Source organism: Rhizobium mayense, assembly GCF_030272705.1.
Classification (GTDB): domain Bacteria; phylum Pseudomonadota; class Alphaproteobacteria; order Rhizobiales; family Rhizobiaceae; genus Rhizobium; species Rhizobium mayense.
Map to the genome: position 1 here is coordinate 57672 of NZ_JARFYM010000031.1, position 57671 is coordinate 115342.

At 59.0% G+C, this 57671-nt stretch carries 52 protein-coding genes and 1 pseudogene (2 of these 53 cut by a window edge); 20 read left to right on the forward strand and 33 right to left on the reverse strand.

Annotated features, from left to right (window positions below; all coding sequences use genetic code 11):
- Window positions 1–752, reverse strand: the 5' portion of a protein-coding gene (locus PY649_RS27145; RefSeq protein ID WP_285871971.1) for a GlxA family transcriptional regulator. Its footprint begins 199 nt before the window's first position; the window shows 752 of its 951 coding nt (coding positions 1–752); its start codon is at window positions 750–752; its stop codon lies beyond the left edge, outside the window.
- A gap of 85 nt (window positions 753–837) precedes the next feature.
- Between PY649_RS27145 and PY649_RS27150 the strand changes: the two genes are divergently transcribed.
- Complete coding sequence (locus PY649_RS27150; RefSeq protein WP_285871972.1) at window positions 838–1527, forward strand: DJ-1/PfpI family protein; 690 nt, start codon at window positions 838–840, stop codon at window positions 1525–1527.
- 314 nt (window positions 1528–1841) lie between these two features.
- Here PY649_RS27150 and PY649_RS27155 read toward each other — a convergent pair whose 3' ends face one another.
- On the reverse strand, window positions 1842–2816 hold the full coding sequence (locus PY649_RS27155; protein ID WP_285871973.1) for an MYG1 family protein: 975 nt from the start codon (window positions 2814–2816) through the stop codon (window positions 1842–1844).
- A 282-nt stretch (window positions 2817–3098) separates the two neighbouring features.
- On the opposite strand from PY649_RS27155, the gene PY649_RS27160 reads away from it, so the two are divergent.
- On the forward strand, window positions 3099–3386 hold the full coding sequence (locus tag PY649_RS27160) for a hypothetical protein (protein ID WP_285871974.1): 288 nt from the start codon (window positions 3099–3101) through the stop codon (window positions 3384–3386).
- 58 nt (window positions 3387–3444) lie between these two features.
- On the opposite strand, the gene PY649_RS27165 is transcribed toward PY649_RS27160, so the two are convergent.
- The 3 genes from PY649_RS27165 to PY649_RS27175 form a co-directional block, all read right to left on the reverse strand.
- Window positions 3445–3702, reverse strand: coding sequence for a hypothetical protein (locus PY649_RS27165; RefSeq protein ID WP_285871975.1), 258 nt, complete (start codon window positions 3700–3702; stop codon window positions 3445–3447).
- Between the two features lie 170 nt (window positions 3703–3872).
- Window positions 3873–4085, reverse strand: coding sequence for a hypothetical protein (locus PY649_RS27170; protein WP_285871976.1), 213 nt, complete (start codon window positions 4083–4085; stop codon window positions 3873–3875).
- Between the two features lie 2 nt (window positions 4086–4087).
- Window positions 4088–5371, reverse strand: a complete 1284-nt coding sequence (locus tag PY649_RS27175) for an EAL domain-containing protein (RefSeq protein WP_285871977.1) — start codon at window positions 5369–5371, stop codon at window positions 4088–4090.
- Between the two features lie 683 nt (window positions 5372–6054).
- Here PY649_RS27175 and PY649_RS27180 point away from each other — a divergent pair.
- Both PY649_RS27180 and PY649_RS27185 read left to right on the forward strand, forming a co-directional pair.
- Window positions 6055–6378, forward strand: coding sequence for a hypothetical protein (locus PY649_RS27180; RefSeq protein ID WP_285871979.1), 324 nt, complete (start codon window positions 6055–6057; stop codon window positions 6376–6378).
- A gap of 163 nt (window positions 6379–6541) precedes the next feature.
- Window positions 6542–7537 (forward strand): alpha/beta hydrolase, encoded by a 996-nt coding sequence (locus PY649_RS27185; RefSeq protein ID WP_432761416.1) that lies wholly within the window; start codon window positions 6542–6544, stop codon window positions 7535–7537.
- A gap of 73 nt (window positions 7538–7610) precedes the next feature.
- Here PY649_RS27185 and PY649_RS27190 read toward each other — a convergent pair whose 3' ends face one another.
- From PY649_RS27190 to PY649_RS27200, 3 genes are all read right to left on the reverse strand, one after another.
- Entirely contained in the window at window positions 7611–7904 is a 294-nt protein-coding gene (locus PY649_RS27190; protein WP_285871981.1) for an Sf3a2-prov protein, read from the reverse strand.
- 176 nt (window positions 7905–8080) lie between these two features.
- Entirely contained in the window at window positions 8081–8254 is a 174-nt protein-coding gene (locus tag PY649_RS27195; RefSeq protein ID WP_166656944.1) for a hypothetical protein, read from the reverse strand.
- A gap of 146 nt (window positions 8255–8400) precedes the next feature.
- Window positions 8401–10809 carry a glucan 1,4-alpha-glucosidase gene (locus PY649_RS27200; RefSeq protein WP_285871982.1) on the reverse strand — a complete coding sequence of 803 codons (2409 nt, stop codon included), beginning with the start codon at window positions 10807–10809 and terminating at the stop codon, window positions 8401–8403.
- A 159-nt stretch (window positions 10810–10968) separates the two neighbouring features.
- Here PY649_RS27200 and PY649_RS27205 point away from each other — a divergent pair, with 159 nt between their 5' ends.
- Complete coding sequence (locus tag PY649_RS27205; protein WP_285871983.1) at window positions 10969–11712, forward strand: ROK family protein; 744 nt, start codon at window positions 10969–10971, stop codon at window positions 11710–11712.
- An 88-nt stretch (window positions 11713–11800) separates the two neighbouring features.
- Here the strand turns inward: PY649_RS27205 and PY649_RS27210 are convergent, their stop codons facing one another.
- Window positions 11801–12760, reverse strand: a complete 960-nt coding sequence (locus PY649_RS27210; RefSeq protein ID WP_285871984.1) for a cation diffusion facilitator family transporter — start codon at window positions 12758–12760, stop codon at window positions 11801–11803.
- Window positions 12761–13132: 372 nt separating this feature from the next.
- Between PY649_RS27210 and ku (PY649_RS27215) the strand changes: the two genes are divergently transcribed.
- A complete protein-coding gene (ku, locus tag PY649_RS27215; RefSeq protein WP_285871985.1) occupies window positions 13133–13978 on the forward strand; it encodes a non-homologous end joining protein Ku in 846 nt (281 codons plus the stop codon).
- 3 nt (window positions 13979–13981) lie between these two features.
- On the forward strand, window positions 13982–16498 hold the full coding sequence (gene ligD, locus PY649_RS27220; protein WP_285871986.1) for a DNA ligase D: 2517 nt from the start codon (window positions 13982–13984) through the stop codon (window positions 16496–16498).
- Here ligD and ku (PY649_RS27225) read toward each other — a convergent pair.
- The gene (gene ku / locus PY649_RS27225; RefSeq protein WP_285871988.1) at window positions 16495–17298 is read right to left on the reverse strand and encodes a non-homologous end joining protein Ku; all 804 of its coding nucleotides are present in this window, start codon (window positions 17296–17298) and stop codon (window positions 16495–16497) included. The two genes, ligD and ku (PY649_RS27225), sit on opposite strands and share 4 nt — an antisense overlap.
- Window positions 17299–17575: 277 nt before the next feature.
- On the opposite strand from ku (PY649_RS27225), the gene PY649_RS27230 reads away from it, so the two are divergent.
- Window positions 17576–18340 (forward strand): hypothetical protein, encoded by a 765-nt coding sequence (locus PY649_RS27230; protein ID WP_285872028.1) that lies wholly within the window; start codon window positions 17576–17578, stop codon window positions 18338–18340.
- A 30-nt stretch (window positions 18341–18370) separates the two neighbouring features.
- Here PY649_RS27230 and PY649_RS27235 read toward each other — a convergent pair whose 3' ends face one another.
- The 6 genes from PY649_RS27235 to PY649_RS27260 all read right to left on the reverse strand — a co-directional run bounded on the left by PY649_RS27235 (window position 18371) and on the right by PY649_RS27260 (window position 27301).
- Complete coding sequence (locus tag PY649_RS27235) at window positions 18371–21028, reverse strand: nitrate reductase (RefSeq protein ID WP_285871989.1); 2658 nt, start codon at window positions 21026–21028, stop codon at window positions 18371–18373.
- A gap of 46 nt (window positions 21029–21074) precedes the next feature.
- The gene (nirD, locus tag PY649_RS27240; protein ID WP_285871990.1) at window positions 21075–21410 is read right to left on the reverse strand and encodes a nitrite reductase small subunit NirD; all 336 of its coding nucleotides are present in this window, start codon (window positions 21408–21410) and stop codon (window positions 21075–21077) included.
- 4 nt (window positions 21411–21414) lie between these two features.
- A complete protein-coding gene (gene nirB / locus PY649_RS27245; RefSeq protein WP_285871991.1) occupies window positions 21415–23865 on the reverse strand; it encodes a nitrite reductase large subunit NirB in 2451 nt (816 codons plus the stop codon).
- A gap of 19 nt (window positions 23866–23884) precedes the next feature.
- On the reverse strand, window positions 23885–25156 hold the full coding sequence (locus tag PY649_RS27250) for an MFS transporter (protein ID WP_285871993.1): 1272 nt from the start codon (window positions 25154–25156) through the stop codon (window positions 23885–23887).
- Between the two features lie 319 nt (window positions 25157–25475).
- Window positions 25476–26702 (reverse strand): CmpA/NrtA family ABC transporter substrate-binding protein, encoded by a 1227-nt coding sequence (locus PY649_RS27255; protein WP_285871994.1) that lies wholly within the window; start codon window positions 26700–26702, stop codon window positions 25476–25478.
- Complete coding sequence (locus PY649_RS27260; RefSeq protein ID WP_104827188.1) at window positions 26699–27301, reverse strand: ANTAR domain-containing response regulator; 603 nt, start codon at window positions 27299–27301, stop codon at window positions 26699–26701. Before PY649_RS27260 ends, PY649_RS27255 begins: the two co-directional genes overlap by 4 nt.
- Window positions 27302–27579: 278 nt before the next feature.
- On the opposite strand from PY649_RS27260, the gene PY649_RS27265 reads away from it, so the two are divergent.
- Window positions 27580–28350 (forward strand): alpha/beta fold hydrolase, encoded by a 771-nt coding sequence (locus tag PY649_RS27265; RefSeq protein WP_285871995.1) that lies wholly within the window; start codon window positions 27580–27582, stop codon window positions 28348–28350.
- A 55-nt stretch (window positions 28351–28405) separates the two neighbouring features.
- Here the strand turns inward: PY649_RS27265 and PY649_RS27270 are convergent, their stop codons facing one another.
- Both PY649_RS27270 and PY649_RS27275 read right to left on the reverse strand, forming a co-directional pair.
- Window positions 28406–30601, reverse strand: coding sequence for a TonB-dependent siderophore receptor (locus tag PY649_RS27270; RefSeq protein WP_285871996.1), 2196 nt, complete (start codon window positions 30599–30601; stop codon window positions 28406–28408).
- Window positions 30602–30765: 164 nt separating this feature from the next.
- Complete coding sequence (locus PY649_RS27275) at window positions 30766–31650, reverse strand: helix-turn-helix domain-containing protein (protein WP_285871997.1); 885 nt, start codon at window positions 31648–31650, stop codon at window positions 30766–30768.
- 259 nt (window positions 31651–31909) lie between these two features.
- Here PY649_RS27275 and PY649_RS27280 point away from each other — a divergent pair, with 259 nt between their 5' ends.
- Complete coding sequence (locus tag PY649_RS27280; protein WP_285871998.1) at window positions 31910–32410, forward strand: histidine kinase; 501 nt, start codon at window positions 31910–31912, stop codon at window positions 32408–32410.
- Between the two features lie 202 nt (window positions 32411–32612).
- Complete coding sequence (locus PY649_RS27285) at window positions 32613–33089, forward strand: hypothetical protein (RefSeq protein WP_285871999.1); 477 nt, start codon at window positions 32613–32615, stop codon at window positions 33087–33089.
- Window positions 33090–33331: 242 nt separating this feature from the next.
- On the opposite strand, the gene PY649_RS27290 is transcribed toward PY649_RS27285, so the two are convergent.
- A complete protein-coding gene (locus tag PY649_RS27290; protein ID WP_285872000.1) occupies window positions 33332–34348 on the reverse strand; it encodes an Lnb N-terminal periplasmic domain-containing protein in 1017 nt (338 codons plus the stop codon).
- A 198-nt stretch (window positions 34349–34546) separates the two neighbouring features.
- Here PY649_RS27290 and htpG point away from each other — a divergent pair, with 198 nt between their 5' ends.
- Window positions 34547–36436, forward strand: a complete 1890-nt coding sequence (htpG, locus tag PY649_RS27295) for a molecular chaperone HtpG (protein WP_285872001.1) — start codon at window positions 34547–34549, stop codon at window positions 36434–36436.
- A gap of 288 nt (window positions 36437–36724) precedes the next feature.
- On the forward strand, window positions 36725–38215 hold the full coding sequence (locus tag PY649_RS27300; protein WP_285872002.1) for a globin-coupled sensor protein: 1491 nt from the start codon (window positions 36725–36727) through the stop codon (window positions 38213–38215).
- Window positions 38216–38356: 141 nt separating this feature from the next.
- Here PY649_RS27300 and PY649_RS27305 read toward each other — a convergent pair whose 3' ends face one another.
- Together PY649_RS27305 and PY649_RS27310 are read right to left on the reverse strand one after the other, a co-directional pair.
- Window positions 38357–39724 (reverse strand): FAD-containing oxidoreductase, encoded by a 1368-nt coding sequence (locus PY649_RS27305; protein WP_285872003.1) that lies wholly within the window; start codon window positions 39722–39724, stop codon window positions 38357–38359.
- 419 nt (window positions 39725–40143) lie between these two features.
- A complete protein-coding gene (locus PY649_RS27310; RefSeq protein WP_285872033.1) occupies window positions 40144–40491 on the reverse strand; it encodes a hypothetical protein in 348 nt (115 codons plus the stop codon).
- Between PY649_RS27310 and PY649_RS27315 the strand changes: the two genes are divergently transcribed.
- Together PY649_RS27315 and PY649_RS27320 are read left to right on the forward strand one after the other, a co-directional pair.
- Entirely contained in the window at window positions 40403–42103 is a 1701-nt protein-coding gene (locus tag PY649_RS27315; protein WP_285872029.1) for a type I secretion system permease/ATPase, read from the forward strand. The two genes, PY649_RS27310 and PY649_RS27315, sit on opposite strands and share 89 nt — an antisense overlap.
- On the forward strand, window positions 42100–43410 hold the full coding sequence (locus tag PY649_RS27320) for an HlyD family type I secretion periplasmic adaptor subunit (RefSeq protein WP_285872004.1): 1311 nt from the start codon (window positions 42100–42102) through the stop codon (window positions 43408–43410). Before PY649_RS27315 ends, PY649_RS27320 begins: the two co-directional genes overlap by 4 nt.
- 209 nt (window positions 43411–43619) lie before the next feature.
- Here the strand turns inward: PY649_RS27320 and eglC are convergent, their stop codons facing one another.
- Window positions 43620–45050, reverse strand: coding sequence for an endo-1,3-1,4-beta-glycanase EglC (eglC, locus tag PY649_RS27325; RefSeq protein ID WP_285872005.1), 1431 nt, complete (start codon window positions 45048–45050; stop codon window positions 43620–43622).
- A gap of 414 nt (window positions 45051–45464) precedes the next feature.
- Here eglC and PY649_RS27330 point away from each other — a divergent pair, with 414 nt between their 5' ends.
- Window positions 45465–45965, forward strand: coding sequence for an invasion associated locus B family protein (locus PY649_RS27330; protein WP_285872030.1), 501 nt, complete (start codon window positions 45465–45467; stop codon window positions 45963–45965).
- Window positions 45966–46324: 359 nt separating this feature from the next.
- Here PY649_RS27330 and PY649_RS27335 read toward each other — a convergent pair whose 3' ends face one another.
- Both PY649_RS27335 and PY649_RS27340 read right to left on the reverse strand, forming a co-directional pair.
- The gene (locus PY649_RS27335) at window positions 46325–46579 is read right to left on the reverse strand and encodes a DUF982 domain-containing protein (RefSeq protein ID WP_285872006.1); all 255 of its coding nucleotides are present in this window, start codon (window positions 46577–46579) and stop codon (window positions 46325–46327) included.
- A 246-nt stretch (window positions 46580–46825) separates the two neighbouring features.
- Complete coding sequence (locus tag PY649_RS27340; RefSeq protein ID WP_285872007.1) at window positions 46826–47068, reverse strand: DUF982 domain-containing protein; 243 nt, start codon at window positions 47066–47068, stop codon at window positions 46826–46828.
- 471 nt (window positions 47069–47539) lie between these two features.
- Between PY649_RS27340 and PY649_RS27345 the strand changes: the two genes are divergently transcribed.
- A complete protein-coding gene (locus PY649_RS27345; RefSeq protein ID WP_285872031.1) occupies window positions 47540–48013 on the forward strand; it encodes a DUF4334 domain-containing protein in 474 nt (157 codons plus the stop codon).
- Between the two features lie 61 nt (window positions 48014–48074).
- Here PY649_RS27345 and PY649_RS27350 read toward each other — a convergent pair whose 3' ends face one another.
- The 5 genes and pseudogenes from PY649_RS27350 to PY649_RS27370 form a co-directional block, all read right to left on the reverse strand.
- The gene (locus PY649_RS27350) at window positions 48075–48524 is read right to left on the reverse strand and encodes a DUF1801 domain-containing protein (protein WP_285872032.1); all 450 of its coding nucleotides are present in this window, start codon (window positions 48522–48524) and stop codon (window positions 48075–48077) included.
- 71 nt (window positions 48525–48595) lie between these two features.
- Window positions 48596–49054: a DUF1801 domain-containing protein gene (locus PY649_RS27355; protein ID WP_285872008.1), complete on the reverse strand. Its 459-nt coding sequence runs from the start codon at window positions 49052–49054 to the stop codon at window positions 48596–48598.
- Between the two features lie 11 nt (window positions 49055–49065).
- The gene (locus tag PY649_RS27360; protein WP_285872009.1) at window positions 49066–49284 is read right to left on the reverse strand and encodes a hypothetical protein; all 219 of its coding nucleotides are present in this window, start codon (window positions 49282–49284) and stop codon (window positions 49066–49068) included.
- 174 nt (window positions 49285–49458) lie between these two features.
- Window positions 49459–49870: pseudogene (locus tag PY649_RS27365) on the reverse strand (SRPBCC family protein).
- Entirely contained in the window at window positions 49867–50190 is a 324-nt protein-coding gene (locus PY649_RS27370; protein ID WP_285872010.1) for an ArsR/SmtB family transcription factor, read from the reverse strand. Before PY649_RS27370 ends, PY649_RS27365 begins: the two are co-directional and overlap by 4 nt.
- 448 nt (window positions 50191–50638) lie before the next feature.
- On the opposite strand from PY649_RS27370, the gene PY649_RS27375 reads away from it, so the two are divergent.
- Window positions 50639–50983 carry a hypothetical protein gene (locus PY649_RS27375; RefSeq protein ID WP_285872011.1) on the forward strand — a complete coding sequence of 115 codons (345 nt, stop codon included), beginning with the start codon at window positions 50639–50641 and terminating at the stop codon, window positions 50981–50983.
- A gap of 306 nt (window positions 50984–51289) precedes the next feature.
- Here the strand turns inward: PY649_RS27375 and PY649_RS27380 are convergent, their stop codons facing one another.
- The 4 genes from PY649_RS27380 to PY649_RS27395 all read right to left on the reverse strand — a co-directional run bounded on the left by PY649_RS27380 (window position 51290) and on the right by PY649_RS27395 (window position 55358).
- Window positions 51290–51580, reverse strand: coding sequence for a hypothetical protein (locus PY649_RS27380; protein WP_285872013.1), 291 nt, complete (start codon window positions 51578–51580; stop codon window positions 51290–51292).
- Window positions 51581–51727: 147 nt separating this feature from the next.
- Window positions 51728–52750 carry an LLM class flavin-dependent oxidoreductase gene (locus PY649_RS27385; RefSeq protein WP_285872015.1) on the reverse strand — a complete coding sequence of 341 codons (1023 nt, stop codon included), beginning with the start codon at window positions 52748–52750 and terminating at the stop codon, window positions 51728–51730.
- A 156-nt stretch (window positions 52751–52906) separates the two neighbouring features.
- Window positions 52907–54091 carry an MFS transporter gene (locus tag PY649_RS27390; protein WP_285872016.1) on the reverse strand — a complete coding sequence of 395 codons (1185 nt, stop codon included), beginning with the start codon at window positions 54089–54091 and terminating at the stop codon, window positions 52907–52909.
- 91 nt (window positions 54092–54182) lie between these two features.
- Window positions 54183–55358: an adenylate/guanylate cyclase domain-containing protein gene (locus PY649_RS27395; RefSeq protein WP_285872018.1), complete on the reverse strand. Its 1176-nt coding sequence runs from the start codon at window positions 55356–55358 to the stop codon at window positions 54183–54185.
- Window positions 55359–55577: 219 nt separating this feature from the next.
- Between PY649_RS27395 and PY649_RS27400 the strand changes: the two genes are divergently transcribed.
- Both PY649_RS27400 and PY649_RS27405 read left to right on the forward strand, forming a co-directional pair.
- Window positions 55578–55856 carry a hypothetical protein gene (locus PY649_RS27400; RefSeq protein ID WP_285872019.1) on the forward strand — a complete coding sequence of 93 codons (279 nt, stop codon included), beginning with the start codon at window positions 55578–55580 and terminating at the stop codon, window positions 55854–55856.
- A gap of 232 nt (window positions 55857–56088) precedes the next feature.
- Window positions 56089–57671: the 5' portion of a methyl-accepting chemotaxis protein gene (locus PY649_RS27405; protein ID WP_285872020.1), read on the forward strand. 250 nt of this gene lie beyond the right edge of the window; 1583 of the gene's 1833 nt are visible here — the first part of the coding sequence; the start codon lies at window positions 56089–56091; its stop codon lies beyond the right edge, outside the window.

The window sequence follows — 57671 nt, forward strand, 5'->3', positions numbered from 1 at the left end:
TAGTGCCGCGAAAAGCTGCGGGCGCTCATATTTGCCTGCTCGGCAAGCGCCGGCAGCGAAAGGTCTCTGCGCAGATTATCCAGTATCCATCCATGCAGCGGGTCGAAACGATCACCGCTCTCCTGCAGCGACAGCATTGTGCTGAACTGCGCCTGGCCGCCCGGTCGCTTCAGGAACACGACGAGTTCGCGCGCGACGGCGAGAGCCAATTTTCGGCCGAGATCCGCCTCCACCAGCGCAAGCGCCAGATCGATGCCGGCCGTAACGCCCGCCGAGGTCCATATGTCGCCATCCCGGACAAAGATCGGATCGGGTTCCAGCCGCACATTCGGGAAGCGTTTGGAAAACTCGTTGCAGCGGTGCCAGTGCGTTACCGCGCGCCGTCCCTCCAAAAGCCTGGCTTCGGCGAGAAGAAAGGCGCCGCTGCAGACCGACGCGGTCCGCCGTGCTCTGGCAGAACGCCGGCGGATCCAGTCTACGAGAGCCGCATCTTTGCACGCTTTGTTGACGCCGATGCCACCGGCGACGATCAAAGTATCGATCGGCTCATCGTCATGGGGCAGCAACGCCGTCGCAAGCGCCAGACCCGAGGTCGTGCCCGTCTGCCCGCTTGTTGCAACCGCGATCGCGTCATAGGGCCTCGGCTGATCGGCGGCGAGTGCCGCCTCGTTGGCGCTCGTAAAGACCTGCAGCGGACCCGTTACATCGAGCAGTTGGGCGTTTTCGAAGGCTACGATTTCTATGCGGCGCATGGTTGGCTCAAAATGAGGGGACTTTGGCAAATACGCCAAATAATGATCGCGTAAGCTTGCTGAAGTCAACCAATGGAGATGCACTATGACCATCCGCTTCGGCCTGCTCGTTTTTCCTGGCATTCAGCAACTCGATCTCACTGCCCCTTACGAGATCTTCGCCTCGACGGAGGGCGCAGAGGTCCATCTGGTCTGGAAAGACACTCAACCGATCATTTCCGCAACGAAACTCGCGCTTCAGCCGACGGTAACATTCGATGATTGCCCTCAGCTCGATGTCATCTGCGTGCCCGGCGGCGGCGGCATCAATGCGCTGCTTGAAGACGAGATCGTGCTGTCCTTCATTCGCTCAAGGGCGGCGCGGGCACGTTTCATTACCTCCGTCTGCACCGGCTCCCTCGTCCTCGGCGCTGCAGGTCTGCTCAAGGGCAAGAAGGCGACGACGCACTGGAATGCTCATGATTTCCTCGCAAGCTTCGGTGCCATTCCGACCGCAGGCCGTATTGTTCAGGACGGCAATCTTATCACCGCCGGCGGAGTGACGGCTGGCGTCGATTTCGGGTTGGCTGTCGTTGCGGCCCTTTTGGGCCAGGAGGAAGCAGAGACGGTTCAGCTCTCGCTGGAATATGCGCCGGCGCCGCCGTTCCATTCTGGCACACCGGAAGAGGCGACGGCCGATGTCCTCGCGAGAACGAAGCGGCATCTTGCCGGTTCACGGATGGCGCGCGAGGCCATCATCGCTCGGCTGACCGCATCTCAGCGCGATCGGGCTTAGGCAACCGCCTCAAAACCTGCTACAAGCGGTCCAAGGCGTCGGCGGCGCTTTCCCACGGTTCAGCCAGGTGTCAGCGTCGCTAAATATGGGGTGCAGGATTTTGCCAAGGACGATGCTTCGATGACTGCTAAAGCCTACATCATTGCCATGCTGCTGAGTTCCCTCCTGTGGGCGATGTCGTTCGACGTCGCACAGCACGCTTATCGACATGCACAAAGAGCGGGGGCAATACCCAATCTCCACCTTAAGCAGACAGCACATCGTTTGATATTCAACGATGATGCAGGCGTTTAGAGCGGGCGGCACATCCTGAACTAACCAGTATTTGCAGCCGAAGCAGGGCCGGAGTCGACGACTGATCTCAACCCGGTGGAGACAGCCTCTCTTACCGCCAGCTCGGCCATGGCGAGAGCGGCCTCGCGGGTCTTGGCGGCGGCGATGAAGCGGCCATTATGGCAAAAGCTCGCCCCATCGATGCCACAGGCCGCCTCCAGATCGCCGTTGGTCAGGCCTGCCCATGCTGCAGGCAGATCTGCCCGTAGCGCAAACACATCGTCTGCGCGGCGAATGCCGGTCACGCACCAATCCTTTGCGCGCGGGTGAACGACAAACAGCAGATGATCGGCGCCTGCCTTCACGATGGCAGGGCGAAAGGGCATTCCCATCGGGAGTTCAAGAATTCGCCCCTGACCTGCGTCCTCGATCGCCTGAAGCACAATCGCCTCGGCCCGCAATTTCGCGGCGCTTTGGGCAATCTTCGCCTCGACAAGACTCCGGGCGATGGCGAGAGCGTTTTGGAATCCACGATCTTCTGCCTGGGGATCGACCTCGTCGAAAACCGGTTTCAACGTTTCCAGCAGAGCCGGCAGCGTGAACCCGGCCAGCGGCCCCGCGACCGAGGGGCTAAGCACGCCATTGTCAACGAGATCGACCGGCAGGACGAAGCTGGTATCGAAAGAGGCATGTACCGCCTCGATATGCGCCGCGGGAAGACCTGAAGCGGCAAGATAGTCGCGGCCATAATGCTTCCAGATCAAACCGAACGAACTGTACGGCTGGCCATCCTCCCGCAGCGGCGCGCCGCGCTGATGGTGGTCGAAAATCTGCGCCGCAGCGTCGTAGGCACCGCCCACATCGTAGATGATGCGGTCTGTGCCGGCTGTGATCCATTCCGACTCCCGGCTGCGGATCAGACGAGCCTGCGGGAAAAGCCGGGTCAGAATAACGCTGGAGAGCAACTCGTCGGCATGGAAGCCACCGGAATGGGTGACGAGGAATTCTGGGATCATGCCGGCTTGTACCTTGTTGTTCGCGGATGGCTGCGCTTCAGCTGGCACCAGATAGCCATTGCTGGATCTTATCTCAACCCGTCATTCGTTCATTTGCGTCCATTTGCCGGCCCTGATGGTCCGGAGAGCAGTTGCTCGTTTTGCCAGCAGGCCCTCGCATTGAGCAATATAGATGGGTGCTATGCGTAAATTGCATTGGACGGCCGTTGTAGTCAAAGGCAGTCATCGCCAGATAATTGACAACGGGAAACAAGCGTTTCTCTCCCATTGAGGAGATGAATTATGGTTGCATTCAAATCTATCGACGAAATGACGATCGAGGAGCGACAGGAAATATTGTCGGCGGTCGTAGATACGCTGGAAGAAACTTCCAAAGAGGCTTCATTGGAAGGGCAGGGTACTTATGCCGAGAACTCTCGCAACCTCGCCTTGGCCATTAGCGGCTCTGTCGACGACTTGGCCACCGAAGAAATTGAAGCTGCGAATATACTGCTGCAACAGGCGATGACGATGATATCGCAATTCCGTCTGAGGCATCCTTATCCAGCGACGAGCCTTTCGATACACTAATTGAACCACAGCGAAAGGGAGCAGCAAGAGCTGCTCCCTTTGGGCTTCTTTGAGGCGATCATCGTCCTACGCGGACAGCGGCAGATGGCTCGATCATGATCGCATCTATTCCCAAGGCCTCATCATCGAAGAAAGAGCGTCGAGCTTTACCTGCTCGATAGTCGCCCCATTTGTGTGCGAAACAGAACCACTGGGTTCCCTGCTCGACGTCGTAACGGAGCCTGCCCAACTTCACGCATCCGGGATATTCGCAATAATGGTCATCCAGCATCTGCCCCTCGGCAGCGCTTGAACTCTTCGCGGTATTGTCAGCCATCCAAGTGTCCTTCGCATGTTGAGCGCCGTCGCCACACGAGGCGCGAAGACGCGGTTCCACAATGGACTCACCGGATGTCAGGGTAGGAGCGGGTGGTTAACCGATGGTTTCAAGTCCCAGGCCGCAGTGCTGAAGTGACTCCGCTGATCGCGAACTAGTTCTCCGCCGAATTAACTCAGCGCGGGATTGGGAATAGCCGGCGTTTCAAAATTATGAGCATCAATCAGTGCTTCCAGGATGGCAATTGTGAGCCGAACGACGCACTCATCTGTAGTCCAACGGGAGTTAGGATCAGTCGAACGCAACAGATCTAATCCCTGACTGGACACGATAGCTTCTGCCCTGTCGACCGCCCAACCGGTGAAATTCTTCGCCTTCGACATCTTCATTCCCCGGCGCGCACGGCCAACTCAGACGCATAACGATCCAGCATCAACGCCGCCTCGAACGGAACCCGGGCCCCTTTTTGGGCGCCATACCCGAAAGGCAATGCCGGGGCGATCCTGTCGTCGGCGGTAACAAGATGTCTTGGGTGAGAAGGCTTACCGATATAGTATCCCTGCACCCAATGGGCGCCGCCCGCCTGCGCCGCCTGCAGGAATTCCTCGTCTTCGACGCCTTCGATTACCACCTGCGCGGCAAGCTGCGATGCCAAAGCGACGAGCCTCAACAAGAACTCGCCCCCGAAAGGGCCGCCGACGGCCTCCTTGAGGAAACGGCCATCGATCTTGATAATGTCCGGCTGCAGCGCCATGGCCTGATGGATCGAGGTGAATCCTACTCCGAAATCGTCAATCGCCACCATGCAGCCGAGCGCCTGCAGCCGGAGGAACAGCGAGCGGGCTGCGTCGACATCAGGCAGAGCTGCGGTCTCGGTCACTTCGATGACCAGCCGGTCCGCAAGCTGGGGTTCGGCTGCGAGGATGCCTAAAAGGGAAGTCCAGTATTCGTCTTCGACCGCGCTCTGTGCGGAGATATTGCAGCCGAGCCGTACGGACGGCGACCGACGCAAGGCCGAAATCGTCTCTAGAACGACGGCACGGTCGAACAGACGCGATAGCCCGAGTTGTTCGATGGCGGGCAGAAACTCTGCGGGGGTGATAAGTTTCTGCCCGCCCGTCGGCGCAGCGATACGCGCCAAACATTCGTCGTAGAACAACTCGCTGTCATCGGTGGCGCGAATGGCCTGCCTTGCGAGAACGAGCCTGCCCGCCGCGACTGCCTCGTAAACGTCGACAGCCTGGGCCATCATTTCCTTGTAGCGGTCACCGACAATTCGCCCATACGGGGCAGGCTTGAACGAACAGACTGCATCTGCGCCGCCGGCAACCGCAGACAAGGCCGCTAGAACGGCGACACCGTCCACCACTAACGGTTTGCTGCCAAGCGTCACCAGAAGCGTTTCGGTTCCACCGTACCCACCGGACGACACAGCCGGTTGGGCCGCTCCATCCGCAACGAGAAACCGGTCGCTGCCGCGCATCAGGACAGAGATCCCCTCACTCTTGAGAAGAGCAGTCGCCCGAGCGCAAAGGCGGTCGAGGACCGCGTTTGCGAAGTCCTCGCCATAGGCAATTGAGATATCCAGAAAGTTCTGGAAACACAGCACGAGGGGCGAATCAGCATCCGTTGCACGCTGGTAGGCGGTGTGAGAGGTACCGACGATCATAAGATGCCCTTTATATTTTTGTTGGCAACGCCCGCGGAACCGAGTCCAAGACGAGTGACTCGAATGGGCGCGATGCCGGTTGGCGTCGCGGATCTCTTGGAAATGTTTTTAGAGGAACCTCTCGCGCTGGTGATGCAAAAACCACTTGGCCATGATCGGGCGGCCGCCAGAACGACGATTCCGTTCTTGGGGACTTTAATTACGCTCATTCATTTCCCCCCAATGCCTTCTCGAAAAAAGCAACCGACGCTTTAGCACGTCATTGTTTTCGATGTGCCGCACAACCTTGCTGCAACTTGTGGAACAAATCCATGGGCTTAGGACCAATAGCCTGGCCGCCGGGACTTAGGTCCGGTCACAGGCGGGACCTTGGTCTGATGGAGAGCAAAGAACGGTGAGGGCGCACAATGTCAGGGCAGCGATCAAATCCTGCCGCACAGATGGGCCGGAGATATGACACGTTCCAGGAGGATTCCGTGGTGTCCGCCGTCGGTACGCACAACAGCTTATGGTGTCACCTGTGTGCAATCGATTGGAGATAATGAAGTGGTCAGATAGTTGGTTTGGCTTAGGCATTTATCGAGGTTGAGATGAGTAATCGGGCAAATAAGATACTTCCCCACCATCGGTTTTCGCATTCTCTCGGAGCGCCTCTGGCTCGGGTGCAGGGAGAGATAGCGCATGTGTTCGAGGCCCCTGAGAACCACCACGGTGCAAACCATCAACACTTCACGGTGAAGATCGAAACCGTCCTGAAGTTTGAAGGCGGCGACGCCGATATCAATGGCCAGACAGTTTTCGTTGCCGTTCGTTTCGGCGACAACGAAGGGCTCGACCATGAGATCCCCGATCTGAAAGCAGGCGAACCCATCGAGCTGCAGGGCGAGTATATTTCTATCGCGTCCGCCTATCCCACGGAAGACAATAGCAACCCGGTACTGCCAGTCCTGCACTTCACGCACCATCCGGTGGGTTACGTGGTGTATGAAGGGGTGCACTATAGCTGACGTGGTTGCCGGCCAGAGGCCCGTGAGGATGTCTTCGGTCGTGCCAGCCAAGCTTGACTCACCCGTCATTTTACCGTGGGAATACAATATTGCGTCTGGTCTCTGCGGTGGAAAGGCTAATCGTATGAACGAATTTGGGTCGCTTCGCTTCATGCGCTTTTTTATGACGATTTTTATCGCAACGATCACCATGGCCTTCTTGCCGGCATCCACCGTTCTTGCGCTTGATGCGGTTACCCAAGTGAAAGCCTCAAATGGCCAGATCGACAAGCTCATTAGGACCCTGCATCAGAGCTACGACGGCGCTGAGAACCTTCGCGAGCGGCGTGCCGCTTTCGAAAGGCTCATGGCGTCAACGCCGGATCCGACGCGCGTCCAGATCCGCAATGTCAATGCCAACGGTGTCGAGGCCGATCTGATCTGGCCCGCACGGCTGCACCATCCGATTGGCCGGCGCGCGATCCTCTATCTCCATGGAGGCGGATACTATAGCGGCTCCCTGAGGACGCACCGGAATATAGCGGGCTCACTTGCGAAGGCCGCGTCGGCCGATGTCCTACTGGTCGGTTATCGTCTGTTGCCGGAACATCCGTTTCCAGCCCAGATCGATGACGCTCTGGCTGCCTATCGTTGGCTTCTATCTTCGGAATATAGGCCTGAGAACATAGTGATCGTTGGAGATTCCGTAGGCGGAACCCTGGCCATCGAGGCCGCCCTTAACCAACTTCGGATGAATGGACCTTTGCCGGCGGCCGTGGTTGCGATGAGCCCGGTGACCGATTTCGCCGGTACAGGGGCGAGCATGACCACGAACGCCGAGAATGATCCGTTCATGGGCAAGACCGAGCTGGAGGTCATCCGCAACGCCTATATTGGTGGCGGATCCCCCACCGATCCCGAACGATCGCCGCTCTACGCCGATATGACAGGCTTTCCGCCGCTGCTCTTGCAGGTTGGTTCGCGGGAGACGTTGCTCGATGATACGCGCCGGCTGGAAGACAAGGCACGCAAGGCAGGGGTCGACGTGACCACGGAAGTTTGGCCGGGCATGATTCACCAATGGCAGATCTTCCCGTTTTGGGTAGACGATGCGCGCAAGTCGAACGCAAAAGTCGCCGCATTTGCGATTGCTCACTTTGCGGACCGGCCCGAAGAATAGGCATCGCAATCAATGCTCACGGCAGGCCGACAGAAGCCTGCCGCGCCGGTGACGGTTGTTTTCAGGCACGAGGTCAGTGCGGTGGTTTGTCGTCGCGCCTTATCTTTTGCGCATCCAGATAGCCGTGCTCGAATGCCTTGGCGCGACTGCTATCTTCGGGATAGGGATTTTTTTCGGCTGCAGCCTCCCTTTTGCCAGCTTCAGCTCCACGCTCGTAGGCGGCCTCATCGTCGTCCTCTGGGTCGGCATCATTCTCAAGATTCTTCCTATCCAGCTCGGGCGGCTTCACTGAGGGACGCTGAATGGGATTTGGCAGCCCCGCTTCCGGCGCGGGCATCGGGGGTGATGTCGGATCATATTTTGCCATGGTTTTTCCTCCGTTGAGAAAACGCTATGGCACCGTCGTGGTTCCCTGATGATCCCAACGCGCCTCGTCATGTCGCCACTTTTCAAAAGCAGCTTGGACCGCAGGTAAAAACGCATCGCGAAAACGGCTTCGATATCCATGATCGCCGCCGACACGGCTTTCAGCTCTCACCCGTCTTATCGATCCAGCTTGAGGGAAAGCTGCAAGCCACGCGGCAATGGCGGCAACGGTCGGCTGATGTCGACGCGGCGTTTCCAGGCGGCGCGCCGTTCTTGTTCGCGTTCCCGAAGCGCCTTCGAGACCGCTACAAAGGTCATGGCGCGTTCGATGACTTGTTCCGATTTCGTCATGGATACCTCCATTTGTTCACTATATGTTCTCATAATGAATCGCAACAGTCAAGCCGACGCTAAAGTCTTATGCAGATGGGAACCATTGCGCACGCTGGGACAGAGCCGAGGCCGAGGCGGCCCCGAATCCAAAGCGGGGGTCGGTCTCAAGCCACTTCGATTTTGAAATCTACCTCTTCCCACCGCTGCGTATCGGTCCAAAAGAGTGTGAAGACGATCGTGCACGGGTCGAGCGTCTTCGTCGGCAGGTCGCAGACATGTGTGCCGAAGCCCGTATCGTGGCACGGGCTGTCGGTGAAGCTTGCCCAGCCGTCCGTAGACCAGTGCACAAGGGCGGGCTCGGGCAGCTCGATGCGCAGGGTGCGGCCCGCCGGCATTCGCGCGCGCTTGGCAGTCGGCCGCCAGGCGAAAGGCGCGAGTGCCGGCTTTGCGCCGACGTAGCGGGCAAAAGTCTGCGGCGGCATATCGAAGATTACCCCGTCGCGGATCGAGCGTAGCAGCTTAATGTGTTCCGCATGGGCCCAGACCAGGGGCATGGCGCTGCCGGAGGGGCGGCCGAGAAAAAGCTCACGTTCCGGTATGTCGTCGCTGTCCCAGATCTGCTCGGGCAGGAGTCCGCCCTCGCTTGCCGAGGCTTCCAGCGCAGCGAGCAGGCGCCGCGCCTCGTCCGGTCGCCCGGCGGCGAGCTCATAGTGGGCGCGCTCGCCGGTCAACAGCGGCCAGAGCCTGCCGACGCCGCTGCCGGCGAAGGGCGCGCCGCCGATGCGCTCGCCGTAGCCATCGTCATTGTATCGGTACCAGTAGGGTCCGGAGGGAAGGTCGCGCCGCAATTCCGCGTCGATCGCGGCGACGGTGCCGAGGATGCGCGGATCGTCGGCGGCCCTGAGGCCGAAGCGCACCAGCGCCAGCGCATCGGGGCTCAGAAGCAGGTCAGCCTCCACGACTTCGCTCGCGTCATCACGATTGCGGATCGGGATGAAATCGCGCCCCAGCGATGAGCTACTGTCCGTGGCCGAGGCGATGCGCACGTAATAGCCCTCGATGCCGAGACGGCGCGACAGTTCCGTATCGGTGGCGTATGTCCACTCCTCTATGCGCTCGTTCCAGCCGTCGGCCACTTCGCGCAGATACTCCGCCGCCGCCAGCCGACCGCCCGCTTCCACGGCGTCCGCCGCCGCGAGCAGTCCGGCGATCTCTACGGCGAGCGTGAACGGCGAATAGCCGGCATCCTCCTCCCAGCGATCCTGTTGGGTGGCAGGACCGTTTTCGATGATATAGGCCGCAGCGGCCTCGATCATTGGTAGATATCGGCCGCTCTCCGACGCGCCGATCGTGCCGGTGCGCAGCAACATGTCGTAGAGCAGGATGGGAAAGGCCGTCTCGTCCATCTGGATGCCATGCCAATAGGGCCGGCCGTCGAGCCAGGCATTCTGCACCCAATGGCCGTCCGACTCTTGGATCGCCGAGAGATAGTCAAGCACGGAGCGTGCGTCAGCCTTGGCGCCGGCGGCAAGCAGCCCGCCGGCCGTTTCCACCAGATCGCGCGTCCATACCAGGTGATAACCGCCAAGGTCGTCGTCGCTCTTGTCAAAGCCCCACGGAATGGAAAGGCTGGCGATGATGGCGCCGGAGGCATCGTCGCGGTGGGTGGCGAGCACGCCGGTACTGACGCGGTAGCGGTTCAGCTGGGCGGGATTATGGGGCTCGTCCAGGGCAAGCAGGCTGGCCTGCCACTCCCGCCAGCCGCTGCGATAATGCTTCAGTGCCGGCTCGACGCCCTGTTCCAAGCTGAGGACGGCACGGAAGGCAGCCTCCTCCGGCTGCGTGCCGAAGCCGATGGCGATCAGCGCCCGCCCTTCGTGTGCGCCAATGTCGAGTGTCCCCGACAGTGCGACATTGCCGGACGCGGCGTAGCAGTACTCCTCCTTCAGCCCTTCGCCGCGCGACAGCATCTGCCAGCCATCGGAGAAGCCGACATAACCGACAGAACGCGCAAGCCAGGGCACGGAGGCAGCAACCGCGAGTACCCGCCCGGAACCCTCGGCGAAGAGCATCGGCCTGCCTTTGAAATCGCCGTACCAGCCGGTGTTGTCGGCACCGCCGTTGACGAGATGCGGTGCCACGAGGGCATGCAGCCTGTAGTCGGAGAGATTGCCGATGAGCGCCTGGAAGCGGACGTCCTGCAACACGACCTCGCGCTCCGGGTCCGAAAATATGGTTTTGGTGATACGGTAACGACCGTCGCGGGCGGTATTGACGAGGCGGAAGGCCGGAACGCCGTCCTCGATCGCCTGCACGCGATGATCGGCGTCGCGCTTCTCCTCGGAAAAATAGCCGTCAGCCGTCACGATGAAACCGAAATCACGGACGCAGGCCATATCGAGCCGTGGCGCGTAGATCTCGTTGAGGATGCCATGGCTTGCCGTGAACCAGACATTGCTCGCCGCGCTGACGGCAGTACCGACCGCGCTTTTGTCACTTGAGGTCCAGCGGGGTTCGATGCCGGGGGCACCAGGCGGGTTTATGGAACCGGGTGGCAGTGTCGGATAGGCCAATTACTGATCCTCCGCTTAGTATGCGCTTCCTCTTCGGTGAGCCATCCTGGATTGAATTTAAGCGATCCGCAATACGCCTGGGCTTGACAGACAGCGTCGATCTTGCGCCCGATGGAGCGTGGAACGACTGAGGGCACTGCCCGGAGAGGAGCGTGAGGCATGGCTGACATAACCGAAGCACCCGCAGCGGAGCAAACACGCCACCATGGTAAGCCGAAGAAGGGCGCCACGCCGGCCGTCCGCACTGTGCTTGCCGTCGATATCGGCGGCTCGCATGTGAAGGTGGAACTCAGCAGCGGCAGCGAGCGACGTGCTGTCGCATCGGGGCAGCAGATGACGGCGGCCAAGATGGTGGCGGCGTTGCGCGATCTCACGGCCGACTGGCACTATGACGTTGTCGCCATGGGATATCCTGGACCCGTTGTCGCCCACCGCGCCGCGGCCGATCCGTTCAACCTCGGGCCGGGATGGAAGAATTTCGATTTCGAAGCAGCCCTTGGCCGGCCCGTGCGGATGGTCAACGACGCGCTGATGCAGGCGATCGGCAGCTACGAGGCGGGCCGCATGCTTTTCCTCGGCCTGGGAACCGGCCTCGGCTCGGCCCTGATCGCCGAGAACGTCTGCATGCCGCTGGAATTGGCGCACATGCCCTACCGGAAGGCAACTTTCGAGGACTATGTCGGTGAACGCGGCCTCGAGCGTCGGGGCAAGGGCAAATGGCGCAAATCGGTATTCGACGTTGCCGAGCGCTTGGCCGCGGCTCTGCTGCCGGACTACATCGTCATCGGCGGCGGCAATGTCGACCGGCTCAAAGATCTGCCGGAGAAGTGCCGGCGCGGCAATAATGACAACGCCTTCCGTGGTGGTTTCCGGGTGTGGCTGGACGACAGCCTGCGCATTTGAACGAGAGCGAAACAAGCGAATTTGACGGCATCGACAGCTGAATTGCCTTGTGCGTCATTCATCTTCTGTCTTCTAGACTGAAGGTCAATCAACACGCCCTGTGCATATGCTCTGGCGACGGTGCCTGCTCAATCTGCAATGTTGCGTGCCCGATCTCGAAGCGAGTATTTATCTCGTCCGCAACGCGCTCGATGAACTCGTCGCCGGGATGACCGTCCGGCAGTACGAGATGGCAGGTCATGGCAGTCTCGGTCGTGCTCAAAGACCATACGTGCAAATCGTGGACGTCTGCGACGCCCGGTAGTTCGTGCAGGAAAGTGCGCAGCCTGCTAAGATCCACGTTTGGCGGAACAGCACCCAATGACATGGAAATCGCCCCCGTGAGCAGGCTCCAGGTGCCGCGGACGATCACAATGCTGATGACCAACGTCATAAGAGGATCGACCCATGACCAACGGGTCACCAGAATGACCAGGCCGCCGCCGACCACGCCGAGGGAGACGAGAGCGTCGGCCGCCATGTGTAGATAGGCTCCGCGGACGTTCAGGTCTCCTTTCCGTCCGGAAGCGAACAACCAGGCGCAGAAGCCATTCAGCACGATGCCGCAGGCGGCGACGATCATCACGGTACCCCCTGCCGCGGGCTGCGGTTCCGCGAAGCGCCGTATCGCCTCCCACGTCAAACCTCCCGTCACGACGAGCAGGAAGATGGCATTGAACAGAGCGGCTAAGATCGATGTTCCACCAAGTCCGTATGTGAAACGGCTCGTCGGTTTCCTCCTTGCAAGGACAACCGCCGCCCAAGCGACTGCAAGTCCGAGCGCGTCCGACAGATTATGGCCTGCGTCGGCAATCAACGCGACCGAATGTGCGAGCACGCCGTAGACGACTTCGATGACCACGAAGGCGGCGTTGAGGGCGATGCCGAGCGCGAAGGCCTTGCCGAAGTTTTGCGGCACGTGCGCATGCCCGAATTGGCCATGATCGTGGCCGTGGTCGGCTGCATGGCGGGAATGGCCATGATGATCATGGTCGTGGGTATGGGTCATGGCAGTTTCTCTCGATGACCAAACACCACTAATCCCTCTAGCCGCTAGAGGTGCAAGGAGAATTTTTATTTCCGTGCCTACAACCAGATCGCCGAAGATTCTCCCGAGGCAGGGCCGTCGTCGCTGGCGACTTGCCGCCATGCGGCCGATCTCGGGATGGGAGAGGCAACGGCTGCAAGGTGCTCTATAGAGAAGCTGCGCTTCCTTCGAGACACGGTGGTGACAAATACAGGCCAATTCTTAACTGTTGTATCTGGCTGGACTTGATGTCCGCCAGCAGCGGCGGTGCACTATAGAAGACGGAAAACTAGGCGGCGCACTGGAACAAAACTTGGAAGATATCGTTCCATTCTGTTGGCTTCACTCGGAGTAGTGTCGATGTCACCGCGTGCGCAATGGAAGGGCTATTTGCAGTTCGGTCTGGTGACGTGCCCGGTGGCGCTTTATACCGCGACGTCCACGTCCGAGCGTGTGTCTTTTCACACCATCAATCGTGCGACGGGCAATCGTGTCCGGCGTGAATTTATCGACAGCAGCACCGGAAAACCCGTAGGGCGTGAGGATCAGGTCAAAGGCTATGAAGTCGGCAAGGATGACTATGTGATCTTTGAGCAAGACGAAATCGCCGCCGTTGTCCCAGGAAGCGACAAGACGCTTCATCTCCAGGCATTCGTCGCATATGCCGATATCGACGATGTTTATTTCGACAAGCCCTATTATTTGGCGCCGAGCGATCGCGGCGGCGAAGAGGCGTTTGCGCTGATCCGGGCCGGCATGCAGAAAAAGAAGGCGGCGGCTATTGCGCGCACGGTTCTTTTCCGGCGTTTGCGGACTTTGTTGATCCGCCCCTACGACAAGGGCCTGATCGCGACGACGCTGAATTACGATTATGAGGTCCGCTCTGCAGACAAGGCTTTCGAGGATGTGCCCGACATCAAGATCAAGGGCGAAATGCTCGATCTGGCGAAGCATATCATCGCCACGAAAAGCGGGACGTTCGACGCGCAAGCGTTTGACGATCGCTATGAGGCCGCGCTCACGGAACTGATCAAGGCGAAGCTTGAGGGCCGCAAAATTACCATCCGCAAGGAGCGTAAGCCGGAAAAGGTCGTCGATCTCATGGAGGCACTTCGCCAAAGCGCCGGCGTCAGTGGAGAAAAGAAGCGTGCCCCGAAACGCACTGCTTCCAATGCTTCGCGTCAGCGAAAGGCCGGTTGATCCATGGCGCTTGAGACCTATCGCGAAAAGCGCGATTTTTCAAAGACATCCGAACCCAGGGGACGCAAGCGCAAGGCAGCAGCGCATAACAGTTTCGTCATCCAGAAACATGCAGCCCGCCGTCTGCACTATGATTTTCGCCTGGAGCTTGACGGCGTCCTGAAGAGCTGGGCGGTTGCAAGGGGACCGAGCCTGGTTCCAACGGACAAACGCCTGGCAGTCCAGGTTGAGGATCATCCGCTCGAATATGGCGATTTCGAAGGCACTATTCCGAAGGGCGAATATGGCGGCGGCTCGGTCATCGTCTGGGATCGCGGCACCTGGGAGCCGGATGGCGATCCGCACAAAGGCTTGGAAAAGGGCCACATCGAACTCGAACTGCACGGAGAGAAGCTCCACGGCCACTGGCATCTGGTCCGCATGGCAAGGCGTCCTCGGGAGAAAAATGACAATTGGCTGCTTATCAAAGGCGAGGACGACGCGGCCCGCCCCGAGGGCGCGGATGACATTCTCGAGGAGCGGCCGGAATCGGTGAAGACCGGCCGACTGATCGAGGAGCTCGAAGGAGAGCCGCCCGGATGGTCTTCAAAGACGGGCAGGATCAATCAACCCAAGCGCACCGCGGTGAAAATTGCGGCTGATCCCTCTTCCGTGAAGAAGGCCAGGACGTCGCCCTTACCCGATTTCGTCGAGCCGACATTGGCGATGCTGACGAAGAAGCCGCCGAGCGGCAAGCAATGGCTTCATGAAATCAAGTTCGACGGCTATCGCCTGCAGGCCCGCATTGAGCACGGCCGCGTCAGATTGCTGACGCGCAGCGGCCTCGACTGGTCGGACAAGTTCGGGAAGGAACTTATTACAGCGCTCGCCGCGCTTCCACTCAAGGCGGCACTTTTGGATGGCGAGCTGGTGGTCGAGACCAGTTCCGGCGCATCGGATTTTGCAGCCCTCCAGGCCGATCTTCGTGACGGCAGGACCGATCGTTTCGTCTTCTATGCCTTCGATCTCCTCTATCTCGACGGATATGATCTGCGCGCCGTTCCCTTGGTGGAAAGAAAGAAGATACTGGAGAAAGTCGTACCTTCCGGGACCAGCAAAATCCGTTTCAGCAGTGATTTCGATGCCGATGGCGACCTGGTACTGGAGCATGCCTGCCTTCTCGGCCTGGAAGGCATCGTGTCGAAGCAAGCCGACGAACCCTATCGCTCTGGCCGTGGCAGAAGCTGGCTGAAATCGAAATGTTCCTTCCGGGAGGAGTTTGTAATTGCGGGTTATGTACCGTCTTCGACGGCGCGCAAGGCGATCGGCTCTCTCTCACTCGGCATTTTCGATAAGGGCAGGCTGCAATATGTCGGCCGCGTCGGCACGGGATTTACCAACAAGGTCGCGGAGGACCTTTATTCTCAACTCGAAAACATGCGGACGGACAAAAGCTCGTTTGATAAACGCCTCAGTGCCGATGAGGCGCGCGGCGTCCGTTTTGTCCGTCCGGAACTGGTTGCCGCAATCGAGTTCCGCACGTGGACAGGGGATGGTCTGCTGCGACACGCCGCGTTCCGCGGTCTACGCGAGGACAAGCGGGCGACCGAGGTTATTCGAGAGCCCTCCATCGCCGCGGGTAGGGAACCAGAACTGCCGAAGCGGACAGTCATTCTCACGCATCCCGACCGTCTCTACTGGCCGGACGAGGGCGTCACCAAGGAAGGTCTCGCCGATTATTACACTGATGTCTGGAAATATATGGCGCCGTTCGCCGTACAGCGGCCACTGGCTCTGCTGCGTTGCCCCGACGGCATCGGCGGCCAGCACTTTTTCCAAAAGCATGCGTGGAAAGGTCTGAACGAAAACATTGTCGTCATCCATGACCCGAAGGACAAGGACCACACTCCACTCGTCAGCATCGATGGTCTCGATGGCTTGCTCGGTCTCGTGCAGGCGGGTTCGCTGGAGCTCCACCCCTGGGGCAGCACGATCGCCGATTGGGAGCATCCCGATATCATCATCATGGATCTCGACCCCGGGCCTGGCGTGCCCTGGGAGCGAGTGATCGAAGCGGCGGAGGAAACGCGTGCTCGCATGAACCAGGCCGGCCTGGAAGCCTTCGTCAAGACATCAGGCGGTAAGGGCCTGCATGTCGTGTCGCCATTGAAACCATCGGCCGACTGGCTCGTCGTCAAGGCTTTCACGAAATCCATCGCCGACCAGATGGCGGCCGATAGCCCGGCGCGCTACGTCTCCACCATCACCAAGTCGAAGCGGCAGGGCAAAATCCTGATCGACTACCTGCGCAATCAGCGCGGCTCAACGGCAGTGGCGCCCTATTCGACGCGAGCGCGCCCGGGGGCTGCGGTCTCGATGCCCTTGACTTGGGACGAACTTAGTCCTGCGATAGGGCCAGCCTATTTCACGGTCAATAATGCGCCCACTCGACTCGCGGCCCTTCGATCTGATCCTTGGGAGGATTTTCGGTCGGCCGCTGTTCCATTGGAACAACCGAAATCAAGGAGACGCAGAGCCTAGCGCGTGGCTTTCGAGGCGGCGGCGACGCTCTTTTTCAATGTGTCCATGATGTTGATGACATTGCTCGGTGGCGTTTCGGCCTCGGGCTTGGTTTTGGCCGCCGGTTTCCGTCCCTTCTTTTTTGCGGCGATCAGATCGTGCAGCTTGTCCTGCACCGGATCGCTCGCCATCGATGGTGTCCAGGGCTTCGTCTGCTCGTCGATCAACTGCAGGACAAGCGACATCAAGGACGGATCGGCCTTGTCCGCCTTGATCGTTTCGAAATAGGCCTCCTTATCGCGGACCTCGTCGCCGTAACGCAATGTCCATAACACGATGCCCTTGTCGCGGGGCTCAAGCATGACGGCCCGTTCGCGGCGATACATCACCAATCGGGAGATGCCGACTGTCTTGGTCGCGGCCATGGCGTCGCGGATGACGCAGAAAGCCTCTTCGCCGACGGGATCGTCGGGGGTCAGGTAATGCGGCTGGTCGAGCCAGATCCATTCGATAGAGTCGCGCGGTGCGAAGACATCGATATCGATCGTGCGGGTGCTTTCGAGCGCGACGGACTCCAGTTCGTCGTCTTCGATCAGCACATACTCGCCCTCGCCACGCTCATAGCCTTTGACCTCGTCGTCTTCCTTCACCACCTTGCCGGTGACGGAGTCGACATATTGGCTGACGACGCGGTTTCGGGTTTCGCGATTGAGGGTGTGGAAACGGATCTTCTCATTTTCCGATACAGCCGGCGCCATCGCGACCGGGCAGGTCACCAGCGAGAGCTTGAGATAGCCTTTCCAGAAAGAACGCTGAGCCATGCTTTGATCTCCCAATTTCACATCGGAACGGCAGGCTTGACGCTTTGTTCCATCTGACGATCCATCGCCAGTCGCCGTGGTCAGGGCAACGGCCGGAAAACACTATTCTTCGAAGGTTCAATGCCTGGGGAGCAAAGCCTGCATCCCGCTATTTTTCAAGTTTGTTACTGTAACGTACTTACAGTTTCCGGTGCATTTGCTCATGCTTTGCTACAGCACTTTGTGAGTCGTCGCCGGAGGGGATATGACGATGAAATTGAACTTCGCCTGCCTGTTGATGTTTATGGGCGCTATGACGGTCGGCGGGTCGCTTCAGGCGGCCGATCTGACGCCGCTTCTCAATTCGGAAGCCAAACCCGTCGCTACGCAAAGCGGGTGGACCTTCACGTTCGCGCCCTATTTCTGGGCCGCCGGAATGAAGGGCGATATTGCGCAATTCGGTCTGCCTGCTGTGCACGTCGACGAAAGCTTCAGCGATATTTTGCAGGATCTGGATTTCGGGTTCATGGCGGCGGGCGAGGCGCGGTATGATCGCTACAGCATCTTCGGCGACATCATTTATGCGAAAGTCTCCCAAGATGCCCATACGCCTAGAGGTATTTTCGCAAACAACATCGAAGTCACGTCGAAGACCTTCGCCGGCCTTTTGGGTGCCGGCTATGCGCTTATCGACGAACCGTCCGGCCATCTCGACATTGTTGGAGGCGCCAGGGTGTGGTCGGTCGACACCAAAATCTCGTTCAACGGCGGCCTTCTTGGCGGCGTTAGCCGCGATGACAACGCCACCTGGGTGGACGCGGTTGCCGGGTTGAAGGGCAACTACTTCTTCACGCCTCAAATCTATCTGACCGGTTGGGGTCTCGTCGGCGGCGGTGGAGCCGATGTCGACTGGGATGTCGCCGCAGGCCTCGGATACAAATTCAACAACAGGATTTCGGCGATTGCGGGCTATCGCGCGTTGGGGGTCGACTACAACCACGACAATTTCGAATTCAACATTGTCCAGCAGGGGCCAATTCTGGGGCTCGCGATCCACTTCTAGAAAAACAGGATTCGTGGCCCGGCAAGCCTTCTATTCAGCCGCCGTCGCCAGGCACCCATCGATGATCCCGCGGATTTCGGCGCGACAGGAGCCGCAATTGGTCCCGGCGTTCAGCGCTTTGCCGACCGCCTCGACGCTGTGGCAGCCATTGCGAACCGCGCCGACGATCTGGTTGACGCCGACGCCGAAACACGAGCAGACCGTTGCGCCTGGGTCCGGTGTGTCGGTGCCTGGCCGGCCGGCGACGAGGGCGAAGCGCTTGCGCATATTGCCGTGCGATGCGGACAGTTGCGCGATCGCCCAGTTGCGGGCAACGGCGACCGGCTGGCGGGCCAGAAATAGCGCCGCAAGCAGCCTGTTTTCGTCAAAAAAGCCCAGGCGGACATCGCCGGAGGTTTGATCGGCATAACCCAGCGGTTCGACATCAGCAGGAATATTGAACGTCGCATGGCACCAATCCGCCCAGTCTTCCACGGTGTCGTTGAAAGCCAACTCCATCCGCCACCCGCCGTCGGCTTTGGCAAGCGCCCAATAGGTGGCTTCGAGCCGTTGCGGCTTTGCCATGGAAACGGCAAAGCCATAGCGGGGTGCCTTGAAGGGGCGTGCTGCGACCGCGACATTCTTCGAAGCCGGCTGGCCGGAAAAGGGATCGGTCAGCGGCGCAACGACTGTATCGATACGCGCCTTTGCGGCGAAGCTGTCGTTCCAATGCATCGGCACAAATAGGCTGCCGCGCGCCTGTCGTTCCGTCACCAACGCCCTGACGATCACCTTGCCATGCGGGCTTTCGATCTCGATCAAGCTGGCGTCGCTGACGCCGATTTCGATCGCATCACGGGGATGGATTTCGGCGAAGGGTTCGGCGATATGGGCCGACAGCCGAGCGCTTTTGCCGGTACGGGTCATCGTATGCCATTGGTCGCGGATGCGGCCCGTATTGAGCGTGAATGGGAATTCCGCGCTCGTGCGGTCCGAAACGGGCATCTTGACGGGCACGAAACAGGCCTTGCCATCGGCATGAAAAAAACCGCCTTTGGCGAAAAAGCGCGTCGTCTGTGGTGCTGATCCCGCAGGCTGCGGCCATTGGAACGGCAAAAGCGCGTCGTAGTCATCAGCCGCGATTTGCTGGTAGGCGCCGATATCGAAATCCCGGCTGCCGTTGTTTTCGAAGCCGGAAAGGGCGGCATGTTCGGCAAAAATACCGGACTGCGAGCGGAAGGAGAAGGCTTCGGAAAATCCCATTCGACGACCGACTTCGGCCATCTGCCACCAGTCGGGCTTCGCCTCGCCAGGGGAGGGGAGAAATCCGCGCTGCCGGGAAATCCGGCGTTCGGAATTGGTGACGGTGCCATCCTTCTCGCCCCATCCCAGCGAGGGCAGCAACACATCCGCGTGTCGCGCCGTATCCGTCTGCCGCAAGACATCGGAAACGACGACGAAGGGACAGGCTTTGATGGCCGCTTCCACGGCGTCGGCGTCCGGCATCGAAACCACCGGATTGGTCGCCATGATCCACAGGGCTTTGACGCGGCCATCGGCGACGGCGCGAAACATGTCGACGGCCTTCAATCCTGGCCGTTCGGCGATAACGGGGGAGTTCCAGAAGCGCTGCACGCGATGCCGATCGTCTGCATTTTCGATCGTCATGTGGGCGGCAAGCATGTTGGCGAGGCCGCCGACCTCGCGTCCGCCCATGGCATTCGGCTGGCCGGTCAGCGAGAACGGCCCCATGCCGAGGCGGCCGATGCGTCCAGTGGCGAGATGGCAATTGATGATGGCGTTGACCTTGTCGGTGCCGGAGGACGATTGGTTGACGCCCTGGCTATAGCAGGTAACCACCTTTTCCGTCGTCTCGAACAAGCGGAAGAACTCGCGCAGTTGCATTGCCGGCAGACCGGTCTTGTCGAGCAGGTCGCCGAAGCTCAGCGCCGAGGCTTCGGCGAAAGCGTCCGAGAAGCCCTCTGTGTGGAGCGCGATGAAATTCTGGTCGATGGCGGAGCTCTGGGCCAGCCGGGCAAGTAAGCCGGTAAACAGCGCGACGTCTCCATCCGGTCGGATTGCCAGATGCAGATCCGCGATATCGGAGGTCATCGTTCGGCGCGGATCGATGACGACGACCTTCATTCCGGGGCGTTCGGCTTTTGCGGCGGCAAGTCGCTGGTAGAGCACCGGATGGCACCAGGCGAGATTGGAGCCGGTCAGGATCACCAAATCGGCCAGTTCAATGTCCTCATAGGTGCCAGGCACCGTATCGGAACCGAAGGCACGACGGTGGCCCGCGACCGAGGACGACATGCAGAGGCGCGAATTGGTATCGATGTTGGCCGAGCCGATGAAGCCTTTCATCAGCTTGTTGGCGACATAATAGTCCTCGGTCAGAAGCTGACCGGAGACGTAGAAGGCAACCGAATCCGGGCCATGCGCGGCGATGGTTTCGCAAAAACGTTTTGCCACCAGATCAAGGGCATCGTCCCAGCTCGCCCGTTGACTGCCGACTTCCGGATAGAGAAGACGACCGTCAAGATCGATCGTCTCCGCGAGCGCCGACCCCTTGGAACAGAGGCGCCCGTAGTTGGAGGGGTGATCAGGATCGCCTTTGACAGAAACCTTGCCGTCATCATCGATGCTGGCGATGACGCCGCAGCCGACGCCGCAATAGGGGCAGGTTGTTTTGGTCTCAGCGGGCATTGAAGTGTCCTCCAAGAGCCGAAGATATTGCCGGGCGAAAGACCATCTATTCCGCCGCCATCATGAGACTATCGAGCCTGATCGACAGAACGCCGTCCTCATTGCGCACCGGGATGGTGCGAACCGAACCTTCATCCGCCCCGAGCGCCTTGCCGGTTTCAAGCGAGATCACCCAATTGTGCAGTGGGCAGGTGACGGCTGCGCCATGCACGATCCCTTGCGAAAGCGGTCCGCCCTTGTGCGGGCAATGATCCTCAATGGCGAAAACTTCGTTTTCGGCAGTACGGAAGACCGCGATCTTGCCCTGCGGGGTCTTCACGCAGCGCGCGCCGCGCAGCGGAATATCCGAGATATCCCCGATCTCAATCCAGTTCATGTCCATCTCCTTACTCGGCCGCCTGCGGGTAACCGATCGTCGCCATCGGCTTGAACTCATGCTTGTCCTTGCCGGAGACGCGCTCCGACCAGGGGTCGACCTGGGCGAATTTCTGGCTGAAGACGAAGCGGTCGTAATAAGCCTTGCGCTTTTTGGCATCCCCCATGATCTGGCGGCGGATCTCGTCGAGACCGATGCGCTTGGCCCATTTGTAGATGCGCTCAAGATAGCGGGCCTGTTCGCGGTACATCTGCGTCAGCGCCACGATATGTTCCAGCGCCTCATCCTCGGTCTTGACCAGGCCGAGCACTTCCGTGCCCTTGATGTCGAGACCGGCAGCGCCCGCGAAATGGATCTCGAAGCCTGAATCGACGCAGATGACGCCGATGTCCTTGCAGGTCGCCTCGGCGCAATTGCGCGGACAGCCGGAAACCGCCATCTTGAGCTTTGCCGGTGTCCACGAGCCCCACATGAACTTCTCGATGCGGATGCCGAGGCCGGTCGAATCCTGCGTGCCGAAGCGGCACCAGTCGGAACCGACGCAGGTCTTCACCGTGCGCAGCCCCTTGGCATAGGCCTGGCCGGAGATGAAACCAGCCTTGCCGAGATCGGCCCAGACGGCGGGCAGGTCTTCCTTCTGGACGCCGAGCAGATCGATGCGCTGGCCGCCGGTCACCTTCACCATCGGGATCTCGAATTTGTCGACGACATCGGCGATGGCGCGCAGCTCGTTCGAACTGGTCACGCCGCCCCACATGCGCGGTACGACCGAATAGGTGCCGTCTTTCTGGATGTTGGCGTGAACGCGTTCATTGATGAAACGCGACTGATAATCGTCGGCATACTCATCCGGCCAGTCGCAGACGAGGTAGTAGTTCAGTGCCGGCCGGCATTTCGCGCAGCCGCACGAGGTCTTCCACTCCAGCTCCTGCATCACGGCGGGGATGGTCTTCAATCCCTTGGCCTTGATCAGCCGGCGCACATCGTCATGGCCGAGCTCGGTGCAGGCGCACATCGGCTGTACGGCCTTCGGATTGTAGCTGTCGCCAAGCGTGATCGTCATCAGTTGCTCGACCAAACCGGTGCAAGAGCCGCATGAGGCGGATGCCTTGGTATGGGCGCGCACGTCGTCGAGGGACGTCAGACCCTTGGCGGTGATCGTCGAGGTGATTTTGCCCTTACAGACGCCGTTGCAGCCGCAGATTTCCGCATCATCCGGCAAGGCTGCAACGGCCGCCATAGGGTCCAGCGGGGACCCTCCCTGGTAGGCCTGGCCGAAGATCAGCGTCTCGCGCATCTCCGAAATATCGGTCGCCTTCTTCTTCAGGTCGTTGAACCATGCGCCGTCAGCGGTCTCGCCGTATAGCACGGTGCCGATGATGCGATTGTCCTTGAGGATCACGCGCTTGTAGACGCCAGCTGCGGCATCGCGCAGCACGATTTCCTCGCGGTCGTCGCCATCAGCAAAGTCGCCCAAAGAAAAGAGGTCGATGCCGGTGACCTTGAGCTTGGTCGGCGTGTCGGAATGCACGAAGGCGGCGGAGGTGTCTCCCGACAAATGCGAAGCGGCGACACGCGCCATTTCATAGAGAGGCGCCACCAAGCCGTAGACCATGCCGCCCACTTCGGCGCATTCGCCAAGCGCCATGATGTCGCCATCCGAAGTGTTCATGCCATCGTCGACGACGATGCCGCGGTTGACGGCGATACCGGCGTCCTTCGCGAGCCCGACGCTTGGGCGGATGCCGACTGCCATGACGACGAGGGTCGCGGGAATGATGCGGCCGTCTTCAAGCTCGATGCCCTCGACCTTGCCGTTCCCGACAATCGCTTTGGTATTGGCCTTGGTAATGACTTTAATGCCGCGCTCTTCCACCGCCTTTTGCAGCAGATAGCCTGCAGCCGGGTCGAGCTGGCGTTCCATCAGCGTCGGCATGACATGCAGAACCGTGACATCCATCCCGCGGGAGGCAAGGCCCGCAGCAGCTTCGAGGCCGAGGAGACCGCCGCCGATGACGATTGCCTTCTCGCGCGACTGGGCGGCGAGCAACATCGCCTGCACGTCGTCGAGGTCGCGATACGTGATGACGCCGGGCAGATCCTTGCCCGGCACCGGGATGATGAAGGGCACCGAACCGGTGGCAATTACCAGCTTGTCGTAGTTCTCGGTGACGCCGTGATCGGAGGTGACCGTCTTGGCCGCCCGATCGATATTGATGATCCTGTGGCCCTTGTAGAGCGTGATGTTATTCTTGATGTACCAGCCGTCACCGTGAATGATGATCTGCTCGTAGTCCTTTTCGCCTGAAAGTACCGGCGACAGCATGATGCGGTCGTAATTGACGCGGGGCTCGGCGTTGAAGATCGTCACTTCATAGTGGCCGGGCGCCTTTTCGAGGAGATGTTCCAGCATGCGGCCGGGCGCCATGCCGTTGCCGATGATGACAAGTTTCTGGGTCATGAGGGAGTTCCGATCCGAATTACTGGGCAAAGATGCTGGTGTTTGCGGTCGCGGCGCTGTTGCGCTGCAGTTGCCGGATGGAGAGATGCATCCATACCAACGAGATGGCGACGATCGCAAAGAGCAGCATGAAGCAGCTCGACCAGAGGCCGGTCATATCCTTGAGCAGGCCGAAGGCGATCGGCAGGATGAAGCCGCCAAGGCCGCCCATCATGCCGACGATACCGCCGACAGCACCGACGGCGCCGGGATAATAGGCAGGAATGTGCTTGTAGACGGCCGCCTTGCCGAGGCTCATGAAGAAGCCAAGGATGAAGATGACGACGATGAAGATGGCCGGCGTGATGCCGAAGGCCGGGCCTGTCGCCGTGGCTGCCGGCAGCGAAAGGATCAAGGTGGCGAGTGCCGACACCGCCAGCATCGTGTACATCACGCTGCGTGCGCCCTTCTTGTCGGAAAGCATGCCGCCGAAGGCGCGGAAGATGCTGCCGGGGATGGAATAGGCTGCGGCGACCATGCCGGCAGTCTCGAGGTTGAAGCCGTAGACGCCGACCAGATAACGGGGCAGCCACAGCGACAGGGCGACGAAGCCGCCGAACGCGAAGAAGTAATAGAGCGAGAAGCGCCATACCTGCACATTCTTCAATGGCGCAAATTCCTGCAGCAGGCTCTTGGTTGCGCCGCCGCCATTGCGACGAGCGCGGAAGGCCGGATCGTCCGTCGTGGTGAACCAGAAGACGACAGCCATAACTGCAAGCACCAGCGCCCAGATCTCCGCGACAGCCTGCCAGCCCCATGCAAGGAGGACGAAGGGAGCAGCGAACTTGGTCACCGCGGCACCGACATTGCCCGCGCCGAAGATACCGAGCGCCGTTCCCTGCTTCTCCGGCGGGAAGAAGGGCGAGACATAGGCGACGCCGACCGCGAAGGAGCCACCGGCAAGGCCGACGCCGAGGCCGGCGATCAGCATCTGCGTATAGGTGTGGGCATAGGAGAGCAGGAAGGTCGCCAATGCGGCGGCCAGCATGGTGAGCGTGTAGACGAGCCGGCCGCCATAGCGCGTCGTCCAGATGCCAAGGACGATGCGGACGATCGAACCGGTCAGGACCGGAGTGCCGACCAGCAAGCCGAACTCGGCTTCGTTCAGGCCGAGCTCCTGTTTGATGCGAATGCCGATGATCGCGAAGATCGTCCACACGGCAAAACAGATCGTGAATGCCAGTGTTGATATCCACAGCGCGCGTTGCGGTGCGTCAGAGGACAATGTCTGCGTTTGGTCAAAAGCGGGCATAGCTTCTCCGTGCGCGACAACGTCGCGCCTTCCCTTGGTTCGAATTGAAACAAAAAAAGCTGCTGGTCAGGGTTCGCGCACGCCGAAAGCGTGTTCGTCAATCCTGATCGGCAGCTTTGCTTGAGACGCCCGACGTTGGACGCCAATAGGTGAGCCTTCTCGGCCTCGCCTATAACAGTGCAAGGAGCGTGCCAAATCCAGGACGTCCGGAAAACCGTGCAATTTCAATGAAAAAAATCGAGGGCTCTATTGGCCCAATGACCGGATGGTCAAATCTTGGGCGGCCTTTGCTGCGGTGCACATTAATCGAGCAGGGTGCTCAGCCGCCTTTGGCCGCCCGCTGCGCTTCGATATAAGCATCGATCTTGTCCGGATCGAACAGGCTGCCGTCGAAGAAACCATCGGGACCGAGCGTCAGGCTGGCGCCGGTGGAACCAACCGGCGTTTCGACGCGAAGAGCGCCTTCGACCTTGGCACTGGCGCCGGGCAGGGCCACGCCAAGCGGCTGCAATGCCGAACGGTATATGTCCGGCCTGTAGGTACTGCGGGCAATGGTCTCGTTGTGTTCGTCGTGAACGACCTGCCCCCAGCGCACCATCTGCGTATAGAACCAGAGGGCATGGCTCTTCCAGGGGAAGGTTGCCGCCTTGGCACGGGGAACGAAGAAGTCCTTGACGCTCGTCACCTGACCGCCGCCGACCCGCAGATCGCCGGATAGGGCCGGCAGCAGCCAAGCAATGGGGCGGCCGATATAGGCCGGCTTGGCGAGGGTCGACGCCAAGGTTTCCCTGTTCTGCGGATCGGAGCACCAGACCGCCGAGCGGTACACGGCTCGCAGCAGGGCGGCCATCGCGTCGGGGTGATCATCGGCCCACCCGGCATTGGCGCCGAGCACTTTTTCCGGGCTAGACTTCCAGATCGCGGCTTTGACCGTTGCGATATGGGCTTTGCCGCTTATGACACCAGCCGTATTCCAGGGCTCACCGACGCAGTATCCGTCAATCTGGCTGGCAGCAAGCGCATCCGGCATTTCCGGCGGCGGCAGAATGATGATTTCGATGTCGCGATCGGGATCCATGCCGCAAGCCGAAAGCCAATAGCGCAGCTCGTAATTGTGCCCGGAATGCGGATGGACGACGGCGAAACGCAGAGGGCGTTCCGGACGTTTGAGGACAACCTCATGAAGGGCTTTGCCGTTGCGGCCGGCATCGAGGTCGTCGCTTGCGCCAGCGGCGGCCATTTGATCCCAAAGCGCTGACGATACCGTGACCGCATTGCCGCCGAGACCGAGCGCCATCGGCACGATCATCTTCGGCGCAAGCGGCGTCAGCCCGAGATTGCAGGCAATCGGCATCGGGGCAAGCATATGCGCCACGTTGTAGCGGCTGACTGCAAGCCGGTCGCGAATATTGGCCCAGGAGGCCTCTCGCACCAGCCTGAGGTCGATCGCCTCCGCCTCGGCGAAACCTTGTTCTTTCGCGATGACGAGCAGGGCGCTATCGAGAAGGGGAAGGAACCCGGCAACGATCTCGTGTGTCTGCGTCATGCGTTTTCTCCTGGATCGAGCAGGCCGATCGCCGTTACCAGACTTTGCGCGATGTCTATGATCTTGCGGTTCTGGTTCATGGCCGTCTTGCGCATCAGCGCATAGGCCTCTTCTTCCGATATGCCCCGCGATTTCATTAGCAGGCCTTTGGCGCGGTCGATCACCTTGCGGTTTTCGAGTTCGCCTCGGGTCTCTTCCAGTTCGCGATTGAGGCGCGCGAATGCGTTGAAGCGGCTGATGGCCATCTTCAGGATCGGCCGCACGCGCTCCTGCTTCAAGCCGTCGACGATATAGGCGGAAACGCCGGCATCGACGGCCGCTTCGATCGAGGCTTCGTCCGACCTGTCGACGAACATGGCGATCGGCCGCTTCACGGCGCGGGAAAGCTGAAACATGTTTTCGAGCATGTCTCGATTGGGATTTTCCAGATCGATGACGATCACATCCGGATTGATCTCGCTGATCCTGCGGGCAATTCCGTTGATGTCGTGAACGATCGTGACGTTCTCATATCCGGCCTCGCGCAATCCGGCCTCAATGATTGAGGCGCGAATGCGGTTCTCGTCTATGACCAACACGGCAAGGGTATGAGATTTCATTGTCGCATATCGCCTCTGGCCCAAGCTCACAGGCTGAAGCAACGCTCAACCGCCATAGCCGCCCTGTGCTTCCTTACGATCGGTCTGATCCAACCGCAAGGCAAAGGGACCCATAAAGTCAGTTGCCGGGAAATTTGTAAGCCTATGTATAGAGGGGCCTGCGGTACACATTGGCGGACAAATTCGTCGTCCCGCGCAGCTGGACACGCAGGGGATGGCGATAGATAGTTTGCGTCGTAATAAATATCGCGCAAACTATCTCATGAAAGGATATCTCCATGATCAAGCAGATTCTGTTCCGTGCGGCTGTGGCTCTCGCTGTAACGACGGCAGGTTCATGGTCCATTGCTTCCGCTGCCGAAGTGAAGAACGTCGTCATCGTCCACGGCGCGTTTGCCGATGGTTCCGGCTGGCGCACCGTGTCCGACCTTCTGACCAAGGACGGGTATAAGGTTACGATCGTGCAGGAGCCGCTGACGTCGCTGGCTGACGATGTCGCGGCGACCAAGCGTGTTCTCGACTTGCAAAATGGTCTAACTGTCCTCGTCGGCCATAGCTATGGCGGCATGGTTGTCAGCGATGCCGGCAATGCCGCTAATGTCTCCGCGCTGGTCTATGTTGCGGCTTTTGAGCCCGACAAGGGCGAAAGCCTGGCAACGCTTGCTCAGAGCAAACCCGTCGAAAACGCGAGGAAGGACAGCGTCAAGGCGACGCCGGACGGTTTCCTCTATTTGGACCCGGACGCGGTTCATGAGGCGTTTGCCGCCGACCTGCCAAAGGCCGAGGCGGATTTCATCGCCAAGTCTGAGGTCTTTGCCTCGCAGAAGGCATTTGGCGCCGAAGCGGGCGAACCGGCCTGGAAAAGCAAACCAAGCTTCGCGCTTGTTGCAACGGAAGACCGGTCGATCAATCCGGATCTCGAGCGCAGCATGGCAAAGCGTGCCGGAAGCAAGACCTATGAGGTCAAGTCGAGCCACGCCGTGTATTTGTCAAAGCCGCACGACGTTGCGAAGCTGATCGAGGAAGCCGCAAAGACTGGCTCGAAGTGAGAAGGGCCAGTCGCATGCCGGCTCATGGATGCAGCCGGCATGCAAGGGCCTCAACTCACCACTTCTTGCTGAGCTTGAACGTAATGGTCCGTGCCTCGCCGTAGCCGCAGACGTTTTCCCCGGCGCAACCCGCGACATAGTTCTTGTCGAAGAGGTTGGCGACGTTGAGCGAAGCGCCCCAGCCCTTTTTCTCGTAGCGGATGCCGGCATCGAAGAGCGTTGCTGAAGGCACGCGCAAGGTGTTGGCCTCGTCTGCCCAGGACTTGCCCTGATAGCGCACGCCAGCGCCGATGCTGAGGCCGTCAAGCGCATCGCTCGTGAAGGCGTAGTCGAGCCAGAGCGAGGCGGTGGAGTTCGGGATGAGGTAGGGCGAATTGCCGACGACGGTTTGATCGAGATCCTTGGTGATTTCGAGATCGGTGTAGGAGTAGGAGCCGAGCAGCTTCCAATTGTCGTCGAGATTGACCTTGCCTTCGAATTCGAAGCCGCGCGAACGCACTTCGCCGATCTGGCGCTGCAGGAAGGTGACGGGATCGGTCAGCGCCATATTCTTGCGGTTAATCTGGAAGATCGATGCGGTGAAAAGGCCATCGATGAAGTCGGGTTCGTATTTGACGCCGGCTTCATACTGCTGGCCCTTCTCGGGTGTCAGGCCGCCGCCGCTGACGCTGGTGCCGATCAGAGGATTGAAGAAGGTGCCGGCGCTGACATAGGGGGTAACGCCGTTGGAGAACTCGTAGGCGAGGCCCGCGCGGCCGCTCGCCGCCTTTTCATTGGTGCTATAGGTGGTGCCGACCTTCGCATCCGAATCGATGTCGACAAAGTCGTAACGGCCGTTAAGCGTCAGCAGCCATCCGCCGCCGAAATGCATCTGGTCCTGCGTATAGATGCCGAGCTGCTGCTGTGTCAGCACCTGATTGAGGTAAACGAAATTGGCACCCTGCGGCGTGCCATAAACCGGATTGGTGGCGCTGATCGGATTGGAGCCGCAGCAAGCCTGGATCTGGTCGAGCCGGTAGATCGAGTAATCGGTGCCGACCATGAAATTATGGGCGACAGCGCCGGTAGCGAATTCGTTTTGCGCGCGGGTATCGACGGAGAAGGTATCGACTTTCGACCGTTCGAAAAAGCCGATGCGGTTCAGCATATAGTTCGGATCGTCATAGGACGGATCGAGCGGATTGCCGTCCACATAACCATTCAGATACGGGCCCTCCTCGCGCTTGTAGAGATGGCCGTAGCGCGCATTCTGCGACACCGTCCAACCGCCGTCGAATTCGTGCGAGAACTCGTAGCCAACCATCTGCTGGGCGTATTTCAGGTTGTCGATGTCCGGCTCGCCATAGAAGGCCCTGCGCCTGATCTTGCCGAAGGGTGCGTCGACTACGGTGCCGACATAGGGAAAAAAGCCGTTGCCGCTATGGACCTCATCGAGGCCGCTGACCATGCCGTAGACGGTGAGCTTGGTGGAGTCGTCCGGAGAGATGGTGACCTGCGGCATGATGAAGCCGCGCAGATCGTGCGTGTTGTCGCTATAGGTGTCGCCGCCGGCGACTTTGCCCGTCAGCCGGTAGCGATAGACCCCGTCGGCCGAGAGCTTGTCGGAAAAATCGAAGCCGAGGAAGGCGTTGCCGAGATTGTTGATGCCGATCTCAGTGTAATAATAGGGATCATCGGTCGGTTCCTTGCGCACCAAGTTGACAAGACCGCCGGGATTGGAGCCGCCATAGATCACCGAGGAAGGCCCCTTCAGCACCTCCACGCGCTCGAGCATGAAGGGATCGATCTGGAAGCCGCCGAAACCATAGCTGTAGAGCGTGAGCCCATTCATGAACACGCCGGTCTGCGTAGCGTCGAAGCCGCGAATATAAAACCAGTCGGTATCGCCGTCATCGCCGAAGGGCTGCGTGGTGACGCCCGGAGTGTATCGCAGCGCCTCGTCGACCTTGTTGGTGATGCCGCGATCGTTCATTTCCTGCCGGCCGATGACTGAGACCGATTGCGGTATCTCGGTAATCGGCATGTCCGCCTTCGATCCGGTCGTCGTCTTTTTGGCGACATAGCCTTTGACCGGGGCGGTGCCGCTCGCTTCGCTGTTATCCTGACCTGATTGGACGACCAGCGGCTTCAATTCCGTTGGGCTCTCCTGGGCCACCCCCTGCGAGCCCAGCGCCATTGCTGCCGCGGCAACGCCTGCCGCCAATACCCGTTTTAAAAATACGCCTTCGGTCAATCCCTGCATTTCCGTCATCAGTCCTAACTTCGCGACACCCAGCTCAATCCGGGTGGCCGTGCCTTCAAAATAAGCTGAGTAATTAACTCATATTTAACAGGACGGCTTGTCTCGAAATCGGGGAATTGAACGTTTTTGGGCAATTCTCCACAGTGCCGGCAATCGCCCGCTGGGTGTGGCTTTTAGGCAATCTGGCTTCGTTTCCAGTTCGCCGGAGTGGTGCCAACATTCTTGCGGAAGACGCGGGTGAAATGCGCCTGATCGGCAAAGCCGGTCTCGACAGCGATATTGGTGAGCGGCGTGTCGCCTTTCAGCAGCAGCTGCTTTGCCCGTTCGAGCCGCGCCTTGGTCTGCCATTGGTGCGGCGGCAGGCCGGTCGACGCCTTGAAGGCGTGGCTGAAATGCGATTGCGACAGCCCCGTCAGCGACGCCAGTTCTTCCAGGCGGATGTTCCGGAGGCAATTTTGCTCGATGTAGTCGACTGCGCGGCGCAGTTGCCAGGAGGCCAGTTCGCTGCGCTTACGCGGCTGCGATCCTCGCAGCTGCAGCACATTGATCAGCAGCGAAAGCGTGAGGCCGTCGCCATAGAGATCATGCAGGGGTTGCGGATTCTCACATTCGGCGGCGATCAATTCGGCCAGCGCCATCAGCCGAGGATCGAAGAAATGCAGGCGCGGACTGTCGAGACGGGTCTGATCGAGATCCTCCATCAGCCGCTGGCCGATGACCTCTGCATTGAAATGAATATCGAGATGGCGCACGAAATCGACACCGTCGAGATCGGCCCAAAGCTCCATCCCGGCGGGGATATAAGAAATCCTTTCGCGCTCAAACTCTTGCTGGCGGCTTTGGACACGCGGCGAGAGCCTGACGTTGCTCGTACCGGAGCCGCGCTGATCGAGCAGGATGAAGAGCCTGGGATCGTCGGCGATATAGTAGCCGCCGGCGCGGGCTGCACAATTGACGTTCCAGACGTCGGCAACGATGCCATTCCACCGGCGCCGATGAACGCCGCCGATGACCGAAAAACCGCCGATCCTGTTCTGCATCCTTGGCTGAAACGTCATCCTCAGCTTCCAGCTCCGTTTTGATATAATCCTTCGTAATAAACTCAAGTTATTATATCAGCGAAACTTCCATGGCAATGGAGCAAACTCCCGAAGGCACCACACAATCCCATTCCAAATTCACCCCAATTTTGAGCCTCGCAGCAAGCCGCATTTGCCTAGTTTTCGCAATGGGTTGTCGATATTTCTGCCAGTGGCGCGTGAGTCCCACGCCCGCCGGCGACAAAACGGCATATCATCGACGTTGATAGGACCTCACATGAAAGAAAAGCTTCTCATCGCCGCGGTTTTCGCAGCAGCTTTCCCGTTTCTCGCCCATGGCGAGACTCTGCAGTTCCCGAGCGAGGAACCGATCGCCGAAGTCTCGATCCCGCATAGCTGGGGGCCCAAGGAAACGGAAACCGGCGTCGATGCAACCTCTCCCGACTCCGCGATTTATTTCTCCATCGACATCGCCAGCGAAAAGACAATTGATAAAACGCTCGACGACGTCATCGACTTCCTGACGAAAAACGGCGTCGAAATCGACGATAAGTCCAAGCATGAGTTTCCGGATTCCGTGCTCAACGGCATGAAGATGGCGCATCTGGAATGGGATGGCAAAGACAAGGACGGCCCGGTCGACGTCGAACTCGGCCTGCTCCAGCCGTCCGAACACAAGCTTCTGATCGTCACCTATTGGGGTTCGAAGGACACCCAGGACAAGCATGACGAAGCAGTGCAGAACATTATGAATTCGCTCAAGCCGATCAATGATTGAGCCTTCGTAAGTGGGGAATAGCAGAGGCAACCACTTATGTCGTTGCCTCTGCTTATTACGGTCACCTTGTCAAGGCGTGGATGGCCTAGTCGGCGTCGCCAAGATTACAAATGGCATGCCGCATAGCCAACATGGCAGCGATTCAGGTCGCTGTCAGAAGGCGCCTATAAATTACAGGCGATAAGCTGGTAGATCGGTGAAAATGGCGCACTGGATCGTCGACAGTTATGAGATGAAAACGATTATCCTCGGACCGGATATGCGGACCATCTTTGTCGTCGATGGCGCTTTGCCGGAAGAGAACGCGGTATTCCCGAACTGGGCGAATGAGCAGGTCATCATCGCACAGGTGATGGTGGCCTATGTTGAAGGCAAGGCGTACCGTCTCGATATGGTCCAGGGTTATTTCGAGGATCTGAACGAAACCGGCAGACTGCGGCACAATTCGCAACTGAATCTGTTCCACACCATCGCCAAGCAGTTTTTCTCGACAATGCCCGGGCGAAGCCCGCGATCGATAGCGCTCGGTGATGTGCTGGGACAAACGATGTGGCACTGCAGCCCGAGGGAGAACTCAAGGATTTACGAGCGGCTGCAATCCTATTTCGTTGACGGTCGAAACGATCCTTTTATCGAGCAACTGCATCCTGACGGGGCCGTGCACCCAACGTTTCATTGACGTGCCGGAATATGCAAGGAGCCGAGTTGATAGTTCAATTCTCAACGCCGACAACGATCAGGTTGCAATCTGTTTCCAGTGGTCGGACAGACTTCTTTGGCAGCCGGGTTTTGACAAAGTCACGATTGATCTTGCCCTCCGTGCGATGATCGCTAACTGATTTGCCTGATGCGAATAAATTGCGAGTGCGCCGAGAGCTCTGCATCGGCAACCCAGCTAGCAGTGCGCGTGGAGTCTATTTTTCATTGAGCCATCTGAGAGTTTGGAGAAGGCACGCCGACCCGGATAGCCCGAGAGAAATCCGGCGACAAGCCTGCATCCCTGGCTCGAAGATCGATGTGAGCGAACGCCCGCAACTCCGAAAGCGGCACACTAGTGTCGAGCGCGCCACGATCATAGGCGTAGTCGGGAATGTAGCCATTGACGATAAGCCGCCAGTCGAATGGTATGACGGCGCCGACGGCGCGCATCATCTTCGCAACCGTTGTCGTGCAATTCGTCGTGATCGAATTGTAAAATTCCGGCGTCGTGGCAAGAGCGTTAGCGTCTTCGACATATTCGAGCAGTAGCTGCCGTGCAGCGTCGGGCGACACCTTCAGGCGATAGAGCTGTACATCTTCGCCACGGACATTCGATCGCACCCCGACCACGTCACGTTCGTCTGCAGCAATGATCACGAGGGGGTTGCTCTTGAAGAGATCCGCGATTGGGGAAAATTCGCCGCCTTCGCGACGCCGCACTTCGATTGACCAGGCAAGCTGGCCGCCACCGTCGAAACCGAAGCTCAGGATCATGTGGGCCATCTCCGGCCCTGCCCAATAGGACATGAACAGATCGATGGTCTGCACCTTGGTGAGGTCATAGGTTCGGGTCGTCCAGCGCTCGGTGAAATCAGTGTTGCTGCGCCAGTCGAAATCGCGAACGTTGATGAGCGTCAGCATGTCGCCATTGCGCGTGCCTGTCACCTGTCTGGCGACGTCAGATGCCCAATTGGCGTGCCGGCGCGGCTTGATTGTGCTCCACCAGCCGACGGTGATGGCGAAAGCCAGCACGAAAGCCAGCAGCGCCTGTATATACCAGCGGCCGAACAATGCCGCGATCGTGCCGAGACCCAGGAGTACGAACAGGCCCGCAGTCAGAGCCCTGATGAATTCGTCCGTCGGTAGACGATACCAAATGGCTAGCGAAGCCCAGACGGACAAAAGCGCTATGAAGAGCGCAAGTAAAAGGGCAAAAGCGACCCATGTGATGCGACGCAATTTCCGGCCCCTCTCGGATTTGCCGCTCAATCGACACCGAACGGCGTATGATCATCTACCTTGTGTGGTTCCAGCTCAAACTTACATAACGCAAAAAAACTCTGTGTTGAACTTAGCAGCCCATCAGCGGCTTGAATTTTTGTCCGTCATCCGCCACCTCTTCGGCGCGACTTTCAAAACTTCCAGGAGACCAGACGCATGACGACAACCACCGCAGAAAATTCCGCTGAGAGCCACGTCTTTGAGGCCGACGTCGCCCGCCTTCTGCACATGATGGTTCACTCGGTTTATTCGGATAAGGACGTTTTCCTACGAGAGCTGATTTCGAATGCGGCCGATGCTTGCGAAAAGCTTCGCTATGAGGCAATTGCCACGCCTGCATTGCTGGCAAGCGATCCCGACAGCCGTATCGTATTAACGCTCGATGAGGAGGGCGGCAGGTTTGTCGTCGAGGATAACGGCATCGGCATGAGCCGGGACGAGATGATCGAAGCGCTCGGAACGATCGCTCGCTCCGGCACGCGGGCCTTCATGGAACGGATCGAAGCTAACAAGCAGGGCGAGGGCGCGCAACTCATCGGACAGTTCGGCGTCGGCTTCTATTCCTGCTTCATGGTCGCCGATCGCGTTGATGTCGTGTCGCGCCGCGCGGGCGCGGACAATGCCTGGCTCTGGTCTTCCGACGGCAAGGGCGGTTACAGCGTCAGCCCGATCGATATAAGCGAGGCGCCGGCGCGCGGCACGCGCATTACCCTGCATCTTATGGAGGATGCGAAAAGCTACACCTCCCGCTGGAGCATTGAGCGGATCGTCAAGGAACAGTCGGGTCATGTGCCGGTTCCGATCAAGATCGCCGAGAAGCCCGGCGATGAAGCCACGCAGCTCACCGACGGCACCGCACTCTGGACCAAGTCGAAGAACGACATTACAGCGGAGGAATATACGGATTTCTATCGCAGCGTGTCAGGCCAGTATGACGAGCCGGCCCTGACGGTGCATTATCGTGCCGAAGGCCGCCACGAATATTCCGCACTCGCCTTCGTCCCTGGTTCCCAGCCCTTCGACCTCTTCGACCCGGATCGGAAGGGCCGCATGAAGCTCTATGTGAAGCGCGTCTTCATTACCGACGAGGCGGAATTGCTGCCCCGTTATCTCCGCTTCGTGCGCGGCCTTGTCGATACGGCAGATCTGCCCCTGAACGTCTCGCGCGAAATGATCCAGGAAAGCGCAATCCTGACAGCGATCCGCAAGGGTGTCACCAACCGCATTATCACGGCGATCGAGAAGCAGGCGGAGAGCGACAAGGACGCCTTCCTGAAAATCTGGGAGAACTTCGGCAGCCTCCTCAAAGAAGGCATCTACGAGGACTTCGAACGCCGCTCGCAGCTTCTGGCCCTCTCGCGGTTCCGCACGACTGCGTCTGCGGACGGCTATCGTTCGCTTGCCGATTACGTCAAGGATGCCAAGGAAGGCCAGCAGTCGATCTACTATCTCGTCGGCGGCAGCCTGGATCAGCTGAAGGCTTCGCCACAGCTCGAAGGTTTCCGTGCCCGCAGCATCGAAGTTCTGCTGTTGACCGATTCCGTCGACAGTTTCTGGGTCACCAATGCCCCGGATTTCGAGGGCAAGAGCTTCAAGTCGATCACCCAGGGCTCTGCGGATCTCGCGCAGTTCAAGAAGCAGGATCAGGACAAGCCGGAAAGCGAAAGCGCTCTCGCCGAGGTGCAGGCCTTCCTCGACTACGCCAAGCAGAAGCTCGCCGATGAGGTATCCGATGTGCGCGCATCCGATCGCCTGATCGAAAGCGCCGTCTGTCTCGTTGCGTCCGAACAGGGCTATGACCGGCAGCTCGAGAAGATCCTGCAGGGGGCCGGCCGTCTGGACTCTGGCGCCAAGCCTATCCTCGAAATCAACATGGATCATCCCGTCGTCAAGGCTATCGCCGCCAGAGCGGACGCGCCTTCGTTGCGCGATGATGCGGCATTCCTGCTGCTCGATCAGGCGCGAGTTTTGGACGGTGACAAGCCGGCCGATCCGCGTGCCTTCGCCGAGCGGCTGGCGCGACTGATGGAACGCGCATTGCTGTGACCGAAGGCGGTTTCTGCGGTCTCAGGTTCCGCAGCGGATGGGTCGTTTCCCATCCGCTGCGACTTGCCCGGAAGTCGAGGCCCGAGAACAGCTGGCCAGCCAAGGCCGGGACGCTTGTGCTGGAATCCACCGCTTCGCCAGCCGCCCAGCTTCGTAGCCAGGTGAAGGCCGCAGCCGCGCAGTGATAGGTTACAAACAATAGCGCGCGCTTAACTCTCGGGAAACCATATTTGGCAACAAGGAGGCCAGCAGGCTCTGCGTCGAGCCACCCTCTGACCGAGATTTTCGATGACCTCTGAACATTCGACGAGCACCCTTCACCAACGTCTTGATTTTATTGAGTTCGACGCCGAATCTCGCGACGCGCTCAGGGAATTGCGGCCTCTGATCGCCGAAAAAATTGGCGGTGCTCTGGATAAACTCTATGGGCAGATCGCGAAGGCGGCTGGGGCCGCCGGCTTTTTCCATAGTGAAAGCCACATGGCCGGAGCCAAAAAGAAGCAGCAGGAGCATTGGGCCAACCTCGCCAATGGAAATTTTGACGCTCCCTACGCAGAGGGTGTGAAGGCCATCGGTAGAACGCATGCCCGCGTCGGCCTGGAGCCCCGCTGGTACATTGGCGGTTATGCGCTGGTCATGTCGGAACTGATCAAGGGCATTGTCGAAAAGCAATCGTCGATATTCTTCCGCCGTAGCCAGGGAAAGAAGCTGTCGGCAGGAATTTCCGCCGTCGTGAAGGCAGCCATGCTGGATATGGATTATTCCATCAGCGTTTACCTTGAAGCCCTCGAAGACAAGCGCAAAGCGCTAGAAGCGGAACGGCTGCGTACCGAAGCGGACCAGACATTGGCGCTCGCCCATCTGCGGCGGGCGCTGGCAGCACTTGCCAAGGGCGATCTCGATGCCAAACTGCCGGCAGATATGCCGGGAACCTTCAAGGAAATGGCATCGGACTACAACGAGGCAGTCGGCGCATTGCGCAACTCCTTCGCTTCGGTTCACAGCACGTCAGCCGAGATCGTGGCCGGAACCGAGACGATATCGAAGGCGACCGACGACTTGGCGTTGCGCACCGCCCAGCAGGCAGCCGGTGTCGAGCAAAGTTCGGCTGCCCTTCAGCAACTCACCGTCAGCGTTGGTCAGACGGCTGCGAATGCCGAAAAGGCCTCTGAGGCTGTCCGCGAAACCCAGCAGCGGGCAAGGAACTCAGGCCAATTGGTCACCGATGCCGCCTCGGCCATGGCTGCGATCGAGCAGTCGTCAAGCGAGATTTCGAAGATTATCGGCGTGATCGATGAGATCGCATTTCAAACGAACCTGCTGGCGCTCAATGCCGGTGTCGAAGCGGCTCGCGCCGGAGACGCAGGCAAGGGCTTCGCGGTTGTGGCCCAAGAGGTCCGGCAACTGGCGCAGCGAAGTGCGGAGGCCGCCAAGGAGATCAAGCAGCTTATCTCGGAAAGCTCCGATCAGGTGAACAAGGGCGTCGGCATCGTAGGCGACACGGGCGAAGCGCTGAGCGATATGATCAGCCGTATCGATGTCATCAACCAGTTCGTTTCCGACATCGCGGGCACGGCGCGCGATCAGGCAAACGGCGTCGACGAGGTTAATGTCGCTATCCGCAGCATGGATACGATCACCCAGCAGAATTCCGGCATGGTCGAACGCACCTCCGCGGAGACGCGCCGACTTCGCAACGAAGTCGAAAATCTCGTTAATCTCCTCCAGCGTTTTGGTGCGGCCGGTGGAAAAGCCACGCAGCTGAGCCGGGCGGCTTGAGTGAGTGGTGAAGGGTCACGGAACATCGATCCTGAAGGCGAAGGAGGGGCGAGATACGGCCCTCCAAGGCTGCTCTCATTTGACAACAGCCGAGAAGCAAAACGGTACCGGTTGCACTCCTGAAGGCGAGATGTGGTAAATCTACCGACCCGACTTCAACCCGCCCAGAAGCGTCGGAATGAGTTCGGACACCGTGGGATGGATCGGCACGGCCCATTTTAGAACGGGATAGGGCGTCGCCGCATGCATGGCATCGATGAAGCCGTGGATCGCTTCGTCGCCTTCGACACCGAGGATTGCGGCGCCCAGTATCTGTCCGTTTTCGACATCTGCAACGACCTTCATCAGGCCCTTGGTCTCACCCTTTTCAATGGCGCGTCCGACCTGGCTCATCGGTATGGTCGATGCTGAGATGGACCGCCCGGTCGCACGCGCTTCCCGTTCGGTCATTCCGACGCGACCGAGCGGCGGATCGATATAGAGCGCATAGGCCGGGATACGCTCACTGACCTTCCTATCTTCACCATCCAGAAGATTGGCGGCGACGATCTCGAAATCATTATAAGACGTATGCGTGAAGGCGCCCCGGCCGTTGCAATCGCCAAGGGCCCATATTCCGTCGACATTGGTGGAGAGGTGATCGTCGACGATGACATAGCCCTTGTCGTCCAGCGCTACGCCCGCCTTCGAAAGACCTAGATCGTCGGTGTTCGGCCGCCGCCCCGTCGCGATGAGGAGATGGCTTGCCTCGACATCCGGATTGCCCGCGGTCGAGATGCGAATGTCCTCGCCGCTTTTCGACAGCTGGATGTCCTGTGTATTCGTGTGGATCGATATGCCTTCGGATCGAAGAACGTCGGCGATCGCCTGGCAGATATCGTCATCCTCTCGCGGGGCCAATCGCGGGCCGCGTTCGATGATGCTGACCTCGGTGCCGAAGCGCCGGTACATCTGCGCGAATTCAAGGCCGATATAGCCGGCGCCGATGATGGCGAGATGGCGGGGCAGGGCGGTCAGATGAATGATGGAGGTACTGGTAAGATATTCGATGTCCGAAAGCCCGGGCAGCCCGGGAATGGCCGGCCTCGCACCGACGTTGAGAAAGATCCGCGGCGCCGTCAATGTTTCGCCTCCGACGCGGATGGTCTTTGCGCTTTCGAAGCGCGCATGTCCCCGTATCAGGGTAATTCTGTCCGTGGACTCAAGCCACGTCGTCAGCGAATCCCTTGCATTACTTATGACGGTCGCCGCGCGTTTCTCGACAGCCGCCATATCCGTCGATATCCCGCCATTCGTGCGAATGCCGTAGTCCGCGCCTCGCCGTATCACATGCGCGGTTCGGGCGCTCGCGACTAGGGTTTTGGTTGGCATGCAGCCGGCATTGACGCAGGTCCCGCCGACGAATTTCCGCTCAATCAGGGCTACCGTCATGCCCGCAGCCGCGAACCGCCCGGCAAGCGATGGCCCTGCCTGCCCGGCACCGATGATAATCGCGTCGAAGGTTTTCATGGTTATCCCTCCCACAGTTTGATGTCTGCTTTTCACACCGGGTCGGACTGGATGTCGGCGCCCTTAAGCCTGTTTTGCAATTTAGCAGAGTTGAGCGAAACCTGTGTCGAAAACCTGAAGGAGCAATCGGATGATTTTCAAAAAACTCCTGTCTGCGGCAAATCAACGCGTATTTGTGTTTTGTTCTTTAGCATCTTGTCACTCAAGCTAAGCTCTCCGGCAATTCGGCGCCCCCTTTTTCGGTTGGGAAGCATTGCTGCCGGTCAGAGCGGCCACATCACGGTCCGCGCACAAGTGTTTCCGCACCTTGACGGCAAGCGCCGCTAAGCCATGTCTGATCGCATATGTGCGGCAAGGAGACAGCATGCGATACCGTAAGACTGGATTCACTGAGACCAAAAGCGAAGTCAATTTCGCCTTCATAAGATGCGAAGGATGGTCGAAGCTCGCCTATGATGCGGTCGACCTTTAGGCCGCAGGCTTAATCGTGGCGCGGCTGTTGCGTTGCCACCACTGGAATGCCGCTCGGCCTTCGTGCGCTTCCAGCTCCAGTCACCCGGCATGAGAACGGCGTTGACGAACTTCAGAGGCACCTCTGCTGCGTGCAAAGGATAACTTAAGGATTTAGGCAACGTGCTTGCTGTTCCGAAAGAACCACCGCAAAAATTTATCTCCGTGATGCTGTCTTCCCTTCGAAAGGCGTTTTTCAGCATTGGCATCGCGAGCGCCGCGATCAACATGTTGGCGCTGACCGGCTCCTTTTTCATGCTTCAGGTCTATGATCGTGTCATTCCAGGCCGCAGCCTTCCAACGCTTGCTGGCCTCGCGATCATTGCCGCGACCCTGTTCATATTCCAGGGGACCCTCGAACTGTTGCGCTCCATGCTGCTTACGCGTGTGGGCATGTCTCTCGATGAACGGCTGAACCGAAGGGTCTTCGGCTCGCTGATTTACCTTCCAACGAGATTGCAAGCGGCCGATGATGGGCTGCAGTCCGTTCGCGATCTGGAACAGGTCCGATCGTTTCTATCTGGAGGCGGCTCGACTGCCCTGTTCGACCTACCATGGATGCCTTTTTATCTGATTTTGTGTTTTCTGTTCCATTTCTGGATTGGCCTCACCGCCTTGTGCGGCGCCATTGTGCTCGTCGTCCTGACAGCCCTTGCAGAGATGTTGTCGCAAAAGCCGGCTCAGGAAGCCGCGAAGTCCTCCGCGGCGCGTCTCGGCTTTGCACAAGCGGCACGGCGGAACTGGGAGGCCGTGGTCGCAATGGGTTTCAGCGGCCGCCTGACGGAAAAATGGACGGCCATGAATGAGGACTATCTGGCAAATCAGCTCTCGGCCAGCAACATTGTCGGCACGCTTACCACGATCGCGAAGATATTACGGATGATGCTGCAGTCCGGTGTATTGGCCGTCGGCGCGATCCTTGTCATCAAGCAGGAAGCGACAGGCGGCATCATCATCGCCAGCTCGATTATGGTTACCCGTGCACTCGCTCCGGTGGAGCTTGCAATCGGGCACTGGAAGGGCTTTGTCGCCGCCCGCCAAAGCTGGTCGCGTCTCGCCAAGCTGCTGGATCTGATCCCCAGCGAACACCGATCCATGACCCTGCCGTCGCCGCAAAAAGACCTCAGCGTCGAAAACATAAGCCTGACGTCTCCCGGCAGCCGCGACTTCATCCTCCGCAACATCTCATTCAAGATATCTGCGGGAACGGTGTTGGGCGTGATCGGCCCCAGCGCTTCGGGAAAATCGTCACTTGCCAGAGCGATCACGGGATTATGGCCTGTTGTGATTGGTGCGATCAGGCTCGATCAGGCAGCCTTGTCGCAATGGGAACGGAGCGACCTCGGACGGCACGTCGGCTTTCTGCCTCAGGACGTTGGTTTGTTCGACGGATCGATAGCCGAAAATATTTCCCGCTTCGCGAAGGACATCCAGTCAGGACCGGTTATAGCGGCGGCGAAGGCGGCCGGCGTATACGACATGATCGTCAAGTTGCCGGATGGGTTTGAAACGATCATCGGCGAAGGGGGCTCGCGACTTTCCGCCGGCCAGCGGCAGCGCATCGCCCTTGCGCGGGCGCTCTATGGCGATCCGTTCCTGGTGGTTCTTGATGAGCCGAACTCCAATCTGGATGCAGAGGGAGAGGCATCCTTGACCCAAGCCCTATTGGGTATCCGGGCCCGCGGCGGCATTGCCGTTGTCGTTGCGCACAGGCCAAGCGCTCTGGCCGCCGCGGACAAGGTCGCAATCATCGCCAACGGCCAGTTACAGGCGTTCGGACCCAAGGATGAGATACTCGGCACAACCATGAGGCATTCGGCGCCCGGGCCGGTGCGTTTGATGATAGCCGGCGAGGATGTGAGCGGATGATGAATACGGGCTTGCCTTCCACCGAGCGTGCGATCCGCCGTCTGTCCATCTTCGTGCTGGCGACGATTCTTCTTCTCTTCGGCGTCATGGGCGGTCTTGCCGCGGCGACGAAGATTTCGGGAGCAGTCATTAGCCCCGGTACCTTGGTCGTCGACAGCTATGTAAAAGCCGTTCAGCACCTCAAGGGAGGGATCGTTGGTGAGATCCGTGTGAAGAATGGCGACCACGTCGATGCCGACCAGATATTGATCCGGCTGGACGATACGCAAACCAGAGCCAATCTCGGCATCATCAGAAAGCGATTGAATGAGCTTTCGGCCAGAACGGCGCGTCTCGTCGCAGAGCGCGACGACAAGAGTGCGATCAGCTTTCCGGCCGATCTTCTCTCCAATACCGGCGACGATAACGTCGCGAGCATACTTGCTGGCGAACGCCAGCTTTTCAGCGACCGGTTGGCATCGCGACAGGGTCAGAAGTCGCAGCTGGGCGAAAGAATTCAGCAGTTGAAACAGGAAGTGGACGGCTTCGTTGCGCAGGAGAAGGGGAAACGAACCGAGATCGAGCTCGTCAACAAGGAACTGAGCAGCCTCCAGCGGCTGTTCGATCAAGGAATCGTCCCGGCGGCGAAAGTCTACTCGCTGCAGCGAGACAGCGCTCGCCTGACTGGAGAGCTCGGTAATCTTGTTTCGTCGATCGCGCAGACCAATGGAAAAATTACCGAAACCGAGCTTCAGATCATTCAGATCGACAAAGACCATAGCTCGGAAGTTGCCGACCAACTGCGGCAGGCCGAAAGCGACACCGGTCAATTTTCGGAGCGGCTGATTGCAGCCGAGGATGATCTGAAACGGGTGGACATAAGGGCGCCGCAGTCGGGCATTGTCGATCAATTGACCGTCCATTCCGCCGGCGCGGTGATCGGGCCGAAAGAAGGGATCATGCAGATCGTGCCTGACAAGGACGCACTGGTGGCGGAACTGAAGCTCTCGCCGCAGGACATCGACCAGATTGCCGTGGGGCAAGTGGTCGCGTTGCGATTTTCCGCCTTCAACCAGCGCATCACGCCCGAACTCAATGGGCGCGTCGAAACCATTTCGGCTGACCTGACGACCGACCAGCATACGGGGCTCAGCTATTACATCGTTCGCGCCAAAGTGCCGAAGGAAGAGTGGGATCGTTTGGGAAAGCTCACGCCTCTTCCCGGCATGCCGGTGGAGGCATTCATGCAGACTGGCCGGAGAAGCGTTCTTGCCTATCTGACCAAGCCGATGACCGATCAGATAAAGCGTGCATTCAGAGAGGATTAGGAGGTTTCTACGAGCGGGTGCTGCAGAATCTGAGTGCCGCTTGAGTACTTGAAGGCGCAACCGCTGACATAGCGGCTGCGCCTAACGCTTGGAGCAATTTCAGGAAAAGTGCGAAGCGGTATTCCGTCCGGAATTGCGAAAGAACAAAAAGATAGAGCGGTCCTGAGATTCCTTGAAACCTGAACCGCTCTACTGCACGTTGGACCCTGTCAGATATGCCAGTCTGGAGTATGGGCAGCCGCGGTAGCGGCCGTCTGGGTAAGATGGTCGTTCAACTGATAGGCCTTGATGTAGTCGATCTTCATCTCCGAGTCTTGCAGGCTGGCAGTCGGAGTGCCGGCTGTACCGCCGACGGCCTGATCCACCAGCATATACATCGGGCTGTGCATATCGGACGGCGTTGCGGCGTGCGCGATGGCCACATCGTCGAAATACCAGACGATTTGATCCTGATCCCAAAGCACCCCGTAATTGTGGAAGCCATCGGTGCTGGGAACTTGAATCGGCATGGATTGCATCGTGTGCTGGCCCGTCGCGTTCGAGTGAACCGTGACGTTGACAGTGTTCGGATCCTGCCCGCGCATTTCCACCACATCGAGTTCCGGCGGCCACGAGCCGTCTTCCGGCAGAAGCCAGAAAGCCGGCCATGTGCCCTGATCATGCGGCATCTCAGCCCGCATTTCGAAATAGCCATAAGTCTGGGCGAAGGTGGAATGGGTGTTCAGAATGCCGGACGTATAGTTGTGGCCGTCCAGCAACGATTTCAGTGAATCGGGCGTCGGTTTGGCTGAAATCGTGAGCACGCCGTTCGAAACGGAAAACGGGTTGGCTGATGCAGTCGGGCCGTAGGACGGGTTGACATACCACTGCAGCTCGCCCGTCATGCTGCTGCCCTTGTCCGGCGCCCACCAGTATTTCGCATCCCAGGTGCCCTGCGTGCCCTGATGAAGGGAAAGCGTATTGAAATCGTCCGAGAACGTCTGCGTGAGGGCGGAACGGTCGAGTCCGAGCTGGAACTGGTCCGCATGCAGATCGGCAACGGTCTTGTTGGCGAAAACCAGGCTCTCGCCGCCGCCAAGGTCGAGCCTCAGATTGGCGCCTTGCTGGGTAAGGTGACTGACGACCTGATCGAAGGACGTCAGCCCATAATGGTTCAGACGCACCTTGTCGTCGCTGCTGAAATCGGTGATCAGATCGCTGCCATTGCCCTTGGTGAAGATGAAGGTATCGGCACCGCCGCCGCCTGTCAGGACATCGTTGCCCGCGCCGCCATCAATGGTCTGGCTGCCTGTCCCGCCGGTAATGATGTTGTCCGCGCTGTTTCCGAAGGCATGACGGCCATCACCGGTCACGGTGAGGTTCTCGAAATTGTCGGGCAACGTGTAGTCCATCCACGTGATGATGGTGTCCACCCCTCCACCAGGCGCTTCGGACGCGTGGTTGAGGCTCGAATAGAGATAGTAGATATCATCTCCAGTGCCGCCCACCATCGTTACGTTGACGGAGCCGTCACCGTACATCGAATCATTTCCAGCCGTGCCGTTAAGCGTCGGACCGGAGCCCGTGGCGGAAAACCAGCTTGTCGACGTTCCGCTGTAATAGAGCGGTTGGCCTAGGGCATTGAGTACTGAATTGGGCATCGGAAACCTCTTCCGTTGTGCTTGGCTATCTCCCCCGCAGCGCTAACATTCCTCCGCGCTTAAGTTAGAGGGATAACATTTTCCGCATCGCAGCACACCCCCCGAAGACGCTAATTTCAGCTTTTTATGAAATTTGGCTGGTTCCAACACCGGTCATGCTTAATCGCGCGACAAGATCGCATGATGCTTCCCACATCACGTACCGTTTCGTGGCGTAGTCGACGAGCGCGCCGATGATGGGGTTACGGCAGGGCGCGTTTTCGAGCCGATGCTGCCCTGATCCACTCGGCTGAACATTAACAGATTTTAATGAATCTCTTAAGAAACAGATAACGAACATCCGGTCAGATTGCCCCGGCCAACGAGCCCTCCTCTCGCTTGGCGTCGGCATGTCATATGAAAGGGCAGGAAATCATGTTCGCTAAAAAGCTCCCCACCGCGCTCGCGCTCCTATTGTTCGGTTTTTCCACCGCATATGCTGAGCCGCCCGCCCGCATCGGGCAATTTGACGCTTGGGGCGCCTATTTCTACCGATCCGGAGGAGAGGTTAGCTGCTATGTCCTATCGACACCGACCGGTCAGGCACCGTCGACGGTTGACCATGGAAACAATTTCTTCATGGTCGCGCGGGGTTCGGACGGAAAGGCGTATATGCCTGAAGCTGCCATGGGCTACGATCTGAAGCAGGACGCGCCGATGCAAGCCACGATCGGTGATGCCACTTTTACGATGTTTACCAAGGACAGACATGGCTGGGTCGAGGATCAATCGCAGGAACCCACCATGGTGGACGCCATGAAGTCGGGCAGTGAGCTCAGCGTGCAGGCCACGTCGCGCCGGGGAACTGCGACAAGCTATTCCTATTCGCTCTCGGGTATTACCGCGGCGTTGAAGCGAATAAAGATTTGCGAATGAGACAAGCGTCGTGAATTCGGCTGCGGGCTGCCATAAAGGCTGCCCGCCAGGAACAAAAGCCCGCCGCAGACCGGGAGTGGTAGTCGCGGCGGGCTCACGCTCCAGTGGCCGGCGTGGTACACCGTGAGCTGCGGGGCGCAAACGTCCCGCTGCTAAGAAACTAAGATAAAGCGCTTTGGTTCCCGTTGCTTATCGCGGTGCGACAATTCGTTCGGCCGCACCGGCTGCGCAAACGATCGCGAAGACCGTTTGGCTGAGCAATGTGCCAGGTTCGCAGCCTCAACGATCTCCATCCGTCGCTCCGAGCGATGGAGATAGGACGCTGCATGCTGTCACCGAGACCGAGAACGCCTCGTGACTTACTGCAGCAGAGATATGCCGGCTTCTTCCGCCGCCTTGATGAACGCTTCTCGGGCCGCTTCTGGGCAGATCACGCCCATCATCGCATCGAGGCAGATTCGCACCGCGGTTACGTATTCTTCACCATCTTCAACAGGCCAATGCTCCAGCAGAGTCTCGGCCGCTTCCCGTACCGAATTGACCCGCCGATAGCCCTCCGCGCCCCCCATCACGAGCGTGACGGCAGAAAATGGCTGCAAGGTGTCTCGATTCAAAACGCATTACCTCCGAAACATATCGATTTCGGTAACCTTGCAAAAAACGTTCCGGGGCGGGTGGCAAGGCCTATCGCCGGAACTGACCCGAGAGAGCCAGGACCCCCATGTTGATGTCGCTGGCGGTGACGCTGATGTGGTTGGGTTTAACGCGACCAAAACTCAAGCGGTGAGGGAATATCTCGGCAAAGCTTGTCGGCATGCCGCGCGGGCGTCATCGCCGGCCAGAGTGATCGGGCAACGGCCTCAGCGACAAACCAGAAGTGCTTCGATCGAGGCCATCTCGAAGGCGTCCCGTGCCTCGCTCGCCGTACATTCATGTTCGAGCGCGGCGTGGCAGACCTTCTTGGCCTCTCTCAGAAAGACACCATCGGTGATGGGCCATTCTTTTTCCAGGCATCCCACAGCCTCAGCCGGGCTTTTGACGGCCTTTTGTTTCCCGTTGCTGACAATGACGGAGACGGGTGCCTCCCATGCGAGAGCGCTCATTCTGTTCCTCCTTTGTCTTTCAGGTAAGGTTAGACCAACGATGGTTTTAGCCCCTCTGTTCCAAAAGCGAGATCAAAAAATTCCATCTCCGCAAGAAAAAGCTGCAAATTGCACCTTTACTACAAGGTATGGTTACAAATAAGGCAGGTTCTTCGATAGGAGAGCTTGTGCCGCTCAGGACAGTTAATCGGCCTGGCGGACGCCGCGAGTCAAAGTGCAGAGTAGTAGCAAAAAAATTGTCCAAAGAACGGCATCTGGTCGTTTTGGGATGGGACGATGCGGAACTTGATTCGATCATCGAGCTGCCTGAAACGGGCTGCTCCGCCTGGCTTTGGAGGAGGTTCTCGTCATGAACGATCGAAATCGCATGTCGACGGCCGTCGGAAGCGCGGGTTGAGCGACGTGGAAAACAGCCGGCAAATTCCAAGCCGTTTCCGATCGCAGGCCGAAGCCTTTGACTATTTCGACGGCCTGGAAGTGGCCTCGGTCGCAGAACTCACCGGTCTTTGGCATGGTCACTGCATCACGTCCGGGCACCCGCTGGACGGCGTCCTGGAAAATCTCGGATGGTACGGCAAGCGCTTCCGGTCCGATCACAGAGCCGACGCTCTGCTATTTTCGGTGGGACCACACCGGCTCGTGGCGATCGACCCGGGAATGATCCCTTTGAAGCTCGCCCTCCGCTTTCATCGCTTTGGGCGGTCCAGGGCGGCGCGCGGCTGGTTTTCGTATCTACAGAAGGTGTGGCGGGCAAATGGCCCGGTTGCCTCCCTCCGACCTATGTCCTTCAGGGGCAAGATGAGCGCCGCAATGGTGTATGACGAGCAGCCGATCATCGACTATTTCCGCAGAATTGATGACGATCGGCTGTTGGGCGTCATGGCCGTCGAGGGCGATCGCCGATATTATTTTTTCCTTCTCACGCGCATAAAGACGGAGCATTAGGCGACAGAGCCGGCCTGCCTTCGACAATCGACAGGCCAATGGCATCTGTGGTCGGCTTCCCTCAAGCGCTCTTCGGTTTCTTCTGCGAGCGGGCGGGGCGCGCCGATGTGTTGAGCGCCACGGCGGCGCGAATGAGCTCTTTCAACGCTTCCTCATCGATCGTGTCGCTCTCGCGAAAATCGATGGCACGCCGGGTATTGCCTTCTAGGCTGGAGTTGAAGAGGCCGGAAGGGTCCTCCAAAGAAGCGCCTTTGGCGAACGTCATCTTCACGACTTCCTTGTAGGTCTCACCGGTGCAGATTATTCCGGAGTGCGACCACACCGGGACCCCTCTCCACTTCCACTCCTCGACCACTTCGGGGTCGGCTTGTTTGATGAGAGTTCGGATCCGCGCGAGCGTCTCGCCCCGCCAATCGCTCAGCTGTTCGATTCTCGCATCTATCAGTTGAGCGGGAGAGTTTTCTCCTTCTTTCGAGACGTTGTTCTCCATCGTTGATGTCGCCTTCCTCATGATTGTTGGCCCATCCGTCACTTCAGTATCGTTCACCCGCAATTGGTATCATCGCATCTCCCATCGGCCGCTCACATTCGCTCGCCCGGCAATTGGCTGGCTTGCTTTACCCAGGCGGTGAGCTGCGCTTCGTCAAGCGGGTCGTCCTGACGGATGTCGAGATAGCGCGTGTCCTTGCTCTTGGACGCGCCCGGAGGAACAGGACGCAGGGAGGTGCCGCGGAAGAAAGCCACTTTGACATAGTTCCTGAAGGTATGGATGCTGAGGAACCAGCCATCACCCTCGACTCCGTAGAGCGGCGAGTTCCATTTTACCGCCTTGTACACATCAGGGACGGTGCGCACGATCAGCGCGTCGAGGCGGCGCCCGACGTCGCCTTTCCAGCCAGGCAAAGCCGCGATGTAGGCCTGCACGGGAGCGTCGCCGTCGGCCTTCGCGATCCGAGGGTTGCCGCTTGCGAGGAGGACTGGCTCCTCCTCGGCGCGCTTCCTTGCGGTCTTCTCGGACCTCTCTGGCGTCTTGCTGGTCACAGTGTTCGCTCCTACGCGCCGGTGCGCTGCACGCTACGCCATTTGGTATACGGCAGCACGAACAAGTATAGACCGGTGAGCAGGAGCAAGACGAGCGGGAACAGCGCCAAGAGGCCGACCCAGATGGCAGGTTGCCCCTGTCTCATGGCGACGATGTTAACGATGACAGCCACCGTAAAGGCGATGGACAGCCAGCGGTGGATCCGCCTGACCCAATTGTTCCAATTCAATGGGACCTCCTCTGAAGATGGGAGCCAAGGCGCGTCCGGCAACCCGCTTGGCAGTGAGCTTCTGTGCAAGTTTCGCCATGTCTTCGGCGTCGCTTGGGTCATTGCCTCCATCCGCAGACGCCTAAGGTGGTGCGGCTGCAGATGGAGCCTAGTCTCGAATTGTGCCGGTGGGCTTCAATCTGCCCGTGCCAAGACCTGTTCCAGATTTGTAAAGAACCGCTGCCAACCGTACTTGGCGCCCTGATAGGCTTGCTCCTGATCCGGCCGGAAGCCCGACTGCTCCATGCGCAGGTTGGTCCCGGTGCTCGTTGGGGGTAAGCGTCCAAGTCACGATACTTTCGAGACCATGGGCCGCCCACGTGTAAGACAGCGATTTGTGCGGCTCGATTGACAGGACCTGACAGTCGACGGAGCCCCAGTCCGCGCGAAGACTGAAACGGTGGTCCACTGCGGGCTTGAAGTCGTTCTTCATCAGCCAATCCTCAATGAGGTGCGGTTGCGTAAGCGCGCGCCAGATCTTTTCCGGCGGATAAGGTATTTCACGTTCGATAGTGACGGAGCGCGTTTCGGTCGCAGTATTGGTCATTGATCCATCCTTTTCAGCAGGTCTTCGAGTTGGTCGAATCGGCTTTGCCAAAACCCGGCCATCTGGCTTGTCCAATCTACAAGTGGGGCCAAGGCACCGAGCTGCGCGCTGTAGTGCGTTTGACGACCTTCGTGGCGGTCGCGCACCAAGCCGGCCCGTTTCAGGACGCCGAGATGCTTTGAGACGACGGGTTGCGAGACGCCGGCCCGAGCCGTCAGAGCCCCGACGGTTTTTTCCCCTTCGCGGCACAGCCTTTCGAAGAGAGCCCGCCTCGTCGGATCGGCGAGCGTTCTGAAGAGCACATCGTGATCGCCCGACATTTGGAATTCATACCCCCATGGCTATTAATTGACGTATAGCTGCTGAGCTATGCGTGAGTCAAGTGGGAGTAGGAACGATGCAATGATGTTCATCACCGAAACCAACAGGCGCACACTAGCCATCTCCGTCGCTCGGTTAATGCCGCCTGATCGTGCGGGAGCGCCATAGACGTCCCTCAATATACCATATCTCGCCAGCTATGCATCGCCATTGTCGGTCGTTCCTGCGCGGTGACGGGCTTCCTATGACTACCGTCCGCAGATGTGTGCGCTATTTAAATCCGTAAGGGGCCCGGAACATGTCACGTCTCGCTATCCCAGCTTAGCGCAGGACAAGCGAGCCGTACCGTTCCGACATCAGAGTGGATGAATGAATGGCTTGTTCGGGTAGCGTTCAGGTAAGTGTCGTATCGTTCATCCACATAACCGACATCAGAAGGAGCAAAAGATGTTTGGACGTATCGCAGGAATTTCTTACATTGCGCTGGCTGGATTGGCCGCGTCGCAATTGCTTCCCTCGCTCGCAATGGCGCAATATTTCGACGATAACCAGGACAACGGGCCACCGCCGTGGGCTCATCGCCAGGATCAATACTGGGATCACTCGCATAGAGACTACTACGGGGGTGGCTGCAGCCGGCGCGAGCTCATGGCGGCAGCACGCGACGAGGGCTTTCGACGTATCGATTCCGTCCAGATGAATGGACGGCGCATTATCGTCCGCGGCTGGAACGACGGCGGGCCTGATCGCATGGCCTTTGCCAACCGACCTGGCTGCCCGGTTATCGACTAACGCGTAAGACATTCCTTTAACCAGCAGGGATTGGGCGCGCTCGAACTATGGCTCGGGCCGCGCTTGGATAAGCCCGGCCAAAGCTCCTTCTCGTCGATCAATTCCTGCAGCTTGGTGGGAGGGAAGTGAGATGGGGTTGGCGGTTATTCGGGAAGGCCTTTTGGATTAGCGTTCAACGAGATCGACGCCATCGATCCCTCATATAAGCTGGAGGGATGAAAGCTCCTGACGTCGACGTGTTCATCCGGAGGCAGTTGCCATTCGAAATCAGGGAGGCCCGACATATGTGCCGGGTCTCGGTTGCTGTTAGTCGCAATGGCGAATCGTCCTTGTTACCTCATCGCCATATTCATTCGTGCGCGTGATGGTCCGGGTATAGCATCGGTCGCTGTCGTAATAACGGTCGCGGTCCCGGACCCTGCCGATTGCGATGCCGTGATCGCTGATGATCACGCCGGCGTGATCACGATGGTGCCGTGGGTAGTAACCGTCATCATACGAGGGACCGCCTATAATTACGTCGTCCGCGAATGCAGGGACGGCAACGAAGCCCATAGCCAGAGCTGCCATTGCGCAGCCGATGATTGCATTGCGCATGTGCTTATCCTCCTTGCTTGCATGTTTAAGCAACGACTGAGGAGGGACATGGTTCCAACATTTGACCGTCGTCGAAGATCACGCCGATACGCTTGGCAAGCCGTTTAGCGGGCGATTGCCAGGGAACAGCGCCTTTTCCGAGCAGCGTCAGCGCCAGCCGAGAGCAGGGGCAACGTGGGTCAGGATCGCTTCGATGACATGCGCGTTATAGTCCACGCCAAGCTGATTGGGGACCGTCAAGAGCAGCGTGTCGGCCTCGGCAATCGCCTCGTCCTTCGCCAATTGCTCGACGAGGGCATCCGGCTCCGCGGCGTAGCTGCGACCGAAGATCGCTCGGGTCTTCTCATCGATGAAGCCGATCTTGTCCTCGTTCTGGTTGCCGTTTCCGAAATAGGCGCGGTCGCGGTCGTCCACCAGTGCGAAAATGCTGCGGCTGACCGATACCCGCGGCTCGCGCTTGTGACCGGCGGCCTTCCACGCCTCGCGATACACCCTGATCTGGTCGGCCTGCTGGACGTGGAACGGAAGCCCGCTCTCGTCGTCCTTGAGCGTTGAGCTCTGCAGGTTCATGCCCCGCTTCGCCGCCCAGGCTGCGGTCGCGTTCGAGCCGGCGCCCCACCAGATCCGGTCGCGCAGGCCATCGGAGTGCGGCTCGATGCGCAGGAGGCCAGGAGGGTTTGGAAACATCGGCCGTGGGTTGGGCTGGGCGAAGCCTTCGCCGCGCAACACGTCGAGCAGCACCTCCGCGTGGCGCCGGCCCATCTCGGCGTCGGTCTCACCCTCGGCCGGCGCGTAACCGAAGTGGCGCCATCCATCGATGACCTGCTCGGGGGAGCCGCGGCTGATGCCGAGTTGGAGGCGGCCGCCGGCGATGATGTCGGCAGAACCGGCATCCTCGGCCATGTAGAGTGGATTTTCGTAACGCATATCGATGACCGCCGTGCCGATCTCGATACGGCTGGTCTTCGCGCCGACGGCTGCCAGCAGCGGGAATGGCGAGGCGAGCTGCCGGGCGAAATGATGCACGCGAAAATAGGCACCGTCCGCGCCGAGTTCTTCGGCCGCGACGGCAAGGTCGATAGACTGCAGAAGCGTGTCGGATGCCGTTCGCGTCTGCGATTGGGAGGAGGGCGTCCAGTGCCCAAACGATAGGAAGCCGATTTTCTTCATCGCCAAGTAGCCTCAAATGTGTGATATACGCAGCTTACCTCTTGGCACAATTCGGGCTCAACATACAGCGTAGTAAAATCTGGATCGCGGCCGGGAACGGGAACAAGAGCGAGGACACGATGCCGCATAAGGCTGAACCGTTTAACGGGGGGCGAGCTACCGATGCGATTCGCTGGTTGAAGGCCTCAACACAACAAACGAAAGCAACCCAAGAAACGCAATCGCCGTGCTGGCCAATGCCAGAGGCCATAAGCCCATCCCTATGAATGGGGCGGTAATCGCTGTTCCAATCGCGGCCGTACCCAGAATGCTGGCTATGACGAGGGCCGCGCCCCGCGAATGGTCGCCATGCGATGCTATGATTGCCTGATGAAACCCGACCGGCCCCCTGATGCCGAATCCGAGATTGACGATAATCCAGAAGGCAACAACCACGGTGATGTTTTCTCCGCCCGCTGCGGCATAGACAAGGATGAGAAGGAAAGCCGACGCCAGGACGCAAGTCCCCGTGGCGATGACTCGGCCCGTTCCGAATCTTGTTGCCAGGCTGCTCGACAGGTTTGCCCCGGCGATGAACATCGCAATGCCGCAGACCTGAAGAATAACGAAATCTTGAATCCCCTTGCCGAGCGGCCCGGTCAACACGGCCGGTGCGCCGAATACAAAAACGAGAATGCTTCCGAGCGAAAAGGCTTGGCTCAGCGCATATCTGAGAAACGCGCGATCTTTGATGATCGTCATATAGCTTTGATGCGGGGCCGGAGCCCGATCGCGCCCGGGAAATGACGCCACATAGCGGCCTGTAACAACCGCCACCGCAAGGCCGAGAGAGCCAAGGACCGCAAATGAGATTTGCCATCCGCCAAGTGCCAGAAGATAAGCGCCCGCGATAGGCGCCAAAGCGGGTGTCAAGGATTCGATCGAACCAAGCCTGCCAAGTGCGGATGCCGCCTTATCATGCGAGTTGGAACTGCTGATGAAGCCGGGTGCAAAGACCGCCGGACCGGAACCGAAGGCGCCTTGTGCGAGGCGCAGAACAATCAGCCACTCGATCGAGGGCACGAGCGCTGCGAGGAAAGACGTCAGCGTGAAAAGGCCGAGCGACCACACCAACAATTTTCTCGGATCAAATCGGGCGCCAAGCTCCCCGAATGCGAGCAAGCCGATCAGAGTGCCGAGAGCGTAGGCCGCCAACACCAATTGTGCCAGCGCGATCGTCCCTCCCAAGGACTGCGGCAGGCTCGGGACGGCGGGAAGGACGAGATCCGTTCCGGCAATACCAAGGACTGTTCCGCATGCGATCAAGGCGAACATCGCGCCAGGAGGGAGGATTTTGGTCATGCCCCGCTCTTAGCAAAGCCCCGTCTGACCTCCAAGTTCAGAAAGATGATGTGCTCCATCAGCAAGTTTGATGGGCGAAAGTCCGCGCCGATCACTCGGCCAATGCATAGATATTGGCTAGCCGAGTGACGCCCTTAAGCGAGAAGGTGCCCACTTTTTCGAATCCAGTTTGAAAATGCGACACAAAGGCCTCGGACGCCAATAGGCTACGGTCAACGGTGTCGCACAGCTTCTCGATGCGGGCTGCTTCGTTGACTGCCTTTCCGATCGCCGTGAAATCGAGGCGGCGGGCAGCACCCACGTTTCCATAGAAGACCTCGCCGACATGCAGGACGATATCGACGAGGATTTCGGGCTGCGCGGCAGCCAATCGGCTACGATTGAGTGTCGCATTGGCTTCATGCGCCTTCTTGGCTGCAGACAGAGCCCGGCGGCACGCCTCGGCGGGATTTTCCATGTCGGCCGGAAAAATGGCGAGCAGGCTGTCACCCATGAATTTCAGGATTTCGCCGCCGTCCAGCTCGACAGGCCGTCCGATCGCCTCAAAATGCTCGTTCAGCCATGCAACAATATGATTTGGCTGATGATTTTCGTTTAGCAAGGTAAAATTCTTGAGATCGGCCAGCAGGATAGCCGCATAGATGGCGGCGCCTTCGCCGCGCTGTGTCTGTCCGCTCAGAATTCGCCCGCTGGTGCCGGTGCCGGTATAGACCGCGAGCATATCCGTAGCGATGCGCGTTGCCGCGATCCGGTAGCAGGCAAGCGCCAGGCTGGGTAGGAAAATATCGAGATCGGCAATTTGTCTTTCAGAGAAACCCACAGGACCCTCGCCGGCCAAAGAGAACCCGACACCTGCCAAGGCGGTTCCTTCGGGGTAGGCCGTGAGTTTCAACAGGTAATCGGTCGCCCCCAGATCAGCCAATTCCTTCAGCAGTGGGTAGAGTGCGGCGTCCTCGTCAGAGGGCAGCTTCCAGCGACCATATCGAAGGCCGTTTGATACAAGATAAGAAATGGGCGACCTGCGGAACATCTCTTGACCCGCTTCGTCATGTCCCTGAATATCCACCGAAATGCTCGAGGATCGCGACCACGCGACGGAAAAGCCCCGCTGCAGGGGATCGATGGTTGGCATGGTAATCGAAGCTCGAAGAAGCGGATATCCGAGTGTTACCAGCCGCTCTGCAACGCCTTCCAGAATATCTCCGATATTGTTTGTGGACAGGCCTTTGCCGATGATCCAGCCGGCCAGTTCCTGCAGCTCCCGCATTTCGGATATCCTCGAGGTCCCTCGGATCCAGAAATATGGCTGGCGACGTCGATCGTTCAAGTGCAAAAAAACGGAAGATCGCGTTGGCAATTCATTTACGGCGCGTCATCCTAACTTATAGCCTCAGTACAACGCGCGCGGCCGTTATAGCCACATTCCGCGAGCTCAAATTCTTGTTAAAGTGGAAGTCAGAGCAGAATAGCAACACGGAGCGAGCTCATGCGGCACATCATCCTTCTTGCAATTATTGGTCTGATCACTTGCTCATGCGACCAGACGAGCACCTCTCGTACGAGCAACTTTTCATTGCAACCAATTCCGGGAAGCATTACCTATGGCGGCCAACCGAGGATGAAGCTCACCAAATCACCTATTGGGAGCCAGGTTCCGCACCATTTCACCGACCAGTGGGGCGATGACGTTTTCGAAACCTATATCATCCAGCCGGACCGCAGCCTCAGACTGGTCGACCGGAGAATCATTCAACAGCCTTTCTAGGGGAGCCGAAAAGTCCAGCGACGTTCGCGCTCCATTGAATTCTTTGCCGCCAGGGGATACCCGGCTGCCCTATCACCCGATAGTGCTACTATTTGTACTGGCATGTGAAGTAATTCTCGCAATACTGGCTGTATTCGCTTCTCCAATATCGGTCGATTACATCCGGCGAATGAGAAATAATTAAGCATGTTTGTATATCCTCGTATTTGGTCTTCAGTGCGGGGGAGCATTCATGGCGTCAATTCAGCATAAAATCATCATCGCAAGCGTCGCGATCTTCGCATTGGCGGGCGGCGCGACGGGCGTTGGCATGTGGTCGGCATCCATCCTGTCCGGAAACAACGCCGAAGTTGCACGCTCCGCACAGGTACTTCGGAACCACATGCAGGCCGACATGATGCACGACGCGCTTCGTGCTGATGTGCTTGCTGCGTTGCTCGCAAGCAATCCGGCCGCAGGCGTGGCCGCTGACGCGGTGAAGACGGATTTGGCGGAACATGAAGCATCGTTCCGGGAGATGATCGCGGCCAACAAGGCACTCGCAACCGATGCGACCATGCAGCGCGTGCTTGCCGGCGTCGAACCGCCGCTTCTTGCCTATATCGAGAGCGCTACGAAGATGGTCGATCTCGCAGGCAAGGATCCGTCCGCGGCCATGAGATCACTGCCCGACTTCATGAAACAGTTTTCGGCGTTGGAAACTGCGATGGAACAGGCTGGAGATCAAATCAATGCCGTCTCCGAAGAGGTCGCAAAACGCAGCTCCGATACGCAATCTCTTGTCGACACGCTGTTGAAGGTGATCCTCGGGTTGACGGCACTGTTCTCCGTCAGCCTCTACTTGCTGACCCGTATCACAGTCACCAAGCCGATGCTCGCGCTCTCCAACAGTATGGAGAAACTTGCCGGCGGCGACACCAATATTACTTCCGCGGTCGCCGCTCGCGCGGATGAAATTGGAACCATGGCATCGGCTGTCGAAGTCTTCCGCCAGGCTGCAATTGCCAACAAGCAGCTCGAACAGGATGCCGAGGCAGCACGCGTGGAAGCCGAGGCCGGCCGGATCGCGGCGCGAAAGCAAGCCGATGAAGATGCCGGTGTACGCCTTCGTGCAGCCACATCCAGCCTCGGCACCGGCTTGAAAAGGCTCGCCTCAGGCGATCTCGCTTTTCAACTCGATGACCCCTTCTCGCCCGACTTCGAGAGCCTTCGACATGATTTCAACAGCTCGGTGAAGCAACTTGGAGATACGCTGAGCGCAATCTCAATGGCCATCACCGCGATCGATGACGGCACGAAGGAGATCGCAGCCGGCGCCAACGACCTTTCCAGACGAACCGAGCAGCAGGCCGCATCGCTTGAAGAGACCGCCGCAGCCCTCGATCAGATCACCGTCAACGTGTCGAATTCGAGCAAGCGCACCGATGAGGCGCGCTCGGAGGCGACGAAAGCGAACCATAGCGCTGCAAAGTCCGCCGAGGTCGTGTCGCATGCCGAAGAAGCGATGCGCCGTATTGAGGCCTCGGCAGAACAGATTTCCAGCATTATCGGCGTCATCGATGAAATCGCCTTCCAGACCAACCTCCTGGCGTTGAACGCCGGTGTCGAAGCCGCTCGCGCCGGTGAAGCCGGCAAGGGTTTTGCCGTGGTCGCCCAGGAGGTCCGCGAACTCGCGCAAAGATCGGCGCAAGCTGCGAAGGAAATCAAAGGACACATTCAGAAGTCCTCGGCAGAGGTCGAAAGCGGCGTCAAGCTGGTTCTCGACACCGGTCAGGCTCTGAAGACCATCAGCGGACAGATTGCCGGTATCAATCA

Excerpts from the sequence above, each read along its gene's own strand:
- PY649_RS27150 (WP_285871972.1), top strand. The coding sequence starts at position 838 with ATGACCATCCGCTTCGGCCTGCTCGTTTTTCCTGGCATTCAGCAACTC.
- PY649_RS27155 (WP_285871973.1), bottom strand. The coding sequence starts at position 2,816 with ATGATCCCAGAATTCCTCGTCACCCATTCCGGTGGCTTCCATGCCGAC.
- PY649_RS27160 (WP_285871974.1), top strand. The coding sequence starts at position 3,099 with ATGGTTGCATTCAAATCTATCGACGAAATGACGATCGAGGAGCGACAG.
- PY649_RS27165 (WP_285871975.1), bottom strand. The coding sequence starts at position 3,702 with ATGGCTGACAATACCGCGAAGAGTTCAAGCGCTGCCGAGGGGCAGATG.
- PY649_RS27170 (WP_285871976.1), bottom strand. The coding sequence starts at position 4,085 with ATGTCGAAGGCGAAGAATTTCACCGGTTGGGCGGTCGACAGGGCAGAA.
- PY649_RS27175 (WP_285871977.1), bottom strand. The coding sequence starts at position 5,371 with ATGATCGTCGGTACCTCTCACACCGCCTACCAGCGTGCAACGGATGCT.
- PY649_RS27185 (WP_432761416.1), top strand. The coding sequence starts at position 6,542 with ATGACGATTTTTATCGCAACGATCACCATGGCCTTCTTGCCGGCATCC.
- PY649_RS27190 (WP_285871981.1), bottom strand. The coding sequence starts at position 7,904 with ATGGCAAAATATGATCCGACATCACCCCCGATGCCCGCGCCGGAAGCG.
- PY649_RS27195 (WP_166656944.1), bottom strand. The coding sequence starts at position 8,254 with ATGACGAAATCGGAACAAGTCATCGAACGCGCCATGACCTTTGTAGCG.
- PY649_RS27205 (WP_285871983.1), top strand. The coding sequence starts at position 10,969 with ATGGCTGACATAACCGAAGCACCCGCAGCGGAGCAAACACGCCACCAT.
- PY649_RS27210 (WP_285871984.1), bottom strand. The coding sequence starts at position 12,760 with ATGACCCATACCCACGACCATGATCATCATGGCCATTCCCGCCATGCA.
- ligD (WP_285871986.1), top strand. The coding sequence starts at position 13,982 with ATGGCGCTTGAGACCTATCGCGAAAAGCGCGATTTTTCAAAGACATCC.
- ku (WP_285871988.1), bottom strand. The coding sequence starts at position 17,298 with ATGGCTCAGCGTTCTTTCTGGAAAGGCTATCTCAAGCTCTCGCTGGTG.
- PY649_RS27230 (WP_285872028.1), top strand. The coding sequence starts at position 17,576 with ATGTTTATGGGCGCTATGACGGTCGGCGGGTCGCTTCAGGCGGCCGAT.
- PY649_RS27235 (WP_285871989.1), bottom strand. The coding sequence starts at position 21,028 with ATGCCCGCTGAGACCAAAACAACCTGCCCCTATTGCGGCGTCGGCTGC.
- nirD (WP_285871990.1), bottom strand. The coding sequence starts at position 21,410 with ATGGACATGAACTGGATTGAGATCGGGGATATCTCGGATATTCCGCTG.
- nirB (WP_285871991.1), bottom strand. The coding sequence starts at position 23,865 with ATGACCCAGAAACTTGTCATCATCGGCAACGGCATGGCGCCCGGCCGC.
- PY649_RS27250 (WP_285871993.1), bottom strand. The coding sequence starts at position 25,156 with ATGCCCGCTTTTGACCAAACGCAGACATTGTCCTCTGACGCACCGCAA.
- PY649_RS27255 (WP_285871994.1), bottom strand. The coding sequence starts at position 26,702 with ATGACGCAGACACACGAGATCGTTGCCGGGTTCCTTCCCCTTCTCGAT.
- PY649_RS27260 (WP_104827188.1), bottom strand. The coding sequence starts at position 27,301 with ATGAAATCTCATACCCTTGCCGTGTTGGTCATAGACGAGAACCGCATT.
- PY649_RS27265 (WP_285871995.1), top strand. The coding sequence starts at position 27,580 with ATGATCAAGCAGATTCTGTTCCGTGCGGCTGTGGCTCTCGCTGTAACG.
- PY649_RS27270 (WP_285871996.1), bottom strand. The coding sequence starts at position 30,601 with ATGACGGAAATGCAGGGATTGACCGAAGGCGTATTTTTAAAACGGGTA.
- PY649_RS27275 (WP_285871997.1), bottom strand. The coding sequence starts at position 31,650 with ATGACGTTTCAGCCAAGGATGCAGAACAGGATCGGCGGTTTTTCGGTC.
- PY649_RS27280 (WP_285871998.1), top strand. The coding sequence starts at position 31,910 with ATGAAAGAAAAGCTTCTCATCGCCGCGGTTTTCGCAGCAGCTTTCCCG.
- PY649_RS27285 (WP_285871999.1), top strand. The coding sequence starts at position 32,613 with ATGGCGCACTGGATCGTCGACAGTTATGAGATGAAAACGATTATCCTC.
- htpG (WP_285872001.1), top strand. The coding sequence starts at position 34,547 with ATGACGACAACCACCGCAGAAAATTCCGCTGAGAGCCACGTCTTTGAG.
- PY649_RS27300 (WP_285872002.1), top strand. The coding sequence starts at position 36,725 with ATGACCTCTGAACATTCGACGAGCACCCTTCACCAACGTCTTGATTTT.
- PY649_RS27305 (WP_285872003.1), bottom strand. The coding sequence starts at position 39,724 with ATGAAAACCTTCGACGCGATTATCATCGGTGCCGGGCAGGCAGGGCCA.
- PY649_RS27315 (WP_285872029.1), top strand. The coding sequence starts at position 40,403 with ATGCTGTCTTCCCTTCGAAAGGCGTTTTTCAGCATTGGCATCGCGAGC.
- PY649_RS27310 (WP_285872033.1), bottom strand. The coding sequence starts at position 40,491 with ATGAAAAAGGAGCCGGTCAGCGCCAACATGTTGATCGCGGCGCTCGCG.
- PY649_RS27320 (WP_285872004.1), top strand. The coding sequence starts at position 42,100 with ATGATGAATACGGGCTTGCCTTCCACCGAGCGTGCGATCCGCCGTCTG.
- eglC (WP_285872005.1), bottom strand. The coding sequence starts at position 45,050 with ATGCCCAATTCAGTACTCAATGCCCTAGGCCAACCGCTCTATTACAGC.
- PY649_RS27330 (WP_285872030.1), top strand. The coding sequence starts at position 45,465 with ATGTTCGCTAAAAAGCTCCCCACCGCGCTCGCGCTCCTATTGTTCGGT.
- PY649_RS27340 (WP_285872007.1), bottom strand. The coding sequence starts at position 47,068 with ATGAGCGCTCTCGCATGGGAGGCACCCGTCTCCGTCATTGTCAGCAAC.
- PY649_RS27350 (WP_285872032.1), bottom strand. The coding sequence starts at position 48,524 with ATGAGGAAGGCGACATCAACGATGGAGAACAACGTCTCGAAAGAAGGA.
- PY649_RS27370 (WP_285872010.1), bottom strand. The coding sequence starts at position 50,190 with ATGTCGGGCGATCACGATGTGCTCTTCAGAACGCTCGCCGATCCGACG.
- PY649_RS27375 (WP_285872011.1), top strand. The coding sequence starts at position 50,639 with ATGTTTGGACGTATCGCAGGAATTTCTTACATTGCGCTGGCTGGATTG.
- PY649_RS27380 (WP_285872013.1), bottom strand. The coding sequence starts at position 51,580 with ATGCGCAATGCAATCATCGGCTGCGCAATGGCAGCTCTGGCTATGGGC.
- PY649_RS27385 (WP_285872015.1), bottom strand. The coding sequence starts at position 52,750 with ATGAAGAAAATCGGCTTCCTATCGTTTGGGCACTGGACGCCCTCCTCC.
- PY649_RS27390 (WP_285872016.1), bottom strand. The coding sequence starts at position 54,091 with ATGACCAAAATCCTCCCTCCTGGCGCGATGTTCGCCTTGATCGCATGC.
- PY649_RS27395 (WP_285872018.1), bottom strand. The coding sequence starts at position 55,358 with ATGCGGGAGCTGCAGGAACTGGCCGGCTGGATCATCGGCAAAGGCCTG.
- PY649_RS27400 (WP_285872019.1), top strand. The coding sequence starts at position 55,578 with ATGCGGCACATCATCCTTCTTGCAATTATTGGTCTGATCACTTGCTCA.